Below are 55411 nucleotides of genomic sequence, written 5' to 3' on the forward strand. Positions count from 1 at the left end.
ATCTGGGCCGACACCCTCGCCACCCCCCACCTCGGCATCCACGACAACTTCTTCGACCTCGGCGGCCACAGCCTCCTCGCCACCAAAGCCGCCAAGCGCCTGCGGAACGCCGGCCTCGACGTCACAGTCCGGCAGATCATGCAGTGGCAGACCGCGGCCGAGCTGGCCGCCGCCCTCGGTGGCGACGCGACGGACGGGAACGCGAAGGAGCAGGATGAGGCCGAGCCGCTCGTCTACAGGCTTTCGGCCGGCGAGCCGGACCCGGCGCTGCCGAAGCTGTTCTGCGTCCACGCCAGCGGCGGCACCCCGAACGCGTACGGACAGCTGGCCCGGCTGCTGCGCGCCGACTGCACCACGTACGGCATCCAGGCGGTCGGCATGGACCGGTCCGAGCCACCGCTCAGTGACGTCGCGACGATGGCCGAGCGGTACTGGGAGGCCATCAAGTCGGTGCAGCCGGAGGGTCCGTACCACCTCCTCGGCTGGTCGCTCGGCGGCGTCCTCGCCCACGAGATCGCCCGCCAGGGCGCGACGGAGACGGCCACCGTCTTCCTCGTGGAGCCGCCGGTCCACGGCCCCCGCCTGGAGGCCCGGCTGCGGCCCGGCGTGGAGCTGTATGTCCGGGCGGCCGAGCTGTGGGAACGCGGCCAGGGCGTCGCCCCGGAGAGCCGCGCGGCGCTCGCCGCCGAACTACGTCGCGTCGCCGAGCCGCTCGAAGTCCCCGCAGACTCGGTCGGGCTCGACGAATGGCTGCCGTACGAGACGCTCGGGCACCTCCTCGACGCGATGCTCCGGCACCGTCCCGGGGTGTCCGCCGCCCCGGCCGTGCTGTTCGTCAGCGACGAAGTGGCTTTCAGCCGGGAGGGCTCCACGGTCAACGAGCGCGATCTCGCCGAGTACCTTGGCCACTGGGAGGCGCTGCACGAGAGCGCGCCCGCCGTGGAGCGGACCCCCGGCGACCACGGCGCGATGATGACGGAACTTGCCGCCATCGAGAAGGTCGCCAAGGTCGTCCGCGGAACCGTCCGCGCCGGCCACGACAACCACGACCGCGACAACGAGAACGTGCAGGTGGGTCAGGCATGCTGAACGTCATCGCCGAAGCACTGGTGAGTGTCAGCGGACGCGCCGCCGGAAGCGCCGTCGGCCTCCACGCGAGGTTGGAGATCCTCCTCGACAACGAGTGGGTGCTCCTCGCCGAGCGCAGGACGGACGGGAACGGCCTCATCGAGGAGTGGGGCGCGGCAGGCGGGCACCGGGGCCTCTATCGGGTCGTGTTCGACGTCGACCGGTACTTCGCCGGCCTCGGCCTGACCCCCGGCTATCCGGAGGTGACGGTCGGCTTCCGCGCCTCGGAGGAGGGGGTGGGGTACGGGGTGACACTCACCTTCTCGCCCCACCAGTACACGGCCGTCCTCACCTCCTCGTAGCCGCACCCGCCGGAACCACTCCCTCGCCCGCTTCCCGCGCCGACTCGGAGAGGCGGGCGAGGACCGGTCCCGCGACCTCGGGGGCCATCGTCGCGGTCAGCTCGCGCATGTCGGCCAGCACGCCGGCGGCGGCCTCCGGGTCGCCGGCGGCCAGGTGGGCGGCGTGCAGGATGACCAGCGCCCCGGCCTCCTCGGCGGGGGTCTTCATCTGCCGGAACAGCGGCAGGGCCCGCCGGAGATGGGCCACGGCCCCGTTGGTGTCCCCGATGGCGAGAGCCAGCTCGCCGAGGGTCACCAGGGTCCGGCCCATGACGAGGCGCTCGTCGTTGGTCTCGGCCAGGATGAGGGCGCGGTGCAGGGCGTTGGCGGCCTGGTCGGTCTCGCCGCGGCGGAACCTGGCGGAGCCGATTCCGTGCAGGGCGTAGGCCTCGCCGGTGTGGTCGCCGATGAGCCGGACGACGTCGAGGACCTGGGTGAAGGCCTCCAGGGCGTCGTCGTACTCGCCGCGCTCCATACGGGTCTGGCCCATCCGGTGCAGGACCTGGGCCTCGACACGGCGGCCGCGGCCCTCACGGCTGAGCCGGAGGGCCTCGTCGAGGAAGAGTCCGGCCGCGTCCTCGTCGCCGCTGCCGAGCTTGAGCTGGGCGAGGTTGTGCAGGACGTAGGCGACGGCGACGGAGCCGTCGCTCTCGCGGAAGACGCGGAGGGCGGACTCGTAGTGGGCGGTGGCCTCGTCGGACCGGCCGTGCACCCGGGCGAGATAGCCCAGGCCGCGGGCGGCGAGGGCAGCGCCGAGCGCGTCGCCGATGTCGTCGAAGATCTCGGCGGACTGCTGGAAGTGGGTCCCGGCGGCGGCGAAGTTCTGCTTCGTCACGGCGAGCGAGCCGAAGGAGTGGAGCAGGGCCGCCTGGCCGAGCCGGTCGCCGCCCTTGCGGGCGGCCGCGAGGGCGACCTCGTGGGTGTCGCGCCAGTCGTCGAGCCGTACATGGGTCTCGAGGAACGTCACAGCGGTGACGGCAAGGCCCCAGCAGTGCTCGGTGAGCCCCATCATGGCGGCCTGCCGGACGCTCGGGAGCAGCATCCGGCGCTCCCGCGAGAACCATTGGAGAGGCTCGGCCAGGATCCGGTCCACGGTCCGGTCGGGCAGCGGATAGAGGGGTACGTCATGGCTGCGGATCAGTACGTCGCGCCCGTACTCGCGGTGTCTCGCCTCGGTCAGCAGGAAGAGGAAGCAGCCGAGCACCCGGGTCAGGGCGGCCTCGCGTTCCTCCACGATCTCCTCGGCGGCGAGCCGTTCTCGGGCGAAGACCCGGATGAGGTTGTGGAGTTGGTACTGGCCTCGGTGACCGGTCGCGAGGCGGGCGGCGTCGACGAGCTGGGCGTCGGAGAGTTCGTCGATCAGGTCCCGTACGACGGACTGGGGGCGGTCGAGCAGGGCCATCCCGATCCAGGGGGAGAACGGGCCCTCCTCGATGACGGCAAGGCGCCGGAAGAGGCGGCGGGCGTCCTCGCTGACGCTGTCGTAGGTGAGGGAGAGGCTGGCCCGGATGCCGACGTCCGCGTACTTGAGCTCGTCGAGTCTGCGGGTCTCGTCCTCCAGGCGCTCGACCAGCTCGGCGATCTCCCAGTGGGAGTGGGCGGCGAGCCGGGCGCCGGCGATGCGCAGCGCGAGGGGGAGATGGCCGCAGAGTTCGGCGAGGTCGGCCGTGGCCTCGGGCTCGGCCTCGACGCGGGCGGCGCCGGTGATGCGGGCGAGGAGTTCGGCGGACTGCTCGGGGGCGAAGGTGGTGACGTCGATGCGGACGGCTCCGGCGAGGCTGCCGATGTGCCGCTGGCTGGTGATGATCACGGCCGAGCCGGCCTTGCCCGGCAGGAGCGGTCTGATCTGGCTCTCTCCGGCGACGTTGTCGAGGACGATGAGCACGCGGCGCTCGGCGAGCAGCGCCCGGTACATCTCGGCCCGTTCCTCCAGGCCGTCGGGGATCGCGGTGCCGTTGACGCCGAGGGCGCGGAGGAAGCGCTCCAGGATCTGGGCGGGCCCGACCATGTCGGGGGCTCCGCCGTGCAGGTCGGCGAAGAGTCGGCCGCCGGGGAAGTCGGCGGCGACCTGGTGGGCGACGTGGACGGCCATGGCGGTCTTACCGACGCCGGCCTTGCCGACGGCGGAGACAATGGGGACGGCGAGCCGGGACTGGTCCGCGGAGGAGCGGAGCAGACGGTCGCGGATGGTGCCGACGAGGTCCTCACGGCCGGTGAAGTCGGCGATGTCAGCAGGGAGCATCTCCGGTACGAGCGGAGCGGGGGCGGCCTCGGGAACCTCGGGTGCGGCGAGGGCCGCGGCCTTGCGGGTGCCGGGCAGGTCGAGGCGCGGGTCGGTGGCGAGGATGGAGTGTTCGAGCCGCTTGAGGCGCGGGTCGGGTTCGACGCCGAGCTCGTCGATCATCCACTGCCGGGTGTCGCGGTAGACCTGGAGGGCCTCCGTCTGGCGGCCGGAGCGGTAGAGCGCCAGCATGAGCTGGCCGCGCAGCCGTTCGCGGAGCGGGAACTCGTCGACGAGGCCGATGAGTTCGCCGACGAGCGCGCTGTGCTTGCCGAGAGCGAGCTCCAGCTGGATGCACTCCTCGGTGGCGGCGGTCCGCTGCTCGGTGAGCTCGCTGGCACCGTTCTGGATGACCTCGCTGAACATGCCGTCGAGGGCGGTGCCGCGCCACAGGCCGAGGGCCTGGCGGTAGGCGGCGGTGGCCTCCTCCCGCTGTCCGGCGTCGCGGAGCTTACGGGCCTTGCCGACGAGGCCGCGGAAATGGAGGGCGTCGAGGTTCTCCTCACCTGCGTGGACCCTGTAGCCCTGCGGATGGGTGGTGATGACCTCGGAGACACCGTGGTTGCCGAAGAGGCGGCGCAGTGCGGAGACGCTGATCTGGAGCTGGGCGCGGGCCGTGGCCGGCGGGGCCTCCTCGTAGATGGCGCGGACGAGGCGGTCGACGCCGACGACCCGGTTGGCGTCGAGGAGGAGGGTGGCGAGGACTGTCTGCTGCCGGATGCCGCCGAGGTTCAGCGGCGTGGAGCCGACGGTCGCCTCCAGTGGACTGAGGATGCGGAACTCGACTCCTGGTCGTGGTCCTGGTCCGGATTGCACCACGATCTTCGACTCCCCCCGGAACACGTGCAGGCCGCAGGGAACTTTAGATATGTTCAAGTCAACGGGTCAACGGAGATCGGTCAAGGTGGGCAGGTGTGGCCGGATACCGACGCACCCTCCCACCTGCATACGGCGAGAGCAGTTCGTTCTATTGACAGACTTCTGTCGAGAGACAACTCTCATTGCATGTCGCAGTCGAACGAACCCGAGCAGCGAGCCCCCCGGACGCCCGGATCCGGCGAGGCAGAAGCCCAACCCGCCCGCGCCGGCGAGGCCCGCACACCGGACTTCCCCTCCAGTGCGCCCCGCCGCCTCACCGACCCGGCCTCCATGCGGGCGCTCTCCCACCCTGTACGGCTCGCTCTCATCGAAGTCCTGACGCTCCAGGGTGCGCTGACGGCAACTCAGGCAGCTGAGCTGATCGACGAGACCCCCACCACCTGCTCCTTCCACCTCCGCCAGCTCGCGAAGTACGGCTTCGTGGAGGAGGCCGGACCCATGCCCGGCCGCTCGCGCCCCTGGCGCATCACCCGGCTCGGCTGGTCCGTGGAGGGCGCAGCCGCCGGCACCTCCGCCGGAAGGGAGCACGCCGTGGCGGCCCGACACCTCGGCGACCTGACGCTGGAACGCCAGCTTGAACGACACCGGGCGCACGACCACGGAACCAAACGGTCACACACCGTTTGGTGGGTTACGCCGAACGAGGCGGACGAACTCCAGGGGGAGATCGAGAAGTTGGTTATGCGCTACCGGGACAGACTTCAAGACCCCGAGTCCCGCCCGGCAGATGCGGAGGCGATGGAGGTAGTGATCCTCACCCACCCGTTCGCCTGAACCACGCCACATCGGTCACCCGACCAACAGACCACTGAAACCTGCTCTGCCACGCACCCAACTACTCACCAACCAACCGAACCGGGGGGAACAATGACAGCCGAGGCAGCGACCGTGACGGACGCGAAGCTCGACGACACGAAGCTCGACGACACGAAGCCGTTGCGTAAGAACAGGGACTTCACCCTGCTGTGGGGGGGCCAGACCGTCTCCCAGCTCGGCACCGCAGTGTCTGTCCTGGCGTTCCCGCTGCTCGTGCTGTCGCTGAACGGTTCCGCCGTGCAGGCGGGAGCGCTCGGCACCCTTCAAGCGGTCATCCGGGTCACCTTCCAGCTGCCCGCCGGCGCCGTCGCCGACCGCTGGAACAGGAAGCGCGTCATGCAGGTCTGCGACACGGGCCGGGCCGTCCTCTTCACGGTCCTCGCCACGGCGATCCTGCTCGACCACGCGTCGCTCGCGGTGATCTTCGCGATCGCGGGAGCCGCCGCCGTACTGGACGTCCTGTTCGGTGCGGCCGAGACGTCGATCGTCAGCCAGCTCGTACCGCAGTCGCAGCTTCCAGAGGCCTTCGCCAAGAACGAGGCACGTTCGTACGGGGCGTCCCTGGCCGGCCCCCCGCTGGGCGGTTTCCTGTATGCGCTCGGCCGCTCGGTCCCGTTCCTCTTCGACGCCCTGAGCTATCTGCTCTCGTTCCTGGCGGTCTCCTTCATCCGCAGGCCCGACCACCCGAAGCAGGAGGAGAGCGCCAAGACTTCGCTGCGTCACGACATGCTGGAGGGCCTACGCCATGTCGTGGCGAGCCCTTTCCTCCGGGCGGTGATCCTTATGGCGGCGCCCGTCAACTTCGCCCTCACCGGTGCGCAGTTCTCGGCCGTGCTGATCCTCACCGACGCCGGTCACAGCCCGAGGGCACTCGGCCTGGCTCAGGGATGCATCGCGATCGGTGGCCTCCTCGGCGCCCTCTGTGCGGCCCGCATTCAGCGGCTCCTGCCCTTCCACCGCCTGCTGATCACGGCCCTGGGCGTCCTGCTGACCCTGCTCGTGGCGAGTACCGCCCTGAACGGCAACCTGGCGATGGTGGCTCCGCTCGCCACAGGCTTGTTCCTGGCTCCGGCCGTCAACTCGCTCCTCTTCGGACGCATCGCCGCGACCACCCCGGCCCGCATCCAGGGCCGGGTCATCAGCGTCGTGGCTCTCTCGGCCACGGCAGCCGCCTCACTGGCCCCGATCGTCGTCGGCACGGTGGTGGAACACTGCGGCGGCACGGCGGCGATGACCACAGTCGTAGCAGCCTCGGCCCTCTCCCTCATAGCCGCCGTCCTCAACCGCGGAACTCTCCGGGAAAACCGGAAAGCCTAGCTTGATCCTCGACGATCGCCGCCGCCCCACCGACTACCACTCCGCACCAGCCACCCTCACCCCCCCCCACGCACCTGCCCGCCACGGGTGTGTCCAGCCGACGCCGCGGCCAGCCGACCGGGTCTGGACTGCGACCGAATCAGCTTCACCGTTGCCCTCGAAGTCGAGGTCACGGTGATGGAAGAAGGCTTGAAGGCCAGATCAAAGCGCTACATCAACGGTGTTGACACCAAAGTGCTAAGCAGCTTCGATCCGGCTGTGGTCACCAGCCGTGACGGACTGCCCGGCCTGATCGCGTCGGGCGCGTGTCCGCTGCGGCGGGACCTGCCGTCCCGGGCGGGCGCTCGCGCCGCGCCGGCCCTGCGGTTCGGCGCCGGGCGCCCGGCCGACGAGATCGCCGCCCGGGGTGGCGGCCTGTGCCTGGTGCCGGCCGTCGTCGCCGGATGCGCCGAGGGATACGAGGAGTTCGCGGATGCGCAGGCCCAGGTGCAGGGTGATGCGGTCCGCTCCGTTGTCCAGGTCGAGCCCGGTGATCTCCTGGATCTGCCGCAGCCGGTAGTGCAGCGACGTGCGGTGGATCCGAAGTGCTTCGGCGGTCCTGGATGTCGATCCGGCTTGATCGAGGAAGCAGCGCAGGGTCGTCTCCAGGCGGTGTCCGCCGCTGGATTCCAGCAGGGCACGCAGTGGCTTCGGGAGCAGTGACTCGTTCAGGGCGCGGTCCGGCAGTTGCAGGAGCACGGCGAGCTCACCGAGTTCCTCCCAGGAGCCGATGCCCTTCAGTGCGGGCATCCGGCGTGCCGCGCGCACCGCGACGAGTGCCTGCTCGTAGGAGGTCCGGGCGTCGGCGAGACCCGTCTGGTGGCCGCCGATGCCGATGACGGGAACGGCTGAGGCGTCCAGGCGGGCGCCGAGGGCCTCCATGATGTGCCGGGACTGCTCCCGGAGTGCTTCCGGTGTCAACGGCCGGTCGGCGAGCTGGAGCAGGACGGCCCGGTTCGAGGTGACCGCGAAGGCGCCGTGTGCCGATCGGGTACGCCGGAATCCCTCCAGCGCCCCGGAGAGTGCGGTCGTCACCTGCCCGGGAGACACCTGGGAGCGTGCCACCTGCACAATGCTGACCACCGCGTGGGGGGCGTCCGGGAGCAGCGCGTCGTCCAGAAGCCGTTGGCGGGACTCGGCGCGCACGGCGGGGCTCGATCCCAGCAGCGACAGAAGAAGCTTCTGTTCCCTGGTCTTCTCGGCGTCGGCCAGGACGTGATCGGCGTACAGCTGGCCGGCGATGGCGGGCGTTGCCCGGGCGATGGCCTCGGTCTCCCCCGGGGCCAGGGACCTGTCCGGTGCGATGACCACCAGCAGACCGAGGAGATGGCCGCGCTCACGCAGCGGCACGCAGTAGCGGGGGAGCAACCCGAGATCGTCCCGGCCCTCGACGAATCCCGGCCTGGACCACCGGGTGACGCCCTGATCGAGGACGTGACGGGCGACTTCGCTGCTCGCCCGTCCCTGCAGAAGGCTGTGGACGCGTGCCGGGTCCGCGTCGTCGAAGTGCCGGCTCGCACGGATGCCCCCGACCGAGAGGTCGGCCAGGGCCACGGACCGGCGGAGCGACTCCGCGAGTTCCTCGATCAGTTCTCGCAGCGCGGCACTGCCGACGGGGGCTCGCCGCCGTTGTTCGGTCATGGCAGTCCTCCTTCGTGGTCGTCCCGGTGCGGCGCGGGGCCGGCGGGGCCGGCGGGGCCGGGACCCGGCGGCGGCTCCCCGCGCACCGGCCCCGGGGCTCGGATCCGCTCCGGTCCCGCTTGCCCTGGGACACCGTGACACCGCGGCGATGCCCCACGGTGCACGGCTCTTGTCTGTGTCCGCGGGGATGGCCGGGCCGTCGTGCATCCGGTGCGGGACTGCCCCAGGCTGGTCCCGCGGCCCGTTGCGAGTGGCCGGTGAACCGCCCCTGCGGAGGAGTGCCCGTGCGCGAAGACGTCCACGTTCCCCGGGTGACGCCCGTCCTCGGACGGCAGACGCGTGCCTTCGTCGAGTCCTGCCCGTGGCCGGCTCCCCCGCAGGCCGACGGCCTCGCGTCGAGGGAACACATGGCGGCGCTGTGGAACGGCAGCGGCCGCGAGGAGCCCGATGTCGAGGAGGAGTGGCTGGCTGTACCGGGAAGGGACGGGGACCGCATCCGGGTGCGGATCCTCCGTCCCGCGGGTGCCTGTGAGCCGCTGCCGGTCGTGCTCTACCTGCACGGGCTCGGCTGGATGCTGACCGATGCCCACGCGCTTGACTTCCTCCCCGCGCTAAAGCACGGGAATTCCGGCCGCACGTGCCACGCGGGGGCTTCGCCCCGTGCGTGCGCGCGTCGCCGGTGGTTGGCGCTTCACGGACCGCCTCGTGGCGAGGTCTCCACGCCCTGACACCGCATGCCCTGCGGCGCTGAGGATGTTCTTCGCGGCGTTCACGTCGGCGTGGTCCCCGTGCCCGCAGGCCGTGCACTCGAAGACCGCTTGGCTCTCACGGCTCTTCGGATCCACATGCCCGCAGGCGTTGCAGGTCTGCGACGTGTACGCGGGATTCACCAGCACCACGCGGGTGCCGGTGGCACGCGCAGCGTTGCGCAGCGCGCGTTCGAGCAGGTGCCAGCCCTTGTCGAGGATGGCCCGGTTGAGTCCGGCCTTGGCACGGACGCCCCGGCCGGGTTGCCCGATGGTGCCAGCCGCCGAGGCGGTCATGTTCCTCGTGCGGAGGTCTTCCAGCGCCACCAGCGCGTTCGCAGTGGTCAGTGCGTGGGCGGTCTGCGCGCAGAAGTCCGAGCGACGGTGGCGGACCCGGCCGGTGATCGCATTGATCTTCGCCAGCACGGCCCGGCGGCGGTTGCTGCCGCGCCTGCACCGGGCGAGCTGCTGGTGCAGGCGGCGCAGGCGTTTCGCCTCGCCTTTGGTGACGTATGCGCGGTCGTGGAAGGTGGCGTCGCTGGTCGTCGCGGCCACCTTCACACCCCGGTCCACGCCGACAACCCGGTCCGGCAGAGCGTGCCGATCCGGAGTGCTCCTGCCGTCTTCCACCAGGAACGACACCATCCAGTGCCGTCCCTGCCGGGTGACGGTCGCCGAGCGCACCTGTCCGCCCAGCGGCCGCGACCAGCGAAAGCGCACCCAGCCTAGCTTCGGGAGCTTCGCCCGTCCCCACCTGCGGCCGATCCGCTCCACCGCGATCAGGTTCCCCGCCGGGAACCGGAACGACGGCGACCACCGGGACTTCGAGCGCCACCGGACCCTGAACGTCCCGTGCTCACGGCACGCCCGGTCCAAGTCCCGCAGGGTCTGCTGCAACACATGCGACGGCGCGTCCCCGAGCCACGGGAACTCCCGCTTCGCCTCCGCCAGCTCGGCGGCCTGCGGCACGTAGTTCATCCACGCACCCCGCCGCCGGTACTCCCGCCGCTGCTCCAACGCGGTGTTCCACACCACCCGGCAGATGTCACCGAACATCTCACACAAACCGGCCTGCGCCGAGTCGAGTTCAAGCCGGTACCGACGCCCGGACAACATTGCGAAACACCCCCCTTCGGAAGCTGCAATCAACCTAACCCACGCCACTGACAACGCAGCGAATCGCGCCGCTTCGCGGCTCCAGCACAGCAAGAGCCAACCCCCAGCTGAAACAGGGGGTCTACGCTCAAGAATTCAGATCAGCAGCTGCTGGTGGACCTGGTGCTCGGAGCGGACGCGGCCGTGGTGGTCCCCGAGTACGACGCACCGGAGCACGCCCGCCACCCGGGTGCCGTCGAGCGGGCGTACGCCGTGGCCCGGTGGATCGCCGGGCACGGCGCGGGATGCGGACTGGACGGGAGCAGGATCGCGGTGGTCGGCGCCAGCGCGGGCGCCCAGCACGCGGCCGCGCTCACCCTCGTGGCGCGGACGCGCCGCGGCCCGCGCTTCCGTCACCAGGTGCTGGTCTGCCCGGTGACCGACGCGGCGATGGACACTCCGTCCTACCGCCAGTTCGCGGAAGGGTACTTCCTGACCCGCGCCGCCATGCGGGACTACTGGCAGCAGTACGCGCCGGACCCGCGGGACCGCGCGCAGGGCGCCGTCTCACCGCTGCGCGCGCCCGTGCGGTGTCTCGTGGGCCTGCCGCCCGCGCTCGTCATCACCGCCGAGGCCGACGTCCTGCGTGACGAGGGCGAGGCGTACGCGGCGCAGCTGAGGCGGGCGGACGTCCCGGTCGTGTCGGCCCGTTACCACGGCACGATCCACGGGTTCGTCCTGTTCGACCGGCTCCGCGGCACGGAGGCGTCCGAGGCGGCGCGCATTCAGATGACGGATGCCCTGCACACCGCCCTGCATTCATGAGGTCACCCGGGCCCGTCCACGGGGACGGCGCCGCCGAGCCGCCGCCACTCGCTCGGGGACACCCCGCAGGCTGCCTGGAAACGGCGGCTGAAGTGGCTCGGGCTGCTGAACCCGCACCGGGCGGAGACCGCGGCGATGGTCAGGCGGTCGTAGCGCTTGGAGGCCAGCATGCGCCGGGCCTTGCCGAGCCGCTCCTCGATCAGCCACTGCTCCAGACTGATCCCCGCCCCGCTGAGCAGGGTGTAGAGCCGGCGGACCGAGACGGCGTGCTCCGCCGCGATCCGTTCCGGCGTCAGGTTGCGGTCCGCGAGGTGGGAGCGTGCGTAGGCCAGGATCCGCGTGAGCAGGGTGTCGTCCATCGTCGACCTGACCTCGGTGCTCTCTTCGGCGTGCGCGGCCGACAGGAGCAGCGCGCGGACGAGCTCCGTCGTGGCGGACCCCAGGGCCTGCGCACCGGGATCGGCCTCCAGCCGGCCGGGATCGCGCCACAGGCCCCGCAGGTGCTGCAGCACCAGGCCGTGGAGCGGGCTGGAGCGCAGCTGCCGGGACGCCCGCACCACATCCTCGACCGGCACGCCGAGGTGGTGCATGTCGAACATGATGGCCTGGGACGCGCCGTCGCCGGACCAGCCGTACACGCGGGGCGACAGCTCGTGGAAGACGCAGATGTCGTCGGAGCCCAGAAGTGTCTGCCGGCCCGAGACTTCGGCCCGGTGGACGCCCAGGGGCTGGAGCGAGACCGAGACGATGGGGCTGCTCCTGTGGTGGCGCACGTGCTGGGCCGTCCGCCGTACTTCGAAGCCCGAGTTCCGGGTGGCGAAGAGGTCCAGGCCGCCGACGCGCCACAGTTCCATGCGTGCGTGGATACCGGTGTCCGGCTCCTCGTGGGCGACGTCGTTGGGCACCAGAGAATCCGTCAGTGCGTGGTGGAACGCGTCCACGCGCTCGCGGGGCGCCACGGTGTTGAGGTCGAGCAGCAGCACACACTCTCCCGGAAGGTTTGCTTCCGGCAATTCTGCCGCACCGGTGAGCGCCCTCGGCTGCGGCAGATGTCCAGGGTGGCTGCCGTGCTCCGCCCACACAGGCCGGGCGGCCCCGCGCACTCCGCGGGACCGCCCGGTACAACCGCTTCAGGAACCGGCCGGTAAGTCGCCGGCCTGGACACCCGCGACGAAGGACCGCCAAGCCTCAGGAGTGAAACGGAGAGCCGGGCCGTGAGGGTCCTTGCTGTCACGGACCGGGATGAGGCCGGTGACACCGGCGGCCACGTCCATGCAACCGCCTTGGCCGTTGCTGTATGTGCTCTTGCGCCACTTGACGCTGTGGTACTCGCGACTCACCGGGAACACTCCTCCTCGCCCTCCCCCTCGGCGACCGCGAAATCCGCATCAGCCGGGCGAACTGACGCCTACAGCCACCCCCGCCGGGCCGCCTGGACCCCGGCCTGGAAACGGGTGGTGGCACCCAGGTGGGCCAGCAGGGTGGAGACCCGGCGCACCACGGTGCGCCGCCCCAGCCCCAGCCGGCGGGCGATGGCGTCGTCGGTGGCGCCGCCGGCCATCAATGTGAGGATCCGCCGGTCGCGTTCGTCGATGCACAGGTCGACGTCGGCCATGGAGGCAGGCACCGCCAGGCGCCACAGCGTCTCGAACACCGCGGTCAGGGCGTGCAGCAGGCCGGAGGGGCGGATCAGCAGCGACACCACGCCGGGGCGGTCGTCGGCGGGCAGGGTGACGATGGCCAGGTCGTCGTCGCCGATGGCGAGCTTGAGCGGCGGCTCGTCCAGGGTGCGGGCCTGCTCCCCCGCCTCGACCATCCGGGCCATGTTGGGCCCGACCACCGGGTCCTGGAAGGCGCAGCCCTGGTAGATCACGCGGTAGACGACGCCCGCGGCCATCCGGCGGCGCTGGAGCACCTCCTGGTCGAGGTAGTGGGCGTGGCTTCCGGAGTACGGCGGCACGTCGATGACCCGCACCTGGTGGCGGGCGGCCAGCTGGAGGCGGCGGCTGGCGGCCAGTACCCCGGCGGGGTCCTCCACCACCTCCAGCGCGCCGTAGCTGCCGGTGTCGCGGCGGGCGAAGCGGTAGAGCCGTTCCAGTTCGGCGCCGGCCCGGCGGGCGGTGGCCTGGCGCAGCGCGTCGTGCTGCAGTACCGCCTCGACCACCCGGGCGGGCGGCAGGGCCTCCCAGGCGTGGTCGCGGTCGTCGGCGCTGTCGGTGGTGTCGAAGGCCACCGCGACGCCCTCGTCGGCGAGGTCGCGCAGCACGGCCAGGACGGCCTCCTCGTCCAGGCCGCTCTCGCGTGCGAGTTCGGGCACGCGGGCCCGTGGCCGGCCGACCAGGCTGTGGTAGACGCGGCCGCGCTCGGAGTCCGGTTCCAGCACGTCGTGCACGACGCCCCCCAGTCATCGTGTCCCGCCGCCGTGTCATGTCCCGGGCGGGGCCGGGGGAGGCTACCCGCGCCGGCGGCGCACATGCGCCAGTGGCCCAGGTGCGCCGCCGGGTGCTCTGGCGTCCGGGCGGGGCCGCTCGCAAGAGTTGTCGGCGATCAGTCAGATCACGGAAGGCCGAGGACGCCCATGACCCCTGCCCGGCTCCGGCGCGCCCGCGCGGCTCTCGCCGCCCTGGCCGCCTGCCTGCTCCCGCTCGCCGCACCCGCCGTGCCCGCCACGGCGGCCGGTTCCGCCGTCACCGGTCCCGCCGTGGGCGCGGAGGCCGACGGGCCGCCGCCGCTGAGCGACGGCTTCGGGCTGACCCAGGTCGGCGCCGCCACCGGCAGCGCCACCAACTTCGTCATCACCGTCACCACCCCCCAGGTCGCCGGGCCGCACACCATCCGCATCCTGCTGCCCGCCGACTACGCGGCCCACCCCGACAAGCGCTACCCGGTGCTGTACTTCCTGCACGGCGCCTCGGACAACCCGGGCGACCCGGCGCTGGCCTACCCCGCGCTGACCGCCGCCCAGTCGATGATCACCGTCATCCCGGACGGCGGCCTGCGCGGCTGGTACACCGACTGGCTCGACCAGAACACCGCCGCCGGCGCGCAGAACTGGGAGACCTTCCACCTCACCCAGGTCCTCCCGTTCGTCGACGCCAACCTGCGCACCCGCACCGACCGCGCCCACCGGGCCGTCGGCGGGCTGTCCATGGGCGGCTTCGGCGCCCTGCACTACGCCCAGGACCGCCCCGACCTGTTCGGCCAGGTCCTCACCATGTCCGGCGCCAACGACCTGTCCACCGACGAGATGATCATCCGCGGCGCCGTCGTCGCCACCCTGACCAACGCCGGCACCGTGCTCTGCGGCCCCAGCGACGGCCACCCCTGCGGCCTGAACTTCGGCCCCACCGTCTCCAGCGACGCGATCTTCGGCAGCCCGTACCCGGTGTTCAACGCCGACTGGCGCTGGAACGCCGCCGACCCGGCCTCGCGCCTGGGCCTGCTCGCCGGCACCGGCATCGCCGTCTACACCGGCAACGGCAACGGCAACCCCGCCGACATGGAGTTCTGGGCCGAGGGCACCGCCAAGCGCGTCAAGGACCGCCTGGACGCGCTCGGGCTGCCGTACCGCTACGTCGACTACGGCAACGGCGCCGGCTGGGGCACCGACTGCCACGGCGGCCACACCCCGGGCTGCTGGGCGCAGGACCTCGCGGACTACGTCCCGCGCCTGGAGGCGGCGTTCGCCGCCGCCTCCTGAACGCCGCCCCTCTCCCGCACCTCTCCCCCGACGAAAGGACACCACCCTTGCCCGCCACCACGCCCCTTGGCCGCACCGCGCCCTGGCTGCGCCTGCTCGCGGCCCTCCTGGTGACGTGTTGCGCCGCCCTGGGCCTGACCGCCGCGCCCGCGCACGCCACCCCGGCCCCGGCGCCCGCCCCGCTCGCCGCCTGCACCACGCCGCAGCAGTGCCTGTCCGTCAAGTCGCTCAGCAACGGGCGCCAACTCGACGTCCAGAACGGCAACACGGGCGACGGCGCCTACATCGTCACCAACTCCGCGCCCGGCTACCACCAGTCCTGGCGGCTGAACGTCGACCCCTCGGACTACACCTTCACCATCGTCAACAACGACACCGGCAAGTGCATCGACCTGGCCGCCTGGTTCGTCCCGGCCCTGCGCCAGCAGACCTGCGCCGGGCAGGCCAGCCAGCGCTGGTTCCTGCAGCCGGCTCCGGGCGGCGCCGCCGACGCCTTCATGATCCGCCACGCGGGCGACAACACCTGCCTGGACCTGCTGGCCGGCGCCCAGTACGACGACGCCTGGACCGACCAGTACGCCTGCAACGGCACCGTCAACCAGCAGTGGTCCACCGGCTTCCCGGCGGCCGCCCGCAGTCTGGCCCTCGACCACGCCGCCAAGCAGTGCCAGAAGGACCCCGGCTCCTGCTCCTGGGCCGTGAAGAGCGAGGCCCCCGCGGCGCCGCTGCCCAAGGTCTGCGTCTCCTCGGTCTGGTTCAACAACACCAGCAGCGCCGCCCAGCAGAACTTCGCGGTCACCACCATGAGCGGCTGGTCCAGCACCCTCGGCGGCCAGATCGGGGCGAACATCGGCGGCGCGGCGCCTGGGGACGTCTTCAAGGCGGAGGTCTCCACCCAGGTCAACTACAGCAACGTCTGGCAGGGCTCGACCACCGTCAACAACAGCGTCACCGTCAACGTCCCGCCGCAGGAGTACGGCTGGGTCACCCTGGCCGAGCTCGCCCGCAAGGTCACCGGCACCTGGACCTTCGACGCCCGCGGCATCCCGTGGACCGCCGACGACACCGTCACCGTCCCGCTCACCTCCGACCCGAGCGGCGGCGCGACCCTCTACATCGCCAACACCAGCCCGACCTTCACCACCTGCGCCTGACGAACCTGTCAATTCCTCGGCCGCCGCCCGCGTTCACACCGGGCGGCGGCCCCGCGTTTCCGCCGCCTCGACCGCCCGGCGACGGCCTTCGGAGGCTCACCCGCTCCCCGGAGCGTCGGCGTGCGCGGTCGCGAGGGTGACCATGTGGTGCATGACCGCGACCGGGACGGCGGGGTTCCGGGCGGCGGTTTCGGCGACTTCGGCGCAGTGCGGATCGAGCAGGCGCGTCACCAGCTCGTCCGCGGGCAGCGCCGGGTTGGTCGAAGCGGTTTCCCGCACGCCCCGATCGGGGTCGGCGGACAGCCGGACCAGGGCCTCGGGGGCGGTCCGAGGGTCCCTGGCCACGGCGCAGCGGACCCTCGGGTCGGGGTCCCGGCTCAGCTGTTCGGCGTGGGCGGCGGTGGAGGCCGGGTCGTCGAGCGCGAGCGCCCGCAGGCGCGGGTTCGGGTCGGCGGCGAGGCGCAGCAGGCCGTCGCGGGGGAAGTTGGGGTGGTTGCGGGGGCGGCCGGGGAAGGAGAGGCTGCCGTCCCACCACGCCGCCACCTCCAGCAGCATCCCGGGCGGGGCGTCGTCGCAGGACTCGGCCAGGAAGAGCCGCACCACGCGGTCCTCGTCCCGGGCGAGCAGGGCCACGACGTCCGCGGGCAGGCGGGGTGCCCTGGCGACGCTGCGGCGGACCAGCAGCTTCGGGCAGGCCGCGAGTCGGCGCATGGCCGCGGCGTCCTCGTGCAGGGCTCCGATCCACCACAGGCCCGTCGTGACGTCCCCGGGCTCGATGTCGGGGACCTCGGCGGCCATCGCGGCGATCTCGTCGGGGGTGGTGGGCGGCACGGCGTCGGGGTGCGGGGCGCTTGCGATGCCGCGGCCGCCGCCCGGCCGTGCCCGGGCCTTCAGGTGCTGCTCGGCGAGCTCCGTGAACAGCCCGCGCCGGGCCGCCCCGGGCGAAGCGGCGATGAGCCGGTCCCACTGAGCCGGTGACAGGTGACCGGCCTCGGCGGCGGTGAGGCGGACCTGCCGGGCCGGGTGGACGACCGCGGCGTCCAGGACGGCGTCGGGCAGGTCCTCGCGGTACAGGAACCAGTGCCGGCCGGCGTCCAGGAGCCGCAGGAGCAGGTCGGCGGGCGCGGCACGGTTGGAGCCGAGTCCGGTCAGCCAGGAGGAGCCTGTTGCGCGGTCGACTTCGGTGGCCGAGGTCAGCACCGCCCAGGCGGGGGCGAGCGCGACGGGGTGTGTCTCTGTCACCGGCCGAAGCCTAGGGTCCGTCTTCAAACCCCCGTCGTCCGCCCGGAGGGCGGGCGGCGGCCCCTTGTCGCGCTCGTTCCGCCGTCCAGGAGGGCCGGCGCCTCGCGTACCGCCAGGCGGCCGGCGGTACGGAAGGAGTGCTCGCGCGAGTCGACCGGGTGCACGACGGTGTGGTGCACCACGAGCGCCAACGCCACCGGGACGCCGGGCAGTTGCCCGGCCAGCCCGGCGCGTACGCCCTCGGCCAGGGCGGTGTGGAAGCGCTCCGTCTCCCCGGGCTCCGGGTCGCCGTCGACCGTGGCGTCCGGGGCGGACTCGATGTGCAGGCCCTCCTCCCAGGGCTCGAAGTCCACGGTGACGATCGCGACGTCGCCCGGGCAGCTGGTCTGGTGGACGTAACGGGCCCGCACACCGCGGACCGGGCGGGGAGGGAACACGCCCTGCACGGCGGTCACCGGGTCAGCAGTCAACGGGTCAGGAGTGCTCGATCTCGACGGAGGTGATCACCACGTCCTCGACCGGGCGCTCGGCCTCGGTGGGGGTGGCGGCGATCGCGTCGACCACGGCCTTGGAGGCGGCGTCGGCGACCTGGCCGAAGATGGTGTGGCGGCGGTTGAGGTGGGTGGGGGTGCCCACCGTGATGAAGAACTGCGAGCCGTTGGTGCCCGGGCCGGCGTTGGCCATCGCGAGCAGGTACGGCTTGGTGAAGAACAGCTCCGGGTGGAACTCGTCGGCGAAGGAGTAGCCCGGGCCGCCGGTGCCGGTGCCGGTCGGGTCGCCGCCCTGGATCATGAAGCCCGCGATCACCCGGTGGAAGAGCGTGCCGTCGTAGTACGGGCCCTGGCCCGGCTCGCCGGTGCGCGGGTCGGTGTACTCCCGGGTGCCCTCGGCGAGTTCGGCGAAGTTGCGGACCGTCTTCGGCGCGTGGAACGGGAACAGCTCCAGGCGGATCGGGCCCGCCGTGGTGTGCAGGGTGGCGAACCGGGCAGTGGCCACGGGGTGACTCCTCGGGGTGCGGCTGGCGGGCGGGGTCGTGTACGGCCGGTGAGGTGACCAGGGCCGTTCGGTTACCGCATCCTGGCACAGCCGACGGCTTCCCGGCCGAACCGGGTGGGACGATCCGCACGTCACACGGAGCAGGACGTCGGGAGAAGGGCGGGTGGCCGCGATGGTCGGTGCGGTTCTGGTGGGGGTGCTGGTCCTGGTCGTCGCGGGGTGCGGCTGCGTGGTGTGGGCCGACCGGGGCGGGCCGCGCTGGACCCGGGTGGTCGCGGCCCTCACCCTCGGCGCGGGGAAGGCGGTGCGCAGCTACCAGCGCAACCGGCCGCGCCGGGTGGAGAACAGCGGTGGGGACGGTGACTGAGCCGCCGTCCGGGCACGAGCGGCGGGGCCGTCGGGACGCGGCGCGTCCCCGGCCGCCGGGGTGCGTGGCGGCCGGGGACGCGAGGGGGTGTCAGCTCTCGGTGGAGCGGCGGCGGGCGGCCACGACCAGCGCCGCGCCCGCGGCGAGGGCCGCGGCGGCGCCGCCGGCCTCCCAGCCGAGCCCGTCGCTGCCGGTGGAGGCGAGCGCGCCGGAGCCGGTGGTGCCGGTGCCCGTACGGGTGGTGGTGGTCCCGGTGCCGGTGGTCTCGGTGAGGCCGGCGGGCTGGACGGTCTGCGGCTGCTGCCCGGAACCGTCGGTGCCCGTGCCGTTGCCGTTGCCGGGCTTGACCGCCGCGGCCTCGTCCTCGGCGCGGGCCTTGGCCCAGCCCTCCTTGAGGAAGGCCGTGATGTCCGCGTCGCTGCCCTCCAGCGCGGCCAGGGCGGCCTTGTGCACCTCCGGGCCGCCGGTCTCGGCGATCTGCGAGACCTTGAGCCGGTTGTCGCCGGCGCGCAGCGCGGGCAGTTCGGTGGTCAGGAAGCGCCGCACGTCGGCGGCGGTGCCGTCCATCGCCTTCTGGGCGGCCGCGGCGGTGTGCGGGCCGGTCGCCGGGTCGGCGATGACGCGCAGCACCTCGACCCGGTCGTCCTCGAACTGGGCCTTGGCGAAGCCGCCGTTGAGGAAGGCCTCGACGGCCTCGTCGGTGCCGGCGTCCAGCGCCTTGCCGGCCGCCTCGCGCACGGCCGGGCCGCCGGTGTTCATGAGCTGGGCGAGCTTGACCCGGTTGTCGTCGCCGCGCTGCTTGGGCAGCTCGGTCTCCAGGAAGTGGCGCAGTTCGGCGGCGCCGCCCTTGAGGGCCTTCTCGGCCGCCTCGCGCACGCCGGGGCCGGTCTGCGGGTCGGCGAGGATCGCCTCGACCTTGGCGCGGTCCTCGTCCTCGGCGCGGGCGGCGAACTGGCCGGTCGCCAGGAAGTCGAGGACGTCCTGGTAGGTGCCGTCCAGGGCCTTGGCGGCGGCCAGGCGCAGCGCCGGGCCGGCCCCTTCGGCGCCGTCCGCGATCCGGGTGAGGCGCACCAGGTTGTCGGGCCGCTGCTTCTCGGCGAGTTCGACCTCCAGGAAGTGGCGCAGCTCGGCGGCGCCGCCCTTGAGGGCCTTCTCAGCCGCCTCGCGCACGCCGCGGCCGGTCTGCGGGTCGGCGAGGATCGCCTCGACCTTGGCGCGGTCCTCGTCCTCGGCACGGGCCGTGTACTGGCCGGTCGCCAGGAAGTCGAGGACGTCCTGGTAGGTGCCTCGCAGCGCCTGGTCTGCGGCCTTCTTCACGGCCGGGCCGCCGCGGTCCTCGATCTGGGCGACCCTCACCCGGTTGTCGGTCTGCCGGCTCTCGTCCAGCTCGACCGTCAGGAAGTGCCGCAGCTCGGCGGCGCCGCCCTTGAGGGCCTTCGCCGCGTTCTCGCGCACCTTGGACCAGCTGGGCGAGTCCGCGAGGATGCGCTCGACCTCGGCACGGTCACGCTGCTCCTGCCCGTCGCCGTCCTCGGGCGCGGCGTCCTTGACGGAGTCCGACCCGGTGTCGGGACCGGAGACGCCGGTCGGCTTCGGGGCGTCGGCGGCCGAGGCCGTGGCGGGGAAGAGGACGGCGGGGGCCAGGACCGCGGCCGCGACGACAGCGGACACCCGGGGCAGCTTCATCGAGAGCAAACCTGCTTCGTGTGAAGGGATCATGAACGACCGACAGCATAGATCCACTTTTACGATTGCCATACCAATTTTTGTGCCGGCCTCTCGGCCTCCCCGGCCGACGGCATGTCACACCACGTCGCCACGCACCCCCCCGCCCGCCCGGGGCGCTACGAGACGGGGCTCGCCCGTCCACTGCTTCCCGCGCTGGGACGAAGGCCGCAGCAACTGGGCCCCTCGCACGCTGACGCAGACAGCGGGCACGGCTGGCTACCCTTGCCCGCATGTCCGCACTGTCTCTTTCCCCACTCCGTTTCTCTCCGGACGAAATCGCCGAAATCGTCGGCATCTACGCGAGCAATCCCGAATACTGCCGCGCCGCCGGCGAGTACGACCCCGAGAACATTCCGACCGGCCGGGTGGAAGCCGACCTGCGCGAGGAAGCCGATACCGAAGGCTGCGAGGTCCTGCTGGCCCGCGACACCGAGGGCCGGACCGCAGGCCTGGTCTCCCTGCTGCACAAACACCCCGGAGACGGGCATCCCTGGATCGGACTGCTGATCGTGCACGGGAATCAGCACCGGCGGGGCATCGGTCGGCTCCTGGTGGATCTGGTCGAGGACCGGTTCCGCGGCCAGGGCCGAGACGGCATCCGCCTCGCCGTCCTGGAGAACAACCCGACGGCTTCGGCCTTCTGGAACTCAATGGGCTGGCAGGAGATCGACCGCCGTCCCGACGTCCAGCACGGCCGCCCCTGCATCGTCATGCACAAACAACTGACCTGAGCCCTCTGGAACAACTCGCCTAAGGTGTGGCGGATGAGCTTCCACCTGGTCGTCGGACACGGGCCCGCCGGGGCCGCCACCGCCCGCCTGCTGGCCGAACAGGGCCACGAGGTCCGGGTCGTCACCCGCACCGGACGCCCCGCCGGGCCGGCCGTCCCCGGCGTCGAGCACCTCGCCCTGGACGCGAGCGACCCCGTACGGCTGGCGCAGGCCGCCCGTGGTGCGGCCGCCGTCCACGGCTGCGCTGCGCCGCCGCTGCCGCAGTGGACCCGGCTCTGGCCCGCGCTGACCGCCTCGCTGTGCGCGGCGGCCGAGGAGAGCGGCGCGGTGCTGGTCATGCTCGGCAACCTGTACGGCTACGGGCCGGTGGCGGGAGCGATGACCGAGGACCTGCCGCTCGCCGCGACCGGTCCCAAGGGCCGGGTGCGGGCGGCGGCCTGGGAGCAGGCGCGGGCGCTGCACGAGGCCGGGCGGATCCGGGCGGTGGAGGTGCGGGCCTCGGACTTCTTCGGCCCCGGCGTCACCGACGGCGGCCACCTGGCCGCACGGGCGGTGCCCCGCCTGCTGAAGGGCCGCCCGGTCGCGGCGCTCGGCGACCCGGACACCGCGCACAGCTGGACCTACCTGCCGGACGTGGCCCGGGCGATGGCCGAGATCGCCGGCGAGGAGCGGGCCTGGGGCCGGGCCTGGCACGTGCCCACCGCCCCTCCCCTGTCGGTGCGCGCGATGGTCGACCGGCTGGCCGCCGAGGCCGGCGGCGGGCCGGTCGCGGTGCGCCGTCTGCCTGCGGCCGCCTTCGCCGTGGCGGGGGTGTTCTCCCCGCTGCTGCGCGAACTGCGGGAGGTGCGCTACCAGTTCGACCGGCCGTTCGTGGTGGACTGCTCCGCGTACGAGGGCGCGTTCGCGGTGCGGGCCACGCCGCTGGACGAGCAGCTGCGGGCGACGGTCGCCTGGTGGCGCGAGCGCGTACAGCCGTAGCCGGCCGGCGCTCGCGTGGGGGCTGGAGTCAGTGCTTGAGCGCGTCCGCGCCGCGGTAGCCGGCCGGCACCCCTCCCCCGGCTTCAGCCGGGGGAGGAGTCACGACCTACGACGGCTGCCGGTCGATCGGCCCGGTCGTCACGCTCCCCCCTGTGGCGAGGCCGACCGGCTGACCTGCGGGCCGCCGGGGCGCGTTGTCGCAGATGGGGCCTAAGGTTCGGCCCATGAGCGTTCCCGAGGTCATCCCGATCCAGTACCTGCCCGACTACCGCACCCGCACCATCGGGCGGTGCGAGGGCGGCCAGTTCTACGCGTCCGTCGTCGCGGCCTTCCCCGAGGGCTGGAGCGGCGACGACTGGCAGGCCGTGAAGCGCTGGCACGCCGTGCTCCACCGCTTCGACGAGGCCGGCCGCCACCTGGACTCGCGCATCCGGTCCACCGGCACGACGGCGGACGGCGAGAAGCAGGCGGTGGCCGCGGCCCAGCTGCTGCTGGAGGAGTGGCTGGACGCCCTGCCGGGGCGGCACTACCAGGACATCGCCATCGCCCCCTTCGAGGTCCGCTTCGAAGGAGCCCTGTTCGGCCTGGTCCTGGAGGAGGACGCAGACGAGGAGGACGAGGACGAGGAGGACGGCGGCGTCTGGATGGAGCTCTATCCGGACGGGCTGGCCTTCTCCTTCCCCTGGAACGGCTGCTACGACACGTGAGCCGCGGTGGTCGGCCCGCGCTGCCCGTTCCTCGCTAGGCTCGGCGGTGCCAGGGTCTCCGGTGGGAAGGCGGGGTGTGCGCGTGCTCGGGTACGACGCGGACGGGTTCGTGCGGGGCGGGGTGCCGCACCGGGTGGTGGCCGGGGCGGTGCACTACTTCCGGGTGCACCCGCAGCTGTGGGAGGACCGGCTGCGGCGGGTGCGGGCGCTGGGGGTGAACACGGTGGACACCTACGTACCGTGGAACTTCCACGAACTTCCCGACGGGACAGTGGACTTCACCGGCTGGCGGGACGTGGCGCGCTTCGTGCGGCTGGCCGCCGGCCTGGGGCTGGACGTGATCCTGCGGCCGGGCCCGTACATCTGCGCGGAGTGGGAGTTCGGCGGGCTGCCGGCCCGGCTGCTGGCGGTGGACGGGCTGCGGCTGCGCTGCGCGGACCCGGCGTACCTGGCCGAGGTGGACGGCTGGTTCGACGCGCTGGTGCCCGAGCTGCTGCCGCTGCTGGCGAGCCGGGGCGGGCCGGTGGTGGCGGTGCAGGTGGAGAACGAGTACGGCAGTTACGGCGACGACGCCGCCTACCTCGCCCACCTGCGCGACGGCCTGGTGCAGCGCGGGGTGGACTGCCTGCTGTTCACCACCGACGGCGCCCACGACACCATGCAGCAGGGCGGCGCCATCCCCGGCCACCTGGCCACCGTGACCTTCGGCTCGCGCGCCCCCGAGCGCCTGGCGGTGCTCCGCCGCCACCAGGGCGAAGGCCCGCTGACCGCCATGGAGTTCTGGATCGGCTGGTTCGACCAGTGGGGCCTGCCCCACCACGTCCGCGACCCGAAGGAGACCGCCGCCTCGCTGGACGAACTGCTGGCCACCGGCGCCTCCGTCAGCCTCTACATGGCCCACGGCGGCACCAGCTTCGGGCTGTGGGCCGGCGCCAACCACAGCGGCGCCCACCCGCTGGACGCCGGCTACGAGCCGACCGTCACCAGCTACGACTACGACGCGCCGATCGGCGAGGCCGGCGAGCTGACCGAGAAGTTCCACGCCCTGCGCGAGGTCATCGGCCGCTACCTTCCCCTGCCGGACGGCGAACTGCCCGACCCGCCGCCGCGGGTGGCACCGCAGCGGCTGGAACAGGCGCACGGGCGCGCGACGCTGGCACAGGCCCTGGATGCGCTGTCGCAGCCGCAACGGCACGCCGCGCCGCTGCCGATGGAGCAGGTCGGCCAGGACCGCGGCCTGCTCCACTACCGCACCCGCGTACCCGGACCGCGCCCCGAACTGCCGCTGCGCATCGACGGGCTGGCCGACCGGGCGCAGGTGTTCGCGGACGGGCGCCCGCTCGGGGTGCTGGAGCGCAACTCCCCCGGCGCGACGCTGGCGCTGGCCACCGGGCCCGACGGGGTCGTGCTGGACATCCTGGTCGAGGCGCTGGGCCGGGTGAACTACGGCCCGCAGATGGACGACCGCAAGGGCATCACCCGCGGCGTCTCGCACGGCCACCAGCGGCTCTTCGACTGGCAGATCCGTCCGCTGCCGCTGACCGACCTGTCCGCGCTGCGTTTCACCGACGGCGTCGAGGCCGGTGACGGGGAACCGGCGTTCCACCGCTTCACCGCCGAACTCCCCTCCCCCGCCGACGCGTTCGTCGCCCTGCCCGACTGGGGCCGCGGACTGCTGTGGCTCAACGGCTTCCTGCTCGGCCGCCACTGCTCCGCCGGCCCCCAGCGCACCCTCTACGCCCCCGCCCCGCTGTGGCAGGCCGGTGCCAACGAGCTGGTCGTGCTGGAACTCGAACGGCACGGCACGGCAGTGGAGTTGCGCGACGAGCCGGACCTCGGCCCGGTCGCGGCGGCACCCAGCTCCGAGTACTGAGGCACCCCCGCCACCCGGTCAGGCTCCGAGCAGGACCGCAAGGACGGCGCCGGGCCCGCACCCCCGGCCCCGGGGTCAGGTCAGTCCCACCAGAAGGACCACTGGTGGGAGCCGACCAGCTGCTCGGCGTACTCGGTGAGGGTGCCGGTGCCCTGGAAGACGAGGTCGGGGCAGAAGGCGGTGTGCTCGGCGGCCAGCGGGAGCGCCTCGGCGAGCGTGGCGGGCGGCACGGGGACGCTCAGTTCCAGGGTGTCGAAGCCGGCTTCGACCACCTGGGCGCCGAAGCGGCGCTCCCAGTCGGCGAGCACGGCGGCGATCTTGGCGATGTCGTTCTCGTGGTTCGCGGGGCCGCTCCAGCCGCACACCGCGAGTGCGTGGGCGCCGCTGTCGGCCCGGACCAGGCCGAGGCGGGCGTCCTCGACGGACTGCAGCACCTCGGCCAGCTCCCGGGCCTCGGTGCCGGCGGCGCCGTCGGGCACGGTGACGGCGGGGGCGGTGCCGGGCCAGGTGAGGCCGTAGGGGGCCAAGATCTCAGCGAGTTCGTCCTCGTCCCCGCGGTCGTCCTCGTCCTCGCCGTCGCCGGTCTCCCACCAGGTGCTCAGCAGGGCGGCCGGGTCGTAGAGGTCGGGTACGGAGGCGTCGCTCGGGTACAGCTCGCCGGACAGCCAGGGCCGGTAGTCGTCGCCGCTGCGGTCCAGCGGGGTGAGCAGCAGCGGCCACAGCCCGGTCTGCGGGTGGGCGCGGTGCAGCCGGCGCCACAGCCCGGCGGGGGCGGGGGCGTCGCTGATCCACAGCAGCGGCTGCCGCCCGTCGTCCTCGGTTACCAGACGGCCGGGCGGCAGGTCGACGGGCAGGGCGGTGAGGGCGGCGGCGAGGTCCGGGTGCTCGGTCATGCGGCTCACCGTAGGGGCGGGCACCGACAACGGGCGGGCTCGGCGGCCCGGCCCGCCTGCGCCCGCACGCCCGCACGCCCGCACGCCGGTACGCCGGTACGCCGGTACGCCCCGGCAGGCTCCACCAGGGCACCGCCCTGCCACCCCGCCCACCGCCGAGCCCCGACACCCACGGCAGACTCCCCCACCGGCCCCTCAGGACCAGGGCAGCCCCGCCCGGGTGCGCCAGTACGCCTCGGCGGGCTCCGCCATGGTGTCGAGGGCGGCGAGGTCCTCGGGTGTCGGGCGCAGGCCGGCGGCGGCGAGGTTGGAGGTGAGCTGCTCGGGGGTGGCGGCGCCGGACAGGACGATGTCGGCCCAGGGCTGGGCGGCGGCCGCGGCCAGGGCGAGGGCGTCGGGCGTGGTGGCGGTGCGGGCGGCGAGGGTGCGCAGCGGGGCGGTGTCGGGGCCGGTGGCGTTGCGGCCGGCCAGGCGGCCGTTGGCCATGCCCTCCTTGACCACGACGAGCCAGCCGGCCGTGTGGGCGTCGGCGAGGGCGGGGGCGGCGGAGGCCTCCAGCAGGTTCCAGGTGGCCTGGACGGCGGTGAACAGCGGCCGGCCGGCCGTGGTGACGGCGAGGGCCCGGCGGATGGTGTCGGCCTGGGCGGGGCCGCTGGTGGACAGGCCCACCCGTACGCCTTCGGCGGCGAGGGCGGCGAGGCGTTGGTGCAGGGCCGGGGCGGTGAGGGCGGGGCTGTCGGGGGTGACGGAGTGGACCAGGTAGACGTCCAGGTGGTCGCCGAGCAGGGTGCGGGTCTCGTGGATCTGTCGGTCGTAGACGGCCGTGGAGTGTTCCTTGACCTCGTGGGCGGCGACTCCGCTGGTCTGCCAGTCGGCGGTGTAGGTGTAGCCCCATTTGCTGCCGATCGTCATCTCGGCCGCGGCCTGGGGGTGTTCGGCGAGCCACTGGCCGAGGAACTCCTCGGCGCGGCCGTAGGAGCGGGCGGTGTCGAGGTAGCGCACGCCGGCGGCGTACGCGGCGTCGAGCAGGGTGTGGGTGCGTTCGCGCAGGGCGTCGACGGTGCGTTCGGCGGGCAGGTCCGCGTCGCGCCCGAGGTTGATGTATCCGGGCCGGCCGACGGCCGCGGTGCCCAGGCCGAGGCGCGCGGGGTGCGGACGCGCGGCGGGGGTTGCGGTGGCGGCGGGGTCGGTCGGCATGGCGGGCTCTCCTCGGGCGCGATGGTTCTCACCTGGGACTTTAGCCGCGCCGGATCAGCCGGCGGTGATGGTGCCGTGCTCGCGCTCGCGTTCGCGACCGGGCCCGGTCGAGGGCTCGGTCATGGGTTCGGCCCAGCCCGAGGAGGAGGTGCGGACGGCCTGGACGGGGGCGGCGATCGGTGTCTCCAGGGGGCGGGCGGTGCGCACCGGCGCGGCGCCCGGGGCGACGGCCTGGTCCAGGCGCAGCACGAAGTTGACGTATTCGAGCGCCTTGCCCGGCCAGTGGCAGTCGTTGCTGGTGAGCAACTGGCTGCGCAGGCCGCCGTGTTCGGTGACCGGTCCGGGGGTGGTGCGCAGGTTGGGCTGCCAGCTGCGGCCCCACAGGTGGTGTTCCAGGGACAGCGTCCAGCTCTCCTCGTCCACCTCGATGGTGGCGCCGACCCGCCCGGGCAGCACCCGCAGCCCGTACGCGCCGCGCACGACCGCCCGCTGGTCGAAGTCGGCGTTCCTGCCGACGACGGTGATCCGCCACGCGCCGTGGAACCTGAGCATGCCTGTCTCCTGACGCCGCGGCGCCCGCTCCGGCGGAGGGCGCCCCCGTCCGCGTCTACGGCCCCGGCCCGCCGGCCGGCTCAACAGCGGGACGGCCTGCGCTCGGGACGCATCCGCGTTCCGAGTCTGCCGATCGGCAGGTGCGGCCCGTACGTTGGTCCTCCTGCGGGATGGTTCGGTTGCGGCCCGGTCAGCGCCGGGCGGCGGCCAGGGAGCGGAGCTGGACGTGGACGGCGGCGGGCTCGGTGCCGGTGAGGGCGGCGACCTCGGTGGCGGACAGGTCGAGGACCAGGTGCAGCAGCAGGACGTCCTGCTGGGTGGCGGTGAGGTGGGCGACCGGGCCGAGCGGCCGGGGGCCGGCCAGCGTGCAGACGCGGCGGCGCACCGCCTGCCAGGCGCAGGCCGCCGGGCTGGCGGTGGACAGGGCGTCGAGCCAGTGGCCGCCCAGCTCCTCGAAGGCGTCGCGGACGGCCAGTTGCGCGTCGGCGTCCGGCAGGAGCAGTGCGGCGTAGTCGAGGTAGTGGCGCAGGTGGAGGTCGTGCAGCGCCCACAGGCCCAGGGCGGGCCCGGGGGTCGCCGGACGGCGTGGTGGTGTCGGCATGGTGGTGTCCCGAGGTGGCGCGGGTGGGTGCTGGTCCGCGGCCGGGGCGCGGGTGGCGCTCCCCGGCCGCGGACCGGGTCACACGAGCACCGACGGGCTGTCGTCGGTGCCTTCGCGGCCAGCCGCAGCGGGGTGACCGGGGCCCTCGTCCCGTTCGGCGGCAAGGCTGTTGCGCAGGGTCGCCCACAGCCGGAACAGGATGTCCGTCGGGGTGCCGGCGCTGGAGGACTGCATGGCCCGGGCGAACTCGCTCTGGTACGTACGCGAGTTGACCGGCAGCGGGGTGCGGGCGTTGTTCGTCCGGTCCCAGGCCGCCGCCCACAGGGCGCGGCGGGTCTCCCTGACCCCGCAGACCTCCATGTACGCGAGGAAGACGGGTTTGCGCAGCGGGGCCTCGCCCTTGAGGACCAGGGCCAGGGTGCTGGAGGGCAGGCGTCCGCCCCGGTCGCGGGCCCGGCGGTCCAGTTCCCTCAGGGAGGGCCATTCGGCCTTGCGGCGCATCTCGTGCATCGCGCGGCGCAGGTCCGCGAAGGAGTCGACCTGTTCGGGGTCGACCCGCCGGGGTGCGCGCAGCCGCCGGCTGCCCGAGGGGCGGGGCACGTGGGCCCAGTAGTTGGCCTGGCCCCACTTGCGCCGGGCCGTCTTGAGGTCGCCGCCGCATTCGCGGGTGACGGCCTCGACGACCTTCCAGCTCGGCACGGAGCGCCCGCCGGCGGCCCGTTGCAGGGTGGTGGGGTGGTAGTTGGTCCGGGCGGCGAGCTGACGGTACGTCAACCCTGCCTGCTCGCGCTGCTCTCGCAGCCAGACGGCCAGCCGGCCCAGCGCCGGCTCGGTCGCCTCGATCGGATTCTCTCGGCGTCCCATCGCAGACAGGCGCTCTTCCTAGGCCCGCTCCCGTCGGAGCCTTGCGGCCAACAGGCATCCGCCCGCGGCCAGTTCGAACGCGGCCCCGGCCGACATGCCCGTCGCCACCAGGGCGGCGGCCAGCGCGACCGTCAGGACGACCACGACGACGACCACGGCCGTTTCACCGACCACGAGCGGCCGGTACGGGCGCGGGCGCAGCGGTACCGGTTCCGCTGCCGCGCAGTGGGTAGGGGTGTGGGCGCGCTTGTTCCGTTTCCTCGCCATCGAGGAGGCCTCCATATCACTGTCCACTCCAACTGGTGGGCACTTGTGCGGTTGGCGTCGCACTGTGTGCCCGGTGGCATCACACTCTGTCAGGCGTACGGGTGAATCCCAATCGGTTCGGTGAACATCGCGAAGATTGATGCGCCACGGTCCCGGCCCCTGGCCGCAATCTCGTGAACGCCCTATCAGGAAGGCGCAGTTCAGCGAAATGAAACCGGATTTTGATGCGCCTTTGTGCAGCATGCCCTTGTGAGCCGTCCTGGCTGGATGTGACGATTTGCAGCGGCGTCACCCGGACCCGCGGGTCCGGAACCCGGGGGCGCTGTTCACTCCAACAATTCGGGAACATCGGCAGCGGGCCGTGTTGGCGCATGGGTCCGCCCGAACAGCAGAGACCGCCCGGCCCTGGTGGCCCGAGCGGTCTCTCTGCGTTCCCGGCGGTGGCCGGGACTCCGGTGGTGACGGCTCCCGGCCACCGATCCGCCACCGCCGGGCCGCACGCCCCCCACCGCAGAGCGGCGCTGCGCGGGCAGTCGGGCTACCGGAGGTACCGCTCGATCGCGTCGGCCCCGCGCGCGGCGCCTCCGCCGCGGACGGCCCGGCGCATGGCCGCGAGGTTGGCGCGCACTCGGCACGGCTGCCACCCTGACAGCATCGACGGTGCGGTGCCGGCGAGTTGGCGTGCGTGGGAAGTCGGGGCAGTAGCTGCGGTGACCGGTGCCGACGGCACGGCTGTGATGACATCACCCTGACGCACAGCGGTCAGGCCCGGTGCGCGAACGTCAGGTCGTGACCGGTCAGCTCGCAGCTGGCCGCCCACAGCCGCGCGGCGGTCGCGGTGTCGGCCAGGTGGTTCCAGAGCGGCTCGATCCTGGGCGCACCGCGCAGCCCGAACGCGCGGGGGCTCCACATCTGGCCGCCGCGCACACCCGGGTCGAGCACGGCCCGGACGGCGGGCCACGCGGCGGCGTCCTTGCCCTGGACGACGAGCCCGAGCGGCAGGTGGCGCAGCCGCTCGCCGGTGGTGCGGACGTGGACCGGCGGGCGCGAGGGGGTGAGGGAGTCGAGCGCGCCGCCGGGGTGGACGAGCACGCTCAGCGTCGTGCTGCGGGCAGCGCGCAGGCAGCGGTCGAGTTCGAGGGCGAAGAGCATCTGGGCCAGCTTGGAGCGCGCGTAGGCGCGCTTGGGCCGGTAGTCGTGCGCGCCCTGGAGGTCGTCGAGGTCCAGGTGCTCGGACTTGGCGGCGAAGCTTCCGATGGTGACGATCCGGCTCCCGGGAGTGGCCGCGAGCAGGGGTGCCAGGTGGTGGGTCAGCGCGAAGTGCCCCAGGTGGTTGGTGGCGAACATCAGCTCGTGCCCGTCGACGGTCTCGCGGCGCGGCGGATGGTCGAGCGCCACACCGGCGTTGTGGACGACCGCGTCGAGACGGTCCAGCCCGAGCGCGTCCACGGACGCGCCGAGCGAAGCGAGGTCGGCCAGGTCCAGGGGTACGTGCCTGACGTCGGCGCCGGGGACGCGCGAGCCAATGGAGGCGATCGCCGCCTGCGCCTTCACCGGGTTGCGGCTGCCGAGCACGACCGTGGCCCCGGTGGCGGCGAGCTGCTCGGCGACGAAGTACCCGATGCCCGCGTTGCCGCCGGTGACCAGGAAGCGCCGCCCCTCGGCGCGGGGCAGCCGGTGGACGTCCCACGGTGGGGCCTGGGGCAGGGAGGGCATGGTGGGCTCCTGGAACTCGGAGTGGTGATCTGGCGGTACGGGCGGGACCGCGCGTCGCAGCCGGTCACGCCCGGTTCCCACGGTCCCGGAGGCCACTCACATTTCACCGGCAGCTCTCCGTCCGCGCTGTCAGGCGACCGGCACCGGGCGGGCCCAGTGCGCAGGAAGTCGGCAGGGTCGACTTCCTGCGCGGGGCAAGGGGCGCGCGATGGGGGCGCGCGGCATGACGCTGTGCAAGCAAAAGATCGCATTCCGGTATCAATGATCAGACGCTGGGGCTACGGTGACGATCAAGTCGGGGCACGGAGGCCCGCATCACCTGAGGGGATTTGGGATGCCACATCGGCGTTTGGAGAACGGCCTCACGTCGAGCCCAGCGGTGATGTTCGGCGAAGCGCTCCGCTTCGCCCGCGAGCAGGCGGGCTACACGCAGGAAGAGCTGGGCAAGCTCCTCCACTGCCACCGAACGGTGATCACCCGATACGAGAGCGGCAAGCGTTCGATGAACAGGGACACCGTCGAAAGAGCCGACGAGGTACTCGGCATGAGGGGCCTGCTGGTTCGACTGTGGGAGCGGGTGGACTGGCATGCGGACATCGAGCACCCCGACTGGTTCCAGAAGTACGTCGAGCTGGAAGAAGAAGCTGCGGCGGCCCGGGTGCTTCAGTACATGCGGATCAACGGTCTGCTCCAGTGTGAGGAGTATGCCTACGAAATCTTCCGCCTCGGCGATGCCCGGAACAACCCGGAGTGGCTGGCCGAGCGAGTGGCGGCTCGGCTGAGCCGGCAGGACCGGTTCCTGGCCGATGGCGGGCCGTCAATGATCGTCGTCCTCCATGAGAGCGCGATCCGGAGCGCCATCGGTGGACCGAACACTATGAGAAGGCAGATGGAGCACCTTCTCTCCGTGGGGGAACGGTCGAACGTGCTGATCCAGGTAGCGCCGTTCGCCTTCAAGGCCCGGAAGTTGCCGACCACGTCAGTGGTGCTGCTGGAGATGCCCGACGGGAAGGAGTGGGTCTACTCGGAGAGCCTGTATCGAGGTCACTTCAGTGACGCCCCTTCGGTCGTGCAGGAGACCCGCCGGGACTTTGATCTTGTCCGTGGAGCTGTACTCTCGGTCGACGACTCCTACGCCCTTATCGCTGAAGCAATGGAGGAATACCGACATGCAGAACGCCGAGCTGAGCGGGGCGTTGTGGCGCAAGAGCAGCTACAGCGGGGACAACGCGGGCGAGTGCATCGAGGTGGCCCCAGGGTTCCCCGACCGCGTGCCCGTGCGTGACTCCAAGGACCCCCACGGCCCGACGCTCGTCTTCCCGGCCACCTCCTGGCGCGCCTTCATCACCGCGATTCGGGAGGGGAAGTTCCCGGCGTGAGTCTGGTTTGGCGCAAGAGCAGCTACAGCGGCCCGGACGGCGGCGACTGCATCGAGGTGGCCCCCGGATTCCCCGGCCTCGTCCCCGTACGTGACTCCAAGGACCCCCACGGCCCGGCGCTCGTCTTCCCGGCCACCGCCTGGCGCGCCTTCATCACCGCGATTCGGGAGGGCGAGTTCGCTGGTTAGCGCTGCTCCCTCGACGCCCCGTGACCGCCCCGCGTGCCGGCCGGCCGCATAGCGGCGGCCGGCACGCGGCGCTCATTCGGGAGGAAAGCGCGCCCCGGCGGGATGCCGGTTCGGTCAGTCCCGGCTGCGGGCCAGCAGGGCCGCCGAGTTCGGGTCGCCGACGAGGGTCGCCACCGCCCCCTTGACCACGGTCAGCGCGGCCGGCAGGGCCGCTACCGCCGCCGCCTTGAGCGCGCTGAACGACGTCAGGTCGAACCTGTCGGCCAGCAGCAGGCCGAGGAACGCCGCGGCGTACGTGGCGACGGTGCGCTCGACCAGGTCGATGATGAGCTTGCGCATGGTCAGGACTCCTTCGGGGTGAAGGGGGTGAGGTGCACGGTCATGGGCGCCCGGGTGGCGGCCGTTCGCCGGGGGCATGCCGTCCTGCCGGACTGCGGTGGGTGCCGGGGCCTGCCCGGGTCAGGTCCGGTGCAATCAGCAGGGGTCCGGGTACGGCGGCGCCGCGCGGGCCGTTGGGGTCGGCGGGTCGGAGGGCGTGCGCCATCGGGGAGTTGGCGCCTGTGGTGTACACGTTCACGCGGGTCGGATCCGACGACGGACTCGGCGTCGATTCGTTGCCGGGTTCAGCCCCGCGTACGCCTCACCTCGGCGGGGCGCCCAGCTCCACGGCGCGCCGGGCCCCACTCGGATCACCGGGCGCGTCGAGCCGCCGTCCACCTGGCCATCTAGTCTGACGGCATGACTCAAGCTCTGATGAACCGCTACCGCAATGCCGTGGAACCGCTGCTGGAACCGGGCGAGCACCTGTTGGACGTCGCGACGGTGGTGCCGGTGGCCGGGGCGCGCGGGGTCGGGGACGGGATGGGGGCACGGGTCGGCAACAAGCTGGGACAACTCGGAGCGGTGTCAGGGCAGTCGGGCAGCTTCGCGAGCGGCTTTCCGACCACGACGGGCGGGGCGCGGACCAGGCTGCTGGCCGTCACCGACCGCCGGACCGCGTTCGTCACGGCGCTGGACGTCCGCAAGGCCGGCGAGCTGCTGTGGCACGCTCCGCGGCAGCTGGTCCTGCGGGTGGAGCGGCGCCCGAGGCTGCAGGCGATGGCGCGGTTCCGGCTGCACTTCGCAGACGGCTCGGCGGTGTCGATGTACACCGCGCGGCGCCGCACGATCGAGGCCCTCGCCGATCACCTCGGACGTTAGGGCCCGGGTTCTCCGGGCCCGCCGTCCACGGTCACCGGCGCCCGGGAGCGAGCCCGCACGCTCGCGAACGGCCGACAGCTCGGCGGTCCGGCGCTTGAACTCAGCCGGCGGCGTTCACCAGTTGTTCTGCCGTGGCGGCCGCTTCGTCAGCACTGGTGGTTTCGAGTCCCGCTGAGGACGGCCCGTCGTGCGATGTCTGGGTGTAGACGAGATAGCGCCCTTCGGGGACGAGCGCGATGGCGACGGCGAGGATGTCTCCGTCGCCGAGCCACCACTGGGGCCCTGTGCTGAACCGCAGCGTTGCATGGCTCGTGAACGGGTAGTAGCGGCTCAGCGAGGTGCTTCTCGCGGCGAGGACCAGGTCCTGCAAGATGGGCGGAATCCACGACCCGCCGGGAATCCGGCACAAGTCGTCCTGTTCCGCTGCTGCTCGGGCCTGGAAGTCCCACGCCTCACTCAAAGGGTCGTTCACGGCTGGAATTCTGCCGTGGTTGTCCGTCTCCGGGAAGGTGGCGCTCTGATCCGGTGGGCGCGCTCGGCAACCGGTCAGGCACGGAGGGGAGTTGAGCACAGGAGCGGATTGCGGGGCCGGGCGCGGGCGGGGCAGGGTGTGGGCGCAGACGCGCGTGCGACCCGAGAGGACCCCCTGCTGGTGAAGAAGCTGCTGAAGGACGTGGCGACGAGCTGCGTCTATCTCGTCGCCATGCTGGTGAACCCGCTCCTCAACGGCGTGCAGGAGCTGCGGGCGCTGCACTGGCCCACCGAGCGGCGCAAGCTCAAGCTGGTCAACTCACCGCAGGCGCAGGCGGCCCGGGCGGCGGAGCGGGAGCGGATCCGGGGGCTGGTCGAGGCGCTGGGGGCGGTGGAGGGGGTCGAACACGTGCTGACCCAGGTCCTGGACCAGTCCACCCGTCCGACCTTCCACGGTTCGGACCACCCCAGACACACGCTGCTGGTCTGCCGGATCTACGCCCGCGCCTACTTCGTGATCCGGGAGGACGTCCTCGACGTCCTGCCCCGGATCGCGGCGGCGGACGTGGCCGAGTGGCAGGCCCACGGCCAGGGGCCGGATCCGAGCGGGAGCCTGGACCACGCGCTGCGCTGGTACCGCGACGGCGGCATCGACGCCAACGGCTGGCGGATGGACTCCCCCTGTCTGTCCAGCCCCGGTGCGACCCTGACCTGGGACCGGCCCGAGATCCCGCCCCGGGACCCGATTCCGGCGGGCCCGTACATCAACCGGCTCTTCGTGCTGGAGCAGACCCCGCCGGACGCGGACGCGGCGCAGCTGCTGAGCGAGGCCCGCGCGGACGGGCGGGGCGTGGTCCTGGAGCTGGTGTTCGGCGCGAACTGGGTCGGCTACTGCCAGTACCACAAGGTGGCGCGCGGGGGCTTCCTGGGGCGCGGGCGGCGCTGAGCGAGGGCGGCGCGCCCGGACCGGCCGGGGAAGGCCGTCCGGGCGTCCTCACCCGTTCAGCCGCGGCTCAGCACTGGGGGCGGCGGCCGTGGTTGGCCCCGCGCCTGGCCCTGGCCTTCTTCTTGCGGCGGCGCTTCGACGACATGGCCACTCCTCTCGCAACCGGGACACTGCCGGGCTACCACGGTTCCACACCCGGGCGGACCCGGCCCGTCGAGCGGCTGCGCGCGGGCCTCAGGCGCCGTTGCCCGCCAGGGCCGCCCGCCAGGCCGGGCTGTCCACGTAGTGGTTGTCGAAGCGTTCCGCCGAGGCGGCGATCGCGCCCGGGTCGCTCTCGCCGCGCATGACGCTGCCCAGCAGGCGCAGGTAGTCGAAGCGGTCCATGCCGGGGGTGAACACGCACAGCACGTCGGCCTCGGCGCCCGGGGCGGCGGCGAAGGCGTGCGGGGTGTGCGGGGGCACGGCGAGGAAGTCGCCCGCGCCCAGCACGGTGACCTCGTCGCCGACCAGCACCCGCAACGAGCCGCTGATCACGAAGAAGAGCTCCCACGCCCGGGTGTGGAGGTGGGCGGGCGCTCCGGCGGCGCCGGCGGCGAAGGTGGAGCGGTAGACGGTGAAGCCGCCCTCCGCCGGGGCCGAGTCGGCCAGCAGCGTCATGGTGGCGCTCGGGTCGGTGCAGGTCTCGGCCTCGGCGCAGCGGGTCAGTACGGGGGCGGCGGTGTTCTTCGTCGTCGTCATGTGACCAACCTACGGCCGGAAAGGCCCCCGATCAGGTGGCAATCAGTGACCGTTTCCATGGGTCAATTCCTCCTGCGTCCTGGGCGGCACCGGAGGCCCGGAACCGGGGTCCGGGGGTTCCTCCGCCATGTCGGGAAAGGTCAGTCGGGGAGGTTGCCGTTGCCGCCCATGTTCGCCACCATGCGGCGCAGCACGTTGATCGTCGTCACGAGTTCGTCGGTGCCGATGCCCTCGTGGGCGCGCTCGCTGATCTTCAGGTTGCGTTCGCGGGCGCGCAGGCGGCCGGCCTCGCCCTCCTCGGTCAGGGTGAACGCCCCGTCGGCGTCCTCGGTCAGCCAGCCGCGGGCGGTCAGGTCGTCGAAGACGGCGTCGAAGGCGGTGTCCTGGTCGTCGTACGGGGTGAGCCGCTCGATCAGGGTGGTGCGGGTCCATCCGCCGGGGCGGCCGGCCGCGTGGTTGAGCGTCCACCAGTGCGGCTGGGTGAGGCCTTCCACGGCCAGCTGCTCGCGCAGGCCTTCCACCACCACCCGGCGGTAGACCTCGCCCGTCCAGGCCCCGATGGGCTGGGCGGCGATGATCTGCGGTTCGTAGGTCTTGATCGTCATGTCCGGTGCTCCTTCAACTGATCGTCAGGATGCGACCGACCGTAGGACCTCAAGCCGACGTGAGGTCAAGGCGAATCCGCAGACCTGATCCCTTCGGTGGTCAACTCCCTTCTAGGCTGGCCGACATGAAGACCGCACCGGCGCTCGCCACCGCCCTCGCCCTGTCCGCGGCCACCGTGCTCACCGCAGCCGGCCCGGCCTCCTCGGCTCCGTCGGCCGCCTCGGACCCGCTGGAGCGCTACCACCGCCAGCCGCTCGCCTGGGCCGTCTGCCAGGACCCGCAGCTGGCCGCCGCCGGCGCCGAGTGCGCGGCCCTGACCGTCCCGCTGGACTACCGCGAGCCGCGGGGCCGCACCCTGTCGCTCGCCGTCTCCCGGATCCGGTCCGCCGACCCCGCGGGGCGCCGCGGCATACTCCAGACCAACCCCGGCGGCCCCGGCGAGCGCGGGCTGGACATGCCGGTCGCGCTGCGGGAACAGATGGCGCCCGGGACGGCGGCGGCCTACGACCTCGTCGGCATGGACCCGCGCGGGGTCGGCGCCAGCGGCGGCCTGGACTGCGGCCTCACACGCGGCACCTGGCTGCGCTCGGCCGGCACGGGCCGGGCGGGCTTCGAGCAGGCCTGGCGCATGGCCAAGGCCGACGCGGACGCCTGCTGGAACAAGTACCCCGACCTGCTGCCCCACCTGACCACCCGCAACACCGCCCGGGACGTCGACGTGCTGCGCGCGGCGCTGGGCGAGCAGCGGACCTCCTTCTTCGGGCAGTCCTACGGTGCGCTGCTGGGCGCGGTGTACGCGCAGCTGTTCCCGCAGCGCGTCGACCGGCTGGTGCTGGACAGCGCGCTCGACCCGGCACGGTACGGCATCGGGGCGTTCCAGGACATGGCCGGCGCCAACGAGCGTGCCCTGGACGGCTTTTCCGCCTGGGCCGCGCCGCAGGACGCCGTCCACCACCTGGGCTCCACCCCGGCGGCGGTGCGGGCCGCCGTCGAGGACCTGGTGCGCCGGGCCGAGGCCGCGCCGATCGCCGTCGACGGCTACCGGCTCGACGGCGCCCTGCTGCCGGTCCTGCTCGCGTTCTGCCAGGGCGACGACCGCGACAACGCCGCCTACGCAGACGTGCTGCGGCAGCTGCTGGACGCCGCCGACGGCAAGCCGGTCCAGGCGAGCCCGGCGCTGCACGAGCTGCTGACCGTGCTCCTCGCCCCGGGCCCGGACGGCGGCGCCGGCCTCTCGTCCACGGTCGGCATCCTGTGCGACGACGTGGCGATGCCGCGCTCGTCCGCGTGGTACCGCGAGGCCGTCGAGCGCTCCCGCACCGCCGAGCCGGTCTTCGGCCCGGTGTACAACGGCCCCACCCCGTGCGCTTCCTGGCGCAGCGCCCCGCTGGAGCCGCCCGTCGAGGTCCGCAACGCCGTCCCCGCCCTCCAGCTCCACGCCACCGGCGACAGCCACGCCCCCTACCAGGGCGCCCTCGCCCTGCACTCCCGTCTGACCGGCTCCCGCCTGGTCACCGTCCCGGGCCGCGTCCACACCCTCTACCTCAACGGCTACAACGCGTGCGCCGGCCGGGCCGTCGACGCCTACCTGTCGGCGGGCGTGCTGCCGGCCGCGGACACCGTCTGCTGACCAGGGCGGTCCCGCGGCCGGTCTGCGGCTGCGCCGGTGCTCTCGTCCGCTACCGCTGGGACACCTCCGCGAGCCAGGAGGTCAGCAGGCGGTTGACCTCCTGGGGGCGTTCCTGCTGGACCCAGTGGCCGCAGCCGTCCAGGATGTGGGAGGAGACCAGGCCGGGGAGCGTGGCCGGGTAGGCGTCGATGGCGTCGGCCATCCAGGTCGTGGAGGCGTCCAGGGCTCCGCCGATGAACAGGGACGGCTGGGTGAGGGGGGATCCGTCGAGGTCGGCGAGGTCCTCCCAGTCGCGGTCCATGTTCCGGTAGCGGTTGAGTGCTCCGGTCATGCCGGTGCGCTCGAACTCCCCGGCGTAGTGGTCGAGATCGGCTTCGGTGAGCCAGGAGGGCAGCCGGTCCGCGGGGAACCGCTCGCGCAGGGTCCCGCCGCTGCTGACGAAGTGCGGGTCGGGCTCCCCCGGCGCCGGCATGGTGTCGGCGGACAGGGCGGCGTAGAACCCGGCGAGCCAGCCCCGGACGTCGGGTTCGACCTCGGTCTCGGCCCGGCCCGGCTCCTGGAAGTAGGAGACGTAGAACTCCTGCTTCCCGGCCCCCTGGTCGCCGCTCATCCGTGCGAAGACGTCGCTGGGGCGGGGGCCGCCGGGCGGGGTGTAGGGGACGCTGAGCAGGCCCACCGCGCGGAAGACCTCGGGGTGGAGCAGGGCGGAGGCGGCCGCGATGTTCGCGCCCCAGTCGTGCCCGATGATCACCGCCGTCCGCTCGCCCAGGGCGTGCACCAGGGCGAGGTTGTCCTCGACGAGGGCGCGCATCCGGTACTCCCGCGTCGCGGACGGCCTGGAGGACCGGCCGTAGCCGCGCACGTCGAGGGCGACCGCGCGGTACCCCGCCGCCGCGAGGGCCGGGAGCTGGTGGCGCCAGGAGTACCAGGACTCGGGGAAGCCGTGGACGAGCAGGACCAGCGGCCCGGCGCCCTGCTCGACCAGGTGCAGCCGTCCGGCGGGGGCGTCGACGGTGCGGTGGCGCAGGCCTGTGGACGGTGCGGGCTGGTGCATGGCTTCTCCTCGGGGTGCCGGTGGCCGTGGTTGCGCACCGATCATGCGGTGCGGCGGCCGGGGGATGCGACCGGCCTTGACGTTTTGGCAAACTTGCAGCACAGGGGCGGTCCGCGTGGCCCCGCACCGAGGAGGGGAGGAGTCGCGATGGCCGAGGACGACATCACCGGCGTGCCGGCCGAGGACGGCGTCGCCGGTGTGCTGGCCGCCATGGGGCCCCGGCTGCGGGCCGTACGGGAACGGCACGGCCACACCCTCACCGAGGCGAGCCGCGCGAGCGGCGTCGGCCTCAGCACGCTGTCGCGGGTCGAGAACGGCCGGCGCAAGCCGAACCTGGAACTGCTGCTGCACCTGGCGAGGGTCTACGGCGTCTCGTTGGACGAGCTCGCCGGCCTCGCGCCCGCCGCGCCGCGCGAGGCGCCCCGGCCCGTCCCCCGCCGCCCGGCGGACGGCAAGGCCGTGCTGCCGTTGACCCGGTACGTCGGGGGTCTGCACGCCCACAAGCACGTCCTGCCCGCCACCGACGACCCGCCGTCGCGGCCACGGCAGGTGTCGCACGAGGGGTACGAGTGGCTGTGCGTGCTCTCCGGCCGCCTGTGGCTGGCGCTCGGCGAACACGACCTCGTCCTCACCGCCGGGGAGGTCGCCGAGTTCGACACCCGCACCCCGCACGGGGTCGCCAACACCGGGCCCGGCGGACCGGCCGAATACCTGATCATGTTCGGACCGCAGGGCGAACGCCTGCGCCCGCGCGTGCGTCCGACGGCCGACTGAGGCGGCGCCACCGCCCGCGAGGGGCGCGACCACCCGGCCCGGCCCGCCGTCAACGGCCCGCGGCGGCCTCCCGCAGGAACGCCCCGAAGGCCTCGACCGCCGGCGGCACCCGCTGCCCGCGCCGCGTCGCGGTGTACACCTGCCGCACCGGGGTGTCGTCCGGATGCAGCCGGATGAGGGCGATGCCGGGGCGGCTGACGCGCGCGGCCAGGGAGGGGATGAGGGTGGCGCCCAGTCCCGCTGCGACCAGGCCGAGTTTGGCGGTCCAGGCGGAGACCGCGTACTCGATGCGGGGCTGGAAGCCGCTGCGGACGCAGGCGGCGAGGAGGGTGGATTCGGCGTGCCGGCGGGCGGCGATCCACGGTTCGTCGGCGAGTTCGGCCAGCCGCAGGCGGCGGCGTCCGGCGAGGCGGTGCCCGCGCGGGAGGGCGACCAGCACCGGGTCCTCCATCAGCGGGCGGAAGTCGAACTGATCGCCGTCGTCGGTGGGTTCGGTGTACGAGGCGACCAGGGCGAGGTCGATCGCGCCCTCGCGCAGCAGGTCCAGCAGGTGTGCCGCCAGCCCCTCGGTGAGGCTGATCGCCACGTCCGGGTGAGCGGCGCGGAAGGCGGCGAGGGCGCCGGGGACGAGGGCTGCGTTGGCGCTGTCGAAGGCGCCCACCCGCAGCCGCCCGGCGGTGAGTTCGGTGAGCGCGTCCAGGTCGCGCCGGGTGGTGTCGAGCCGCTCCAGCATCGCCTCGGCGTGCGGCAGCAGCGCGCGTCCGTGCTCGGTCAGCCGCACCCCGCGCGCCAGCCGGTCGAACAGCGGTGTGCCCAACTCCCTTTCCAGGGTGGCGATCTGCCGGGAGATCGCGGACTGGGTGAAGCCCATCCGCTCGCCGGCGGCGGTGAAGGAGCCCAGGTACGCGACGGTGCGGAAGACATCCAGCCAAGCCATGTCCATTCGGCATGACTATCATGCGGGACATTCGCTTGTCGCCTGGCTCGCGGCTTCCTAGCGTGGTGGCCATGAAGAAGATCGCTTTTCTGGGGCTGGGCCGGATGGGCCTGCCGATGGCCCGCCGGCTCGCCGCCGCCGGACACCCGTTGACCGTCTGGAACCGCTCCCTGGGCCGCGCCGGGGACCTCACCGAGGCCGCCACCCCGGCCGAGGCCGTGCGCGGCGCGGACGTCGTCGTCACCATGCTGTCCGACCCGGCGGCCGTCGCCGAGGTGGCCGGACAGTTCACGACGGAGCTGGCGCCGGGCACGCTGTGGATCGACATGTCCTCGATCGGCCCGGAGGCCACCGCCGGCCTGCGCGCCCGACTGCCCGACGGCGTCGCCCTGGTGGACGCCCCGGTGATCGGCAGCGTGGGCCCGGCGGCCACCGGCGACCTGGTGGTCTTCGCGGGCGGCGAGGACGCCGGCCTGGACCGCGCGCAGCCCGTCCTGGAGCACCTGGGCCGGGTGCGGCGCTGCGGCGGCCCGGGCTCGGGCGCGGCGCTGAAGGTGGTGGTGATCGGCGCGATCGTCGCCTCCGTCACCGTCATCGGCGAAGTCCTCGCGGTGGCCGAGGAGTTGGGCGTTTCGCAGGAGCAGGCGCGGGAGGTGCTGTCGGCCGGGCCGCTCGCGGGGGTGGTGGCCCGGGCGTTCAGCACGGAGTCGGACTTCCCGGTCCGCCTCGCCGCCAAGGACCTCGCCCTGGCCGGCGGCGGCCCGGTGCTGACGGCGGCCCGCGAGGTGCTGCTGGCGCACCCGTCGATCGCCGAGCAGGACCTCTCGGCGGTGCTGGGGGCGCTGCTGCGCCGGTAGGGCGTCACCGGCGGGGCGCCGGGAGCGGATCCGGCCGGGCGCCGAGCGGCGGTTCCGGCGGTTCCGGCGGTTCCGGCGGTTCCTGCGCGGGCTGGAGGCCGGAGCGCCGGTGGAAGGGGCAGCTGCCCGGGCGGTGGCCCGGGCGGCCGCCGTCACGGTCAGGCCACCGCCACCGCGAAGACCGCGGCGATCAGCCAGGCCGACGCCGACAGGCCCATGGCGAGGGCCCACGGCCACCCTTGGGACAGCATCAGCCCGCCGCCGAACCAGGTCGCGAGGAACAACCCGACCGCGGTTCCCGCCGGAGCCCTCCAGTCGCCCCGGGACGGCCCGGCCAGGCCGCGGGCCAGCACCGTCGTCCCCGCGCCGACCAGCAGCCCGATCCAGAGCATGGCGAGCCACGGGGTGCTCGGCGGGTCGGTCCGGTGCCCCTGGTAGGCGATCTCGGCCACCCGGCCGTGCCAGAACCTCAGCTCCACCACCGAGCCGACGTCCACCGCGTCGTAGAAAGACTCCCTGACCGCGTAGGTGTCGCTCGGCGCGTTCTCCCGCGCCACCGCGATCCCGTAGGAGGTCGAATCGTTGCCGGGGTCCATCCACTTCTTCGTCACCCGGCCGCTCTCCAGCCGCAGGCAGTCCTCCTGCGGCCCGGCGGCCTGGGCCCCGCAGGCGGGGGCGTCGTAGTAGGCGGTGCGGTCGTCGTACGCGGCGTCGAACCGGACGAAGCCGAACGCCACGACCGCCAGCCCCATCAGGGTGAGCAGGCCACGCAGCAGCAGCCCGGCCGCCGCCCGCCCGTGCCATGGACGCCGGTCCTGCGGGTTGTCCGTCCTGCCCATGGGTCCCCTCCCGCCCGTCGAACCAGGTCTCGAACCAGGTCTCGAATCAGGTCATTGTGCCCGTGGGACGCGGGGGCGATCGGCGTTCCGCGGAAATCGGCCGCACCCGATCCCGTTCCTCCCGAAGTCCCCGCTGTGCCCGTCGGCGGGGGCCGGCCCCCGCCCTGCGGTGGTTGATGCCGATCCGCTCCGATTCCCGGCCCCGGGTTCACCGTGGCCGGCGGCGCGAGCCGGGGCCGGTGGCGCGGGCCGGGGCCGCTGTCCGGGCGTCCCGGAGCGCTCCGGCGAGGAGCTGACCGCCGCGGCGAACTCCTGGCCCCGGCAGTCCGTTTCGCCCCTCTTTCCGTCAACCGGGGCCGCACGGACCCACCCGGCCGGGGGACGGAGCCCGGTCCGCCCCCCGGCGGGCCGTAGCGTCGTGGCGGCAGGCGGCGCGGGGCGGTTCGGGAGGGGTGGCGGAAGTGCGGGTCGGGCGGGTGCCGGGACTGGTGGCGGCAGTGATGCTGGTGCTGGCGGCGGGGTGCGGCGGAACGCCGCCGCAGAGCGAGGACGTGCCACCGCCGGGGCAGGACGACGGGCGGCCGCCGGCACTGGTGTACCGGGGGCCGGCGGCCTGCGAGGGATGCCCGGAGGCGGCAGGGGGGCTGCTGGAGCGGGCCGGGTTCGCGGTGCGGTTCGTCGGGCCCGGGGAGCAGGTGCGGTTCGGCCCGGCGGCGCTGGCGGGCGTGGCACTGTACGTGCAGCCCGGCGGCACCAACGGGCAGGAGGTGGCCACCGCGTGGAGCCTGCTGGCGCGCGACCCGGGCTTCTCCCCGGACCTGGTGCGCGCCTACGTCCGCGGCGGTGGGCGCTTCCTGGGGCTGTGCATGGGCGGTTACCTGGCCGGCGACCCGGGATTCGACCTCCTGCCGGGCGACTCCGGGCAGTACATCCGCTCCCCGGGCACGACCGTCACCGACGAGCGGGACCGCCTGGTCGACGTCCTGTGGCGCGGCCGCCCCCAGCGGATGTACTTCCAGGACGGCCCGTACTTCGACGTCGACGGCCCGGGCACGGACGTGCTCGCCCGCTACCCCAACGGCCGCACCGCCGCCGCCGTCACCCCGTACGGGCAGGGCCGGGTCGCGGTCAGCGGCCCGCACCCGGAGGCGCCGGCCGAGTGGTACCGCGACTACGGGCTGCCCGACCAGTCGCAGGCCGGCCTCGCCCTGGGCGAGGACCTTCTGCGCACCCTGATGGCCGCCCCGACCGCCCCGGCACCCACGCCCACACGCTGATCCAGCCGTCCCGCCGGCACCCCGGAGCGGGAAGCCGGCCTGCCGGCCTGCCGCCCTGCCCGTCGGCTAGCCGATCACCGCGTCCACCTCGACCTCGACCAGCCACCGCTCGTCGATGAAGCGCGACACCTCCACGAAGGTGGTGACCGGGCGGATCTGCGCGAAGCGCTCACCGTGGGCACGCGCGGCCTCCCGCCACTGGCTCATGTCGGTGAGCATGATGCGGGTGCGCACCACGTCCGCGAGCGTGGCGCCCGTCTCCCGCAGGGCGGCCTCGGCGATGTCCAGGCAGCGGACGGTCTGGGCGTGGACGTCGCCCTGGCCGACCGTCGCACCGTCCTCGCCGAGCGGGGCGGTGCCCGCGACCGCGACGTGGTTCCCCTTGCGCACGGCCCGGGAGAAGCCGATCCGAGGTTCGAGGGGGGAGCCGGAGCTGACTGTCTGTCGAGTGCTGTCCATCGCACCATGGTGCCGTACCGGGGTGCGCGTCGAGCCGTGATCACGTGCGGGTCGGACGAGGCCTTCGGTCTCATCCGCGCGGGTGACCGGCGCGGGCCGGCTCCGCGCGGAAAAGTGCACTAGTGCACCCGGCGGGCCGCCCGTCTGCGCGAACGCTCCCGCAGGCCGCCCGGCCTGCCGCAAAGCACCCCACCGCACTAGTGCGCCAGCCCCAAATCCCGTAGCAAAAAGGCTTGTTGAAGGCATGCGTACGGCGTACATTCCTCGGCATGGACAACCGCACGACCGACACCGACATCCTCGTCTCCGGCGCCGGCATCGCCGGTCCCGCCCTCGCCTACTGGCTGCGCCGCCACGGCTTCACCCCCACCGTCGTCGAGCGCGCCCCCGCCCCGCGCCCCGGCGGGCAGGCCGTCGACCTGCGCGGCGCCGGGCGCACCGTGATCGAGCGGATGGGCCTGATGGAGCGGGCCCGCGCGTTGTGCGTGGAGCAGCGCGGCATGGCCCTGGTCGACCGGCGCGGGCGGACCACCGCCCGGATACCCGTCGATCTGTTCGAGGGTGAGGGCATCGTCTCCGAGATCGAGATCCTCCGCGGCGACCTCGCCGACCTGCTGCGCGAGGCCACCGACGGCGTCGAGTACCTCTGGGACGACACCGTCACCGCGCTCGACCAGGACGCCGACGGCGTCACCGTCACCTTCGAGAACGCCCCCGCCCACCGATTCGCCCTGGTCGTCGGCGCGGACGGGCTGCACTCCGCCGTCCGCCGCCTCGCCTTCCCGGGCGGCGGGGCCCACCACCGCCCCCTCGGCGGCTACCACGCCTGGTTCACCGTCCACGACCCCGCCCTCGCCCTCGCCCTCGACGGCTGGTTCCTGATGTACAACGCCCCCGGCGGCCTGGTCGCCGGTGCCCGCCCCGGACGGCTGCCCGGCGAGGTCAAGGCCTCCCTCGGCCTGCGCTGCGCGCCCCTGGCGTACGACCGCCGCGACACCGCCGCCCAGCGGCGCCTGCTCGCCGAGCGCTTCGCCGGCGCCGGCTGGGAGGTCGACCGGCTGCTCGCCGGGATGCGCACCGCCGGGGACTTCGCCTTCGACTCCTTCGGCCAGATCCGCCTCGGCCACTACAGCCGCGGCCGCGTCGCCCTGCTCGGCGACGCCGGCTACAGCCCCAGCCCCCTCACCGGTCTCGGCACCAGCCTCGCCCTGGTCGGCGCCTACCTGCTGGCCGGTGAACTCGCCGCCGCCGCAGGCGACTTCCGCACCGCCTTCGCCCGCTACGAGGAGCTGATGCGCCCCTACGTGACCCGCGCCCAGGAGCTGCCGCCCGGCGGCCTGAACGGCTACGCCCCCGACAGCGCCCTGATGATCCGCCTGCGCGCCGCCTCCATGCGCTGGATGGGCCGCTGGCCGCTGCGCCCCGTCCTGGCCGCCCAGTTCGCCAAGGCCGGCGACATCGCCCTGCCCGACTACCCCGTCCCGGCCCGCTCCGCCTGAACCCGCACCCCCGCACCCCGCACCTCGCGCGCCCTTGCGCCGCCGGATCCGGCCCGTCCGGCCGCCGCCGCGCGCCTACGGCCGGCCGTTACCTGGTACGCGGCTGGTTGAAGCGCAGCATGTTGCCCGACGGGTCGCGGAAGGCGCAGTCGCGCACCCCGTAGGGCTGGTCCATCGGCTCCTGCAGGACCTCGGCGCCGGCCGCCCGCAGCCGCTCGAAGGTGGCGTCGCAGTCGTCGGTGCGGAAGATGACGCCGCGCAGCAGCCCCTTGGCGAGGAGTTCGGCGGCGGCCTGGCGGTCGGTCTCGGAGGCGTGCGGGTCGGCCAGCGGGGGCTCCAGGACGATCTCGACGCCGGGCTGGTCGGGCGAGCCGACGGTGACCCAGCGCATGCCCTCGAAGCCGACGTCGTTGCGCACCTCGAAGCCGAGGACGTCCCGGTAGAAGGCGAGCGCCCGGTCGTGGTCGTCGACGGCGATGAAGCACTGCGCGAGTTCGATGCTCATGCCCGTCACGCTACGGGAGCACCGGGGACGCCGTCCCGCCGGGCGCCCTTCGCCGTCTCCCCCGCCGTCTCCTTCTCTCCCGCGCGCCGCACCGGGCGGGTGCGGATCTTGGCGATGCAGGCCGGGATCGCCGCGCCCTGCTCGTGGTCGCGGGCCCGGTAGGCGCTGGGGCTCTGCCCGACCAGCTCGGTGAAGCGGGTGCTGAAGGAGCCCAGCGAGGTGCAGCCCACCGCCATGCACACCTCGGTCACGCTCAGGTCCCCGCGCCGCAGCAGCGCCTTGGCCCGCTCGATCCGGCGGGTCATGAGGTAGCTGTACGGGGTCTCGCCGTAGGCGGCACGGAAGCTGCGCGAGAAGTGGCCGGAGGACATCAGCGCGGTGCGGGCCAGCGCCGGCACGTCCAGCGGCTGCGCGTACTCGCGGTCCATCCGGTCCCGGGCCCGGCGCAGCCGCACGAGGTCGTCGAGCGGCACGCGGTTCGCGGGGGACACACGGGAGGGTGGGGACGAGGTGGACACACCGGCCACCGTACCGAGTGCCGCCGACGGACGGGCTGCCCGCCCGGTGTCCCCCGCACGGCGCAGCCCGCTCGCGCCCGCCCCGCCGCGCCGACCACCCTGGAGCAACGGCCGGACGGCGGAAAGGGCGACAGGGGTGGACGGCGACGACCAGCAATCCACCGCCCCGCGCGCGCCCGGCAACCGGACGGTGGTCCTCGGTGTGCTGGCCGCCACCGTCGTCACCCTGCTCGTCCAGGCGGCCAGCGGCACCGGTTCGCGTCTGGTGCTGCTGCTGGTGTTCCTGCCCGCGCTGCTGGCGGGCCTGGGCACCGTCGTCCAGACGGTGGCCGTCTCGGTGTGGGTGACCGCCGTGGTCGTGGTCCACTCGGTGCTGTTCCCGCCCGGCGACCTGCCGGCCCGGCTGGGCACCCTGCTGGGCGTGATCGCCGCGGAGGGCGCGGTGATCGGCCTGTGCGCGCGGCGGGTGCGGCGCGAGCGGCAGCTGTCCCGGATACGGCAGAGCGCCGTCGCCCTCCAGCGCCAGCTGCTGCGCCCGCTGCCCGTCACCACGTCGGATGTGCGTCTGGACGGGCTGTACCGGCCGGTGGAGCAGGACGCCCTGGTCGGCGGCGACCTGTACGACATCGCCGCCACCCCGCACGGCACCCGGGTGCTGGTCGGTGACGTCCAGGGCAAGGGCCTGCCCGCGATCGGGACGGGCTTCGCGGTGCTGAGCGCCTTCCGGGAGGCGGCCTTCCGCGAGCCTCACCTGGCCGCCGTCGCCGACGCCCTGGAGGCGGCGGTGGAGCGGCACAACGCCTACGCGGTGCAGAGCGGTGAGCAGGAACGGTTCGTCACCGCCACCGTGCTGTGCGTCCGCGGCCCCGGCGGGGACGAGGAGCGCTCCGCCACCGAGGAACGCTCCGCCACCGAGGTGCAGGCCGCCACCGAGGAACGCTCCGCCACCGAGGTGCAGGCCGCCACCGAGGTGCGGGCCGTCAACTGCGGCCACCTCTCCCCCTATCTGCTGCACCCGGACGGCCGCGTCGAGCCCGTCACCCTGGATCCCGGGATCCCGCTGGGCCTCGCCGCGCTGGCCGCCCCCGCCGGCGACCTGCGATCCGTACGGCGCTTCGCGCTGCCCGGGGACGGGGTACTGGTGCTGCTCACCGACGGCATCACCGAGGCGCAGGACGCCTCCGGCACGTTCTACCCGGTCGAACGGGGCCTGGCCGACCTCGCCGCCACCCCCGCCGACGCCCTGCCCGAGGCCCTCGACCGACGGGCCCGTCACTGGAGCGGCGGCCACAGCCGCGACGACGTCACCGTCCTCGCCGTGCGCCCCGCCCCGTAGCCGCCGGGCCGCCGGGCCGCCGACGGCGGGTTGCGGCGGCCGTCCGCACCGTGACCCCCGGCTGCGGGTTCCACCTGCGGCGATCTAGGGTGCTGCCATGATCCCCACACCGATATCCGCGTCCGAGTCCGGCCCGGTCTCCCCCCTGGCGGACGGCTCGTCGCAGGGCCCGACGGACGACTTCCTGACCGATCCCGCCCAGGCGCTGCGGGTGATGATGGAGGGCAACGCCCGCTTCGTCGCGGGCAACCCCGAGCACCCCAACCAGGACGCCGGGCGCCGCGCGGCGCTCGCCCCGGCGCAGCGGCCCTTCGCGGTGCTGTTCGGCTGTTCGGACTCCCGGCTGGCCGCCGAGATCATCTTCGACCAGGGCCTGGGTGACCTGTTCGTGGTGCGCACCGCCGGGCACGTCACCGGTGCGGAGGCGCTGGGCAGCATCGAGTACGGGGTGAGCGTGCTGGACTGCCCGCTGGTGGTGGTGCTGGGGCACGACTCCTGCGGTGCGGTGGCGGCGGCGCTGGACTCCCTGGAGCAGGGGCGGCTGCCGGGCGGCTTCGTCCGGGACGTGGTGGAGCGGGTGACTCCGAGCGTGCTGTCGGCCAGGGCGGCGGGCATCGAGGACCGGGACGGGATCGTGGACGAGCACATCCGTCAGACCGTGGACCTGCTGGTGGAGCGCTCGCAGGCGCTGGCCGCCCGGGTCGCCGAGGGGAAGGTGGCGGTGGTGGGCCTGTCCTACCGGCTGCGCGACGGCCGGGCGCGGCTGGTCGCCGCCCAGGGGCCGGTGGGCTGACGGCGGGTCCGGCGCCCGTCCTCGGGAACCGGATGCCCTGCCGGACCGGGTGCCCTGCCGAACCGGATGTCCGGCCGCCTGCCCGCCGCCGTGTGACGGCTGTTCGGCCCTTCCGCCGCCGCCGGTGCCGGTGGAGGCGGCCCCGGCCGCACGACGATCGCGGCCCGGTCTCGGCGGCCGTCGGCGCCGGGGCCGGGCCGCGTCCACGGCCCACCCCGGCGCACCGCTCACCGCCGTGCGCCCCCGCTCACGGCGCGATGGTCGCCCCGCAGGAGTCGCACACCCGCGTCGCGGGCAGCTGGAGGAAGCAGGTGGGGCAGATCGCCGGCGGGCGCGGCGGGGCGGTGGCGGCGGCCTTGCGCTCCACCGAGGCGCGCAGGCGCGGGGCCAGGGCGGGCGTGCCGCCGTCGGCGGGCAGGTCGGCGCCGAAGTGCCGGTAGCAGGCCAGTCGGGCGGCGGCCGCGTGCTGCTCGCGGTCCATCTCCGCGGCCACCGGCGGCTGTCCGGCCACCGCCAGTACCTCCTGGTAGCCGGGGCCGACCCTGCCGTCCGTGGCGTGCACCACCAGGGCGGTCAGCGGTGGGTCCCCGCGCCGGTGCGCCTCGCGGATCACCAGGGACAGCACCTTGCCGATCCAGTGCCGCTGGTTGACCCGGGTGCGCACCCCGGAGGCCTCCTGCACCGCCTCGGCCAGGTCGGCGTAGGTGATCACCGCGTGGTAGCGGCGCGCCACCTCCACCAGGGCGGGGTAGGCCGCCCTGGTCCACACGATGTGCGCCTGGCCGGCGCTGACCGCCGAACCGTCCGACGCCCGCCAGTAGCTGTGCTGCTGCTCCGTCATCCGCCCGCCCATGTCCGTCTTGTCCGTGTCTGTCCTCCGCAGGCCCCGCCGGGAGCGAGGCTACCCCGCCCCGGAGCGGCGCCCTCGGGCGGGGCCTCGCCTCGGGCGGGGCTTGACTTCAAGTGCTGTTGAAGTCGTGGAATGGGTGCCGACCGCAGCCGTACGGGCATCGCGGTCGATGCCCCGCCCGTACGGACCCCGTACCGGGGCCGGGGCCGCCGCCTTTCCGATCGTGCCGACGGCGGCCCCGGCTCCCGGGCGCCCCTCCGTACGCCGCGGGAACGACGGACGGCCCCTTGCCCGACTCCCCGCCGGCAGTGCCCCGGCAGGACACCCGCGGCCACAGCACCCCAGCCCGCACACCGGAAGTCGGCCCCGCCGGCTTCCGGCGCAGGCCGACGCGCACCGGCACCCCGCTGGAGTAGTTCCTGCACGCCCCCGGACCCGGGGCGGCGGCCGGAAGGGCCGGTTTCGGCCGGCCGCGGAAAAGGAGACGCGGTGCGGTCACGGGTGAGGACCGTGACCGCACCGCGAACTCATCACCCCGCGGGGGTGATCCGCGTCACACCGATGCGGTGGCCCGGCGGCGGCGTCGTCCGGCGGGCGGGGTGGGGTCGGCGTTCCAGGCGGCGACGGGGTTGCCGAGCCAGCGGGTGGCGCCGGGGACGTTCTCGCCGCGCATGACCAGGGAGGCCGGGCCGACGGTGGTGCCGGCGCCGAGGGAGGAGTTGAGCAGGACGATGGAGTGCGGGCCGGTGGTGGAGCCGGCCGCGAGGTGGACGGGGCCGAGCCGCATGACGCGGTCGTGGAAGAGGTGGGTCTGCAGGACGGTGCCGCGGTTGACGCTGGCGCCGGCCTCGACGGTGACCAGGTCCGTCTCGGGCAGCCAGTGGGTCTCGCACCACACGCCGCGTCCGATGCGGGCGCCGAGGCTGCGCAGCCACGCGTTCAGGTAGGGGGTGCCGGTGATGGCGTGGCCGCCGAAGGGCATGGCGAGTTCCTCGACGAAGGTGTCGTAGAGCTCGTTGCGCCACACGAAGGAGGACCACAGCGGGTGCTCGGCGACGCGGAAGCGTCCGACGAGCAGCCACTTGGCGGCGGTGGTGACGGCGCAGGCGACGACGGCGGCGGCGAACAGCACCAGTCCGGCGGCGCCGAGGGCCGCGCCGAGCCCGTAGTCGTCGCGCAGTTCCTGCAGGGTCACCAGGACGAGGTCGCCGAGCAGGGCGGCGAGGACGATCGGCAGCAGCCGGCAGAGTTCGACGCCGGCGCGCGCCCACATCAGGCGCCGGGGCGGGTCGTAGGTGCGCCCTTCGGCGCCGGTGTCGGCGACGCGGGGCAGGGCGAAGGCGGGGCGGCCGAGCCAGGAGGAGCCTTCGGGGGCGTGGGCGGGGGTGTCGGAGAGCACGCCGACCAGGGAGTTGTCGGGCAGGTGGCGGCCGGGGCCGACGATGCCGGAGTTGCCGACGAAGGAGCGGCGTCCGACGTGGGAGGGGTCGAGGTGGAGCCAGCCGCCGCGCAGTTCGTAGGGGGCGACGAGGGTGTCGTCGGCGAGGAAGGCGCCGTCGTCGACCCGCATCAGGCCGGGCAGGGCGAGCACGGTGGAGGCTTCGACGCGCCGGCCGACGCGGGCGCCGAGCAGGCGCAGCCACACCGGGGTGAAGAGGCTGGCGTAGAAGGGGAAGAGGGTGCGCCGGGCGGTGTCGCCCAGGCGGCTGACGGCCCAGGCGCAGAAGGCGACGCGGCCGGTGGCGGGGTGGAAGCCGGGGCGCAGCGGGCGGGAGAGGAGGCGGATGAGCAGCGCTATCAGGACGGCGTAGCAGGCGAAGGTGATGGCGACGAGGGGGATGGTGGCGGGCAGGAGTTGGACGAGGGCGGCGGTCAGGGTGGCGTCGGTGTCGATCATCGGGTAGATGATGAGCAGGGCGGGCAGGGCGGCGATGACCGGGATGAGGCCGAACAGGGCGAACCCGAGGCCGTAGGCGAGGTTCCAGCCGCGGGGGGCGGGGGCGGCGATGGTGGGCCAGTCGGCGAAGGGCCCGGCGGCGGGGCGGGCCGGGGAGCCGTACCAGTGTTCGCCGGGCGGGACGGTGGCGGTGACGCAGGAGCCGGGGGCGATCTCGGCGCGGGCTCCGATGCGGGCGCCGGGCATGAGGGTGGCGCGGTGGCCGATGCGGGCGCCTTCGCCGATGTCGATGTGGCCGAGGTGGAGGGTGTCGCCGTCGAGCCACCAGCCGGCGAGGTCGGCTTCGGGTTCGACGGAGCTGTGGGCGCCGAGGCGGGCGAGGCCGGTGACGGGGGGCAGGGTGTGGAGTTGGACGCCGGGGCCGACGCGGCAGCCCAGGGCCCGGGCGTAGCGGGTGGCCCAGGGGGTGCCGGCGAGGGCGGCGGTGCCGAACATGGTGGTGTAGCGTTCGGCGGCCCACAGGCGCAGGTGGACGTGGCCGCCGCGGGGGTGGCTGCCGGGGCGGATGCCGGCGGTGAGGAGGCGGGCGCCGGCGGAGGCGAGCAGGGTGCGGCCGGGGGCGCTGTAGAGGAGGAGGAGTCCCGCGGCGACGGGCCACCAGGAGCTGTGCGGGGCCCAGGTGAGGTGGCTGCCGGTGAGGTTGTCGAGGGCGATCAGGACGAGGATCCAGCGCAGTCCGGCGAGGGTGAACATGCCGAGGAGCAGAAGGGTCTGCCAGAGGCCGGCGCTGCGGGGGGTGCGGCGTACGGTGCGGCTGCGGGGCGGCGCCTGGGTGGTCGTCTGTTCGGGTGCGGCGGCCGGGGTGAGGGTGTCGAGGTAGGCGGCGAGGTCGGTGAGGACGGGGTGGGCGTAGAGGTCGGCGACGGAGACGCCGTTGTGGCGGGTGCGCAGTTCGGAGACGAGGCGGGCGGCGGTGAGGCTGGAGCCGCCGAGGGCGAAGAAGTCGTCGGCGGCGCCGGGGCGCATGCCGAGCAGGCGTTCCCAGTGGCCGGCGAGCCAGCCGGCGGTGCCGTCCAGTTCCTCGGCGGGATGGGCGTCTCCGGTGGTGGCGAGCGGCCAGGGCAGGGCGCCCCGGTCGACCTTGCCGGAGGTGCGGGTGGGCAGGGAGTCGACGAGGGCGAGGACGGGCACCAGCGGGGCGGGCAGGCGTTCGAGGAGCTGCCGGCGGGCGGTGGTGAGGTCGCAGGTGGTGCCGGGCTGGGCGACGAGGTAGCCGACGAGCAGGTCGGCGCCGGCGGGGGTCTTGCGGACGGCCGCGGCGGCGGCGCGGACGTGGGGCAGGGCCTGGAGGGCGGCGTCGATCTCGCCGAGTTCGATGCGGCGGCCGCCGAGTTTGATCTGGTCGTCGGCGCGGCCGAGGAAGACGAGGCCTTCGGGGTCGTTGCGGACGAGGTCGCCGCTGCGGTAGACGCGGGGTGAGGTGAGGGCGGGGTGGGCGCTGAACTTCTCGGCGTCCTTGGCGGGGTCGAGGTAGCGGGCGGTGCCGACGCCGGTGATGAGCAGTTCGCCGCTCTCGTACCAGGGGACGGGGTTGCCGGCCTGGTCGACGACGGCGATCTCCCAGCCGTCGAGGGGGGCGCCGATGCGCACGGGCTCGCCGGGGAGCATGCGGGCGGCGGTGGCGACGACGGTGGTCTCGGTGGGGCCGTAGGTGTTCCAGAACTCGCGGCCGTCGACGGCGAGGCGGTCGACGAGTTCGGCGGGGCAGGCCTCGCCGCCGACGATGATCAGGCGTACGGCGTCCAGGCATTCCTGCGGCCACAGGGCGAGCAGGGTGGGGACGGTGGAGATGGCGGTGATGCGCCGCTCGACGAGCCAGGGGCCGAGGTCGGTGCCGGCCTTGACCAGGGAGCGGGGGGCGGGGACGAGGCAGGCGCCGTGGCGCCAGGCGAGCCACATCTCCTCGCAGGAGGCGTCGAAGGCCACCGACAGGCCCGCGAGGACGCGGTCGCCGGGGGCGAGCGGCTGCTGCGGGAGGAAGAGTCGGGCCTCGGCGTCGACGAAGGCGGCCGCCGAGTGGTGGGTGACGGCGACGCCCTTGGGGCGGCCGGTGGTGCCGGAGGTGAAGATGATCCACGCGTCGTCGGCCGCCACGGGCCAGGCGGGGCGGCCGCGGGGGCGGGTGGCGGCTGCGGCGTGCAGGCTGCGCCCGGGGCCGAGGACGGCGCAGACGGCGGCGTCCTGCCAGATCATCTCGGCGCGTTCGTCGGGGTCGTCGGCGTCCACGGGGACGTAGGCGGCGCCGCAGCGCATGACGGCGAGGATGGCGATGTAGAGGTCGGCGGTGCCGGAGGGGATGCGGACCCCGACCCGGTCGCCGCAGCCGATGCCGTGGCCGGCCAGCTGCCCGGCGAGGGTGTCGACCTCGTGCAGCAGGGCGCGGTAGTCGAGGACGGTGTCGCCGGTGTCGAGCGCGGGCGCGTGGGGGTACGCGTCGGCGGTGGTGGCGATGATGTCGAGCAGGCTGCGGGGGTGGGCGGGTTGGGCCACCGGCCAACCCGCCGCGGGGCCCGGATGGGGGCGGTGCAGCGTGCTTGGGCCGGCCGTGTCGTGGCGTGCGTCCATGGATGGGTTTCCTCGGCTCCGGGGTTCTGGGGGCGCGTACGGGTGTGACGGCGGGTGAGGCCGTTGCCGCCTACGGGGACAGCGCCCACTCACCATGACTCCGCTGGGAGTCGGCTGGATGCAGCGAAGGGCGATCAAAGGAAATTCTCATCATCGATGCCACACAGGGGTGGCAACGGCATGAATCGAAAGATATTTCGTGGGTTTTCGATCGTTTTCGCTGGTGAAGAGTAATCGCCGAATACCGGAGGAGCGCGACGGGAGAGGGAAGAGTGATGAACGGCATGGCGTCCGGAACGGTACCGGTAATGAGGGGGCCGCTACCGAATCGGGGGGTTCTGGTCGGATCATCGGCCTGTTCACGGTTTTCACATCTTCGTGTGGGAGTCTTCCGCGCCCCTCACCGCGGCTCCTTCCTGTGAGCGGGCTGGGCAACGGCCCATCAGGCTGGGATTCCGCTGACGGCGGCGGGGCCGGGAACAGCCCTCGAAGGCCCGAAGTTGGCCGGAAAACGAGTCCGCTCGTCTGGTATGTGGCGTACGGCTCGAACCTACACGCCGCCCGCCTGGCCTGCTACCTGCGCGGGGGCCGCCCGAATGGCGGAACGCAGGACTACCCCGGCTGCCGCGACCGGCGCCCGCCGCGCCGGGCGGTGGCCACCGTGCTGCCGGGCACGCTCTACTTCGCCGGGCGCTCGCTCACCTGGGGAGGCGGCTCGGCCTTCTACGACCCGGCAGCTGACGGCGAGGTACCGTGCCGCGCCTACCTGTTGACGGCCGGTCAGTTCAGCGACATCGCCGGCCAGGAGATGCTCCGCTCCCCCGGCACCGACCTCGACCTCACCCCGGTGCTCACCACCGGACGCGCCGAGCTGGGTCCGGGCCGCTACGAAACCCTGCTGCACGTCGGCGAGTTGGACGGGCACCCGCTGCTGACCTTCACCGCGCCCTGGGGCGTGGCCGGCGCCGAACTCAACGCCCCCGCCCCGCCCTACCTGCGCACCCTGGCCGCAGGCCTGGCCGAGTCCCACGGCTGGGGCCCCTGGCGCTCGGCCGGCTACCTCGCCACCCGCCCTGGCGCGTCCGGGCACTGGACCCCGCAGGCGGTGGCGGCGGTACTGGGCTGAACGGGGGCACGGGGCGGGCAGGCGGGCGAAGAGTCAGACGTTCGCGGAGCGGCACGGTTCGAGGCCGGACGGGCACAGCTCGGGCTCCTGGAAAGCGGTGGAGCCCGGGGTCCAGGTCGGCTGCGGGGACCGTGGCGGGTCGTCCGAGGTCCGTACGGGCTCGGCGTAGGCGTACTGGACGACGGTCACCGCCTTCCCGCCGCCGAGGTCGACCACCCGCTGGTGCACCGGCC

Annotated in this window: 54 protein-coding genes and 1 pseudogene (1 of these 55 cut by a window edge); 25 read left to right on the plus strand and 30 right to left on the minus strand. The window is 73.7% G+C overall.

The annotated features are described in order from the left end of the window. Positions 1 to 1089 (plus strand): alpha/beta fold hydrolase (locus AB0O11_RS20530; protein WP_363388714.1); only part of this gene is annotated, 1089 nt, incomplete at its 5' end. Next, positions 1083 to 1430: a hydroxyisourate hydrolase gene (locus AB0O11_RS20535; RefSeq protein ID WP_363388717.1), complete on the plus strand. Its 348-nt coding sequence runs from the start codon at positions 1083 to 1085 to the stop codon at positions 1428 to 1430. The genes AB0O11_RS20530 and AB0O11_RS20535, both read left to right, overlap by 7 nt. Here the strand turns inward: AB0O11_RS20535 and AB0O11_RS20540 are convergent. Next, entirely contained in the window at positions 1417 to 4569 is a 3153-nt protein-coding gene (locus tag AB0O11_RS20540) for a BTAD domain-containing putative transcriptional regulator (protein WP_363388720.1), read from the minus strand. The two genes, AB0O11_RS20535 and AB0O11_RS20540, sit on opposite strands and share 14 nt — an antisense overlap. 186 nt (positions 4570 to 4755) lie before the next feature. Between AB0O11_RS20540 and AB0O11_RS20545 the strand changes: the two genes are divergently transcribed. Beyond that, positions 4756 to 5403 carry a helix-turn-helix domain-containing protein gene (locus AB0O11_RS20545; protein WP_363388723.1) on the plus strand — a complete coding sequence of 216 codons (648 nt, stop codon included), beginning with the start codon at positions 4756 to 4758 and terminating at the stop codon, positions 5401 to 5403. Between the two features lie 114 nt (positions 5404 to 5517). After that, on the plus strand, positions 5518 to 6762 hold the full coding sequence (locus AB0O11_RS20550; protein ID WP_363388726.1) for an MFS transporter: 1245 nt from the start codon (positions 5518 to 5520) through the stop codon (positions 6760 to 6762). Positions 6763 to 6999: 237 nt separating this feature from the next. Here AB0O11_RS20550 and AB0O11_RS20555 read toward each other — a convergent pair whose 3' ends face one another. Continuing rightward, the gene (locus AB0O11_RS20555; protein ID WP_363388729.1) at positions 7000 to 8442 is read right to left on the minus strand and encodes a helix-turn-helix domain-containing protein; all 1443 of its coding nucleotides are present in this window, start codon (positions 8440 to 8442) and stop codon (positions 7000 to 7002) included. A gap of 611 nt (positions 8443 to 9053) precedes the next feature. Continuing rightward, positions 9054 to 10304: a transposase gene (locus tag AB0O11_RS20560; RefSeq protein ID WP_363388732.1), complete on the minus strand. Its 1251-nt coding sequence runs from the start codon at positions 10302 to 10304 to the stop codon at positions 9054 to 9056. Positions 10305 to 10448: 144 nt separating this feature from the next. On the opposite strand from AB0O11_RS20560, the pseudogene AB0O11_RS20565 reads away from it, so the two are divergent. Further along, a pseudogene (locus tag AB0O11_RS20565) lies at positions 10449 to 11108 on the plus strand (alpha/beta hydrolase); the annotation flags it as partial. 2 nt (positions 11109 to 11110) lie between these two features. On the opposite strand, the gene AB0O11_RS20570 reads toward AB0O11_RS20565, so the two are convergent. From AB0O11_RS20570 to AB0O11_RS20580, 3 genes are all read right to left on the minus strand, one after another. Next, positions 11111 to 12091, minus strand: a complete 981-nt coding sequence (locus tag AB0O11_RS20570) for an AraC family transcriptional regulator (protein ID WP_363388735.1) — start codon at positions 12089 to 12091, stop codon at positions 11111 to 11113. A gap of 147 nt (positions 12092 to 12238) precedes the next feature. Further along, positions 12239 to 12457 (minus strand): DUF397 domain-containing protein, encoded by a 219-nt coding sequence (locus AB0O11_RS20575; RefSeq protein ID WP_363388738.1) that lies wholly within the window; start codon positions 12455 to 12457, stop codon positions 12239 to 12241. 59 nt (positions 12458 to 12516) lie between these two features. Continuing rightward, positions 12517 to 13500: a helix-turn-helix transcriptional regulator gene (locus tag AB0O11_RS20580; RefSeq protein ID WP_363388740.1), complete on the minus strand. Its 984-nt coding sequence runs from the start codon at positions 13498 to 13500 to the stop codon at positions 12517 to 12519. Positions 13501 to 13686: 186 nt separating this feature from the next. On the opposite strand from AB0O11_RS20580, the gene AB0O11_RS20585 reads away from it, so the two are divergent. Both AB0O11_RS20585 and AB0O11_RS20590 read left to right on the plus strand, forming a co-directional pair. After that, positions 13687 to 14808 (plus strand): alpha/beta hydrolase-fold protein, encoded by a 1122-nt coding sequence (locus AB0O11_RS20585; RefSeq protein ID WP_363388743.1) that lies wholly within the window; start codon positions 13687 to 13689, stop codon positions 14806 to 14808. Between the two features lie 47 nt (positions 14809 to 14855). Then, entirely contained in the window at positions 14856 to 15962 is a 1107-nt protein-coding gene (locus AB0O11_RS20590; RefSeq protein ID WP_363388745.1) for an RICIN domain-containing protein, read from the plus strand. A gap of 96 nt (positions 15963 to 16058) precedes the next feature. On the opposite strand, the gene AB0O11_RS20595 is transcribed toward AB0O11_RS20590, so the two are convergent. The 3 genes from AB0O11_RS20595 to AB0O11_RS20605 are packed head-to-tail and all read right to left on the minus strand — an operon-like array spanning position 16059 to position 18200. Next, positions 16059 to 17204 (minus strand): hypothetical protein, encoded by a 1146-nt coding sequence (locus AB0O11_RS20595; protein WP_363388748.1) that lies wholly within the window; start codon positions 17202 to 17204, stop codon positions 16059 to 16061. A gap of 23 nt (positions 17205 to 17227) precedes the next feature. Further along, complete coding sequence (locus tag AB0O11_RS20600; protein WP_363388750.1) at positions 17228 to 17674, minus strand: hypothetical protein; 447 nt, start codon at positions 17672 to 17674, stop codon at positions 17228 to 17230. A 4-nt stretch (positions 17675 to 17678) separates the two neighbouring features. Further along, on the minus strand, positions 17679 to 18200 hold the full coding sequence (locus AB0O11_RS20605; RefSeq protein WP_363388753.1) for a peptidylprolyl isomerase: 522 nt from the start codon (positions 18198 to 18200) through the stop codon (positions 17679 to 17681). Between the two features lie 172 nt (positions 18201 to 18372). On the opposite strand from AB0O11_RS20605, the gene AB0O11_RS20610 reads away from it, so the two are divergent. Next, entirely contained in the window at positions 18373 to 18567 is a 195-nt protein-coding gene (locus AB0O11_RS20610; RefSeq protein WP_363389109.1) for a hypothetical protein, read from the plus strand. Positions 18568 to 18657: 90 nt separating this feature from the next. Here AB0O11_RS20610 and AB0O11_RS20615 read toward each other — a convergent pair whose 3' ends face one another. Beyond that, the gene (locus AB0O11_RS20615; protein ID WP_363388756.1) at positions 18658 to 20238 is read right to left on the minus strand and encodes an ALF repeat-containing protein; all 1581 of its coding nucleotides are present in this window, start codon (positions 20236 to 20238) and stop codon (positions 18658 to 18660) included. 287 nt (positions 20239 to 20525) lie between these two features. On the opposite strand from AB0O11_RS20615, the gene AB0O11_RS20620 reads away from it, so the two are divergent. The 4 genes from AB0O11_RS20620 to AB0O11_RS20635 all read left to right on the plus strand — a co-directional run bounded on the left by AB0O11_RS20620 (position 20526) and on the right by AB0O11_RS20635 (position 24584). Then, entirely contained in the window at positions 20526 to 21026 is a 501-nt protein-coding gene (locus tag AB0O11_RS20620) for a GNAT family N-acetyltransferase (RefSeq protein WP_363388759.1), read from the plus strand. Positions 21027 to 21059: 33 nt separating this feature from the next. Continuing rightward, positions 21060 to 22004 carry an NAD-dependent epimerase/dehydratase family protein gene (locus AB0O11_RS20625; RefSeq protein ID WP_363388762.1) on the plus strand — a complete coding sequence of 315 codons (945 nt, stop codon included), beginning with the start codon at positions 21060 to 21062 and terminating at the stop codon, positions 22002 to 22004. A 224-nt stretch (positions 22005 to 22228) separates the two neighbouring features. Continuing rightward, positions 22229 to 22711 (plus strand): hypothetical protein, encoded by a 483-nt coding sequence (locus AB0O11_RS20630; protein WP_363388765.1) that lies wholly within the window; start codon positions 22229 to 22231, stop codon positions 22709 to 22711. A 76-nt stretch (positions 22712 to 22787) separates the two neighbouring features. Then, positions 22788 to 24584, plus strand: coding sequence for a beta-galactosidase family protein (locus AB0O11_RS20635; RefSeq protein WP_363388768.1), 1797 nt, complete (start codon positions 22788 to 22790; stop codon positions 24582 to 24584). An 80-nt stretch (positions 24585 to 24664) separates the two neighbouring features. Here AB0O11_RS20635 and AB0O11_RS20640 read toward each other — a convergent pair whose 3' ends face one another. The 7 genes from AB0O11_RS20640 to AB0O11_RS20670 form a co-directional block, all read right to left on the minus strand. After that, a complete protein-coding gene (locus AB0O11_RS20640) occupies positions 24665 to 25477 on the minus strand; it encodes a DUF4253 domain-containing protein (protein ID WP_363388771.1) in 813 nt (270 codons plus the stop codon). A gap of 195 nt (positions 25478 to 25672) precedes the next feature. Then, complete coding sequence (locus AB0O11_RS20645; RefSeq protein ID WP_363388774.1) at positions 25673 to 26674, minus strand: aldo/keto reductase; 1002 nt, start codon at positions 26672 to 26674, stop codon at positions 25673 to 25675. A gap of 54 nt (positions 26675 to 26728) precedes the next feature. Beyond that, on the minus strand, positions 26729 to 27226 hold the full coding sequence (locus tag AB0O11_RS20650) for a hypothetical protein (RefSeq protein ID WP_363388776.1): 498 nt from the start codon (positions 27224 to 27226) through the stop codon (positions 26729 to 26731). A 190-nt stretch (positions 27227 to 27416) separates the two neighbouring features. Beyond that, the gene (locus AB0O11_RS20655; RefSeq protein WP_363388779.1) at positions 27417 to 27827 is read right to left on the minus strand and encodes a sigma factor-like helix-turn-helix DNA-binding protein; all 411 of its coding nucleotides are present in this window, start codon (positions 27825 to 27827) and stop codon (positions 27417 to 27419) included. Between the two features lie 78 nt (positions 27828 to 27905). Continuing rightward, positions 27906 to 28691, minus strand: coding sequence for a helix-turn-helix transcriptional regulator (locus AB0O11_RS20660; protein ID WP_363388782.1), 786 nt, complete (start codon positions 28689 to 28691; stop codon positions 27906 to 27908). A gap of 18 nt (positions 28692 to 28709) precedes the next feature. Further along, the gene (locus AB0O11_RS20665) at positions 28710 to 28958 is read right to left on the minus strand and encodes a hypothetical protein (protein WP_363388784.1); all 249 of its coding nucleotides are present in this window, start codon (positions 28956 to 28958) and stop codon (positions 28710 to 28712) included. A gap of 762 nt (positions 28959 to 29720) precedes the next feature. Then, positions 29721 to 30674: an SDR family NAD(P)-dependent oxidoreductase gene (locus AB0O11_RS20670; RefSeq protein WP_363388787.1), complete on the minus strand. Its 954-nt coding sequence runs from the start codon at positions 30672 to 30674 to the stop codon at positions 29721 to 29723. Positions 30675 to 31023: 349 nt separating this feature from the next. On the opposite strand from AB0O11_RS20670, the gene AB0O11_RS20675 reads away from it, so the two are divergent. Genes AB0O11_RS20675 through AB0O11_RS20685 form a run of 3 tightly spaced genes read left to right on the plus strand, consistent with a single transcriptional unit; the run spans position 31024 to position 32241 of the window. Further along, positions 31024 to 31959, plus strand: a complete 936-nt coding sequence (locus AB0O11_RS20675) for a helix-turn-helix transcriptional regulator (protein ID WP_363388790.1) — start codon at positions 31024 to 31026, stop codon at positions 31957 to 31959. Next, on the plus strand, positions 31922 to 32053 hold the full coding sequence (locus tag AB0O11_RS20680) for a DUF397 domain-containing protein (protein WP_363388792.1): 132 nt from the start codon (positions 31922 to 31924) through the stop codon (positions 32051 to 32053). Before AB0O11_RS20675 ends, AB0O11_RS20680 begins: the two co-directional genes overlap by 38 nt. Continuing rightward, entirely contained in the window at positions 32050 to 32241 is a 192-nt protein-coding gene (locus AB0O11_RS20685) for a DUF397 domain-containing protein (protein ID WP_363388795.1), read from the plus strand. Before AB0O11_RS20680 ends, AB0O11_RS20685 begins: the two co-directional genes overlap by 4 nt. Positions 32242 to 32355: 114 nt before the next feature. On the opposite strand, the gene AB0O11_RS20690 is transcribed toward AB0O11_RS20685, so the two are convergent. After that, on the minus strand, positions 32356 to 32580 hold the full coding sequence (locus AB0O11_RS20690) for a holin (protein WP_224277736.1): 225 nt from the start codon (positions 32578 to 32580) through the stop codon (positions 32356 to 32358). Positions 32581 to 32979: 399 nt separating this feature from the next. Between AB0O11_RS20690 and AB0O11_RS20695 the strand changes: the two genes are divergently transcribed. Beyond that, entirely contained in the window at positions 32980 to 33441 is a 462-nt protein-coding gene (locus tag AB0O11_RS20695; protein WP_363388798.1) for a hypothetical protein, read from the plus strand. Between the two features lie 100 nt (positions 33442 to 33541). Here the strand turns inward: AB0O11_RS20695 and AB0O11_RS20700 are convergent, their stop codons facing one another. Continuing rightward, positions 33542 to 33913 carry a DUF6193 family natural product biosynthesis protein gene (locus AB0O11_RS20700; protein WP_363388801.1) on the minus strand — a complete coding sequence of 124 codons (372 nt, stop codon included), beginning with the start codon at positions 33911 to 33913 and terminating at the stop codon, positions 33542 to 33544. 180 nt (positions 33914 to 34093) lie between these two features. Between AB0O11_RS20700 and AB0O11_RS20705 the strand changes: the two genes are divergently transcribed. After that, on the plus strand, positions 34094 to 34858 hold the full coding sequence (locus AB0O11_RS20705) for a hypothetical protein (protein WP_363388804.1): 765 nt from the start codon (positions 34094 to 34096) through the stop codon (positions 34856 to 34858). A gap of 234 nt (positions 34859 to 35092) precedes the next feature. On the opposite strand, the gene AB0O11_RS20710 is transcribed toward AB0O11_RS20705, so the two are convergent. Together AB0O11_RS20710 and AB0O11_RS20715 are read right to left on the minus strand one after the other, a co-directional pair. After that, positions 35093 to 35596: a cupin domain-containing protein gene (locus AB0O11_RS20710; protein ID WP_363388806.1), complete on the minus strand. Its 504-nt coding sequence runs from the start codon at positions 35594 to 35596 to the stop codon at positions 35093 to 35095. Positions 35597 to 35736: 140 nt separating this feature from the next. After that, the gene (locus tag AB0O11_RS20715; RefSeq protein ID WP_363388809.1) at positions 35737 to 36201 is read right to left on the minus strand and encodes a MarR family transcriptional regulator; all 465 of its coding nucleotides are present in this window, start codon (positions 36199 to 36201) and stop codon (positions 35737 to 35739) included. Between the two features lie 125 nt (positions 36202 to 36326). On the opposite strand from AB0O11_RS20715, the gene AB0O11_RS20720 reads away from it, so the two are divergent. Beyond that, positions 36327 to 37832, plus strand: coding sequence for an alpha/beta hydrolase (locus AB0O11_RS20720; protein ID WP_363388812.1), 1506 nt, complete (start codon positions 36327 to 36329; stop codon positions 37830 to 37832). Positions 37833 to 37881: 49 nt separating this feature from the next. On the opposite strand, the gene AB0O11_RS20725 is transcribed toward AB0O11_RS20720, so the two are convergent. Next, the gene (locus AB0O11_RS20725) at positions 37882 to 38886 is read right to left on the minus strand and encodes an alpha/beta hydrolase (RefSeq protein ID WP_363388814.1); all 1005 of its coding nucleotides are present in this window, start codon (positions 38884 to 38886) and stop codon (positions 37882 to 37884) included. Positions 38887 to 39033: 147 nt separating this feature from the next. On the opposite strand from AB0O11_RS20725, the gene AB0O11_RS20730 reads away from it, so the two are divergent. Further along, on the plus strand, positions 39034 to 39660 hold the full coding sequence (locus AB0O11_RS20730) for a helix-turn-helix domain-containing protein (RefSeq protein WP_363388817.1): 627 nt from the start codon (positions 39034 to 39036) through the stop codon (positions 39658 to 39660). 49 nt (positions 39661 to 39709) lie between these two features. Here AB0O11_RS20730 and AB0O11_RS20735 read toward each other — a convergent pair whose 3' ends face one another. Further along, complete coding sequence (locus AB0O11_RS20735; protein ID WP_363388820.1) at positions 39710 to 40597, minus strand: LysR family transcriptional regulator; 888 nt, start codon at positions 40595 to 40597, stop codon at positions 39710 to 39712. Positions 40598 to 40668: 71 nt separating this feature from the next. On the opposite strand from AB0O11_RS20735, the gene AB0O11_RS20740 reads away from it, so the two are divergent. After that, positions 40669 to 41454, plus strand: coding sequence for an NAD(P)-dependent oxidoreductase (locus AB0O11_RS20740; RefSeq protein WP_363388823.1), 786 nt, complete (start codon positions 40669 to 40671; stop codon positions 41452 to 41454). A gap of 158 nt (positions 41455 to 41612) precedes the next feature. On the opposite strand, the gene AB0O11_RS20745 is transcribed toward AB0O11_RS20740, so the two are convergent. Further along, positions 41613 to 42293 carry a hypothetical protein gene (locus AB0O11_RS20745; RefSeq protein ID WP_363388825.1) on the minus strand — a complete coding sequence of 227 codons (681 nt, stop codon included), beginning with the start codon at positions 42291 to 42293 and terminating at the stop codon, positions 41613 to 41615. 488 nt (positions 42294 to 42781) lie between these two features. Between AB0O11_RS20745 and AB0O11_RS20750 the strand changes: the two genes are divergently transcribed. Continuing rightward, a complete protein-coding gene (locus AB0O11_RS20750; RefSeq protein WP_363388827.1) occupies positions 42782 to 43570 on the plus strand; it encodes a hypothetical protein in 789 nt (262 codons plus the stop codon). 66 nt (positions 43571 to 43636) lie between these two features. Here AB0O11_RS20750 and AB0O11_RS20755 read toward each other — a convergent pair whose 3' ends face one another. Continuing rightward, positions 43637 to 44029: a RidA family protein gene (locus tag AB0O11_RS20755; RefSeq protein ID WP_363388830.1), complete on the minus strand. Its 393-nt coding sequence runs from the start codon at positions 44027 to 44029 to the stop codon at positions 43637 to 43639. A gap of 269 nt (positions 44030 to 44298) precedes the next feature. On the opposite strand from AB0O11_RS20755, the gene AB0O11_RS20760 reads away from it, so the two are divergent. Continuing rightward, positions 44299 to 45528: an FAD-dependent monooxygenase gene (locus AB0O11_RS20760; protein ID WP_363388833.1), complete on the plus strand. Its 1230-nt coding sequence runs from the start codon at positions 44299 to 44301 to the stop codon at positions 45526 to 45528. A gap of 88 nt (positions 45529 to 45616) precedes the next feature. On the opposite strand, the gene AB0O11_RS20765 is transcribed toward AB0O11_RS20760, so the two are convergent. Together AB0O11_RS20765 and AB0O11_RS20770 are read right to left on the minus strand one after the other, a co-directional pair. Further along, the gene (locus tag AB0O11_RS20765; protein ID WP_363388836.1) at positions 45617 to 46033 is read right to left on the minus strand and encodes a VOC family protein; all 417 of its coding nucleotides are present in this window, start codon (positions 46031 to 46033) and stop codon (positions 45617 to 45619) included. 5 nt (positions 46034 to 46038) lie between these two features. Then, positions 46039 to 46506, minus strand: a complete 468-nt coding sequence (locus tag AB0O11_RS20770; protein ID WP_363389112.1) for a helix-turn-helix transcriptional regulator — start codon at positions 46504 to 46506, stop codon at positions 46039 to 46041. 181 nt (positions 46507 to 46687) lie between these two features. Here AB0O11_RS20770 and AB0O11_RS20775 point away from each other — a divergent pair, with 181 nt between their 5' ends. After that, positions 46688 to 47887 carry a PP2C family protein-serine/threonine phosphatase gene (locus AB0O11_RS20775; RefSeq protein ID WP_363388838.1) on the plus strand — a complete coding sequence of 400 codons (1200 nt, stop codon included), beginning with the start codon at positions 46688 to 46690 and terminating at the stop codon, positions 47885 to 47887. Between the two features lie 214 nt (positions 47888 to 48101). Further along, positions 48102 to 48680, plus strand: coding sequence for a carbonic anhydrase (locus tag AB0O11_RS20780; RefSeq protein ID WP_363389115.1), 579 nt, complete (start codon positions 48102 to 48104; stop codon positions 48678 to 48680). A 247-nt stretch (positions 48681 to 48927) separates the two neighbouring features. Here the strand turns inward: AB0O11_RS20780 and AB0O11_RS20785 are convergent, their stop codons facing one another. Both AB0O11_RS20785 and AB0O11_RS20790 read right to left on the minus strand, forming a co-directional pair. Next, entirely contained in the window at positions 48928 to 49521 is a 594-nt protein-coding gene (locus AB0O11_RS20785; protein WP_363388841.1) for a hypothetical protein, read from the minus strand. Between the two features lie 562 nt (positions 49522 to 50083). After that, entirely contained in the window at positions 50084 to 54052 is a 3969-nt protein-coding gene (locus tag AB0O11_RS20790; RefSeq protein WP_363388844.1) for a Pls/PosA family non-ribosomal peptide synthetase, read from the minus strand. A gap of 532 nt (positions 54053 to 54584) precedes the next feature. Here AB0O11_RS20790 and AB0O11_RS20795 point away from each other — a divergent pair. Further along, on the plus strand, positions 54585 to 55178 hold the full coding sequence (locus AB0O11_RS20795) for a histone deacetylase (RefSeq protein ID WP_363388847.1): 594 nt from the start codon (positions 54585 to 54587) through the stop codon (positions 55176 to 55178). A gap of 33 nt (positions 55179 to 55211) precedes the next feature. Here the strand turns inward: AB0O11_RS20795 and AB0O11_RS20800 are convergent, their stop codons facing one another. Then, positions 55212 to 55411, minus strand: partial view of a hypothetical protein gene (locus AB0O11_RS20800; protein ID WP_363388850.1) — the 3' portion only. 496 nt of this gene lie beyond the right edge of the window; the window shows 200 of its 696 coding nt (coding positions 497-696); the start codon falls outside the window, past its right edge; its stop codon occupies positions 55212 to 55214.

It is taken from the genome of Kitasatospora sp. NPDC093102 (assembly GCF_040683915.1).
Lineage (GTDB): Bacteria > Actinomycetota > Actinomycetes > Streptomycetales > Streptomycetaceae > Kitasatospora.

Excerpts from the sequence above, each read along its gene's own strand:
- AB0O11_RS20725 (WP_363388814.1), bottom strand. The coding sequence starts at position 38,886 with ATGCACCAGCCCGCACCGTCCACAGGCCTGCGCCACCGCACCGTCGAC.
- AB0O11_RS20730 (WP_363388817.1), top strand. The coding sequence starts at position 39,034 with ATGGCCGAGGACGACATCACCGGCGTGCCGGCCGAGGACGGCGTCGCC.
- AB0O11_RS20765 (WP_363388836.1), bottom strand. The coding sequence starts at position 46,033 with ATGAGCATCGAACTCGCGCAGTGCTTCATCGCCGTCGACGACCACGAC.
- AB0O11_RS20555 (WP_363388729.1), bottom strand. The coding sequence starts at position 8,442 with ATGACCGAACAACGGCGGCGAGCCCCCGTCGGCAGTGCCGCGCTGCGA.
- AB0O11_RS20655 (WP_363388779.1), bottom strand. The coding sequence starts at position 27,827 with ATGCCGACACCACCACGCCGTCCGGCGACCCCCGGGCCCGCCCTGGGC.
- AB0O11_RS20660 (WP_363388782.1), bottom strand. The coding sequence starts at position 28,691 with ATGGGACGCCGAGAGAATCCGATCGAGGCGACCGAGCCGGCGCTGGGC.
- AB0O11_RS20745 (WP_363388825.1), bottom strand. The coding sequence starts at position 42,293 with ATGGGCAGGACGGACAACCCGCAGGACCGGCGTCCATGGCACGGGCGG.
- AB0O11_RS20785 (WP_363388841.1), bottom strand. The coding sequence starts at position 49,521 with ATGACGGAGCAGCAGCACAGCTACTGGCGGGCGTCGGACGGTTCGGCG.
- AB0O11_RS20665 (WP_363388784.1), bottom strand. The coding sequence starts at position 28,958 with ATGGCGAGGAAACGGAACAAGCGCGCCCACACCCCTACCCACTGCGCG.
- AB0O11_RS20535 (WP_363388717.1), top strand. The coding sequence starts at position 1,083 with ATGCTGAACGTCATCGCCGAAGCACTGGTGAGTGTCAGCGGACGCGCC.
- AB0O11_RS20690 (WP_224277736.1), bottom strand. The coding sequence starts at position 32,580 with ATGCGCAAGCTCATCATCGACCTGGTCGAGCGCACCGTCGCCACGTAC.
- AB0O11_RS20710 (WP_363388806.1), bottom strand. The coding sequence starts at position 35,596 with ATGACGACGACGAAGAACACCGCCGCCCCCGTACTGACCCGCTGCGCC.
- AB0O11_RS20585 (WP_363388743.1), top strand. The coding sequence starts at position 13,687 with ATGACCCCTGCCCGGCTCCGGCGCGCCCGCGCGGCTCTCGCCGCCCTG.
- AB0O11_RS20670 (WP_363388787.1), bottom strand. The coding sequence starts at position 30,674 with ATGCCCTCCCTGCCCCAGGCCCCACCGTGGGACGTCCACCGGCTGCCC.
- AB0O11_RS20545 (WP_363388723.1), top strand. The coding sequence starts at position 4,756 with ATGTCGCAGTCGAACGAACCCGAGCAGCGAGCCCCCCGGACGCCCGGA.
- AB0O11_RS20790 (WP_363388844.1), bottom strand. The coding sequence starts at position 54,052 with ATGGACGCACGCCACGACACGGCCGGCCCAAGCACGCTGCACCGCCCC.
- AB0O11_RS20755 (WP_363388830.1), bottom strand. The coding sequence starts at position 44,029 with ATGGACAGCACTCGACAGACAGTCAGCTCCGGCTCCCCCCTCGAACCT.
- AB0O11_RS20695 (WP_363388798.1), top strand. The coding sequence starts at position 32,980 with ATGACTCAAGCTCTGATGAACCGCTACCGCAATGCCGTGGAACCGCTG.
- AB0O11_RS20740 (WP_363388823.1), top strand. The coding sequence starts at position 40,669 with ATGAAGAAGATCGCTTTTCTGGGGCTGGGCCGGATGGGCCTGCCGATG.
- AB0O11_RS20715 (WP_363388809.1), bottom strand. The coding sequence starts at position 36,201 with ATGACGATCAAGACCTACGAACCGCAGATCATCGCCGCCCAGCCCATC.
- AB0O11_RS20780 (WP_363389115.1), top strand. The coding sequence starts at position 48,102 with ATGATGGAGGGCAACGCCCGCTTCGTCGCGGGCAACCCCGAGCACCCC.
- AB0O11_RS20625 (WP_363388762.1), top strand. The coding sequence starts at position 21,060 with ATGAGCTTCCACCTGGTCGTCGGACACGGGCCCGCCGGGGCCGCCACC.
- AB0O11_RS20735 (WP_363388820.1), bottom strand. The coding sequence starts at position 40,597 with ATGGCTTGGCTGGATGTCTTCCGCACCGTCGCGTACCTGGGCTCCTTC.
- AB0O11_RS20720 (WP_363388812.1), top strand. The coding sequence starts at position 36,327 with ATGAAGACCGCACCGGCGCTCGCCACCGCCCTCGCCCTGTCCGCGGCC.
- AB0O11_RS20610 (WP_363389109.1), top strand. The coding sequence starts at position 18,373 with ATGGTCGGTGCGGTTCTGGTGGGGGTGCTGGTCCTGGTCGTCGCGGGG.
- AB0O11_RS20760 (WP_363388833.1), top strand. The coding sequence starts at position 44,299 with ATGGACAACCGCACGACCGACACCGACATCCTCGTCTCCGGCGCCGGC.
- AB0O11_RS20650 (WP_363388776.1), bottom strand. The coding sequence starts at position 27,226 with ATGCTCAGGTTCCACGGCGCGTGGCGGATCACCGTCGTCGGCAGGAAC.
- AB0O11_RS20645 (WP_363388774.1), bottom strand. The coding sequence starts at position 26,674 with ATGCCGACCGACCCCGCCGCCACCGCAACCCCCGCCGCGCGTCCGCAC.
- AB0O11_RS20630 (WP_363388765.1), top strand. The coding sequence starts at position 22,229 with ATGAGCGTTCCCGAGGTCATCCCGATCCAGTACCTGCCCGACTACCGC.
- AB0O11_RS20640 (WP_363388771.1), bottom strand. The coding sequence starts at position 25,477 with ATGACCGAGCACCCGGACCTCGCCGCCGCCCTCACCGCCCTGCCCGTC.
- AB0O11_RS20560 (WP_363388732.1), bottom strand. The coding sequence starts at position 10,304 with ATGTTGTCCGGGCGTCGGTACCGGCTTGAACTCGACTCGGCGCAGGCC.
- AB0O11_RS20620 (WP_363388759.1), top strand. The coding sequence starts at position 20,526 with ATGTCCGCACTGTCTCTTTCCCCACTCCGTTTCTCTCCGGACGAAATC.